A 53681-nucleotide genomic window follows, 5' to 3' on the forward strand; every position below is an offset into this window, starting at 1 on the left:
CATGTGTCTGTCCAGGTTCAGGGTAGCGCTCGCAGCTGCTTCCTTCCCAGTGCCCTGTTGTAGCGTGCGCCACAACGGGGGTCCTAAAGGGACCACGGGTGCCCCCTTTCTCCGGTGGGGTAACCTCCACGCCTAGGCGCTTAGCTACCGGGACCTTTGTCCCTATGATCTATTGCAAAAGCCGGGCCACGGTGCTACGCTGGACACCGAGGCGAAATGCAACGGCCCTTGTTGGTCGCGGCCTTGGTCCTTATGGTGGTGGGCGCTATCGGGCTGGCCCTCCTCCGGCCTTGGTGGTTTGCCCCTTTGGCCTCCAACTGGGGCTCCATAGATCAGATTATCCTCCTCTCCTTGCTGCTCACAGGCCTGGCCTATGCGGCGGTGAACCTGTTTCTGGCCTATTGCATCCACCGCTACCACAAGGGTCCGGCGGAATACATCCCCGAGGAGCCCACCCTGGAGCGCAGGCTCATCTGGATCACCACCTTGGGCATCGTGGTCCTCCTGGCCCCGGGTCTTTACTTCTACGCCCACCTCATCCGACCCCCTAAGGAGGCGCACACGGTGGAGGTCCTCTCCCAGCAGTGGCTCTGGAACTACCGCTATCCGGGCCCTGATGGGAAGCTGGGGCGGGCGGAGGTTAGAAACGCCTCCCCGGCCAACCCCTTCGGTTTGGACCTCGAGGACCCCGCGGCCCGGGACGACATCGTGGTCATCGGCGGTCCCCTGCGTCTGCCCTTGGGAGAGCCCGTACTGCTCCTTCTGCGGGCCAACGACGTCCTCCACAGCTTCTACGTGCCCGAGTTCCGGGTGAAGATGGACGCGGTTCCCGGGATGGTGACCCGCATCTGGTTCACCCCTACGGAAGCGGGCGAGTTTCAGGTAATTTGCGCCGAGTTCTGCGGCATCGGCCACGCCCGCATGCTAGGCCAGGTCCTGGTTCTTCCCCCAGAGGAGTTTCGGGCCTGGCTGCATACCCAGCCCGGCGTGGCCCAGACCCTAGGCCATTAGGGAGGGGAAGCCATGGAGTTTCCCAGTTACCACGACCACCGCGTAGGCCCCGAGCCCAGGAGCTTCTGGACCCGCTACATCTTCAGCCAGGACCACAAGGTCATCGCCATCCAGTACACGGTCACCGCCCTCTTGGTGGGGGTCATCGGCATGGCCCTCTCCTGGGCCATGCGCCTGGAGCTCGCCTTCCCGGGGACCCTGGATGCGGAGCGGTATTACCAGGCCATGACCCTTCACGGCATGATCATGATCATTTACCTGCTCACCGCCCTGCTCCTCGGGGGATTCGGCAACTTCCTCATCCCCCTGATGCTGGGGGCCAGGGACATGGCCTATCCCTTCGTCAACATGCTCTCCTACTGGGTCTACTTGCTTTCGGTTCTGATCCTCCTGGCCTCCTTCTTCGTTCCCGGAGGGCCCACAGGGGCAGGCTGGACCCTCTACCCGCCCCAGGCCATCCTCCGGGGTACCCCGGGGTACGACTGGGGGATCATCCTCATGCTGGTTTCCCTCCTCGTCTTCATCGTGGCCGCCACCATGGGCGGGCTCAACTACGTGACCACCGTGCTCCAGCTCCGCACTAAGGGCATGACCCTGATGCGCATGCCCTTGGCGATTTGGGGCATCTTCATCGCTTCCATCATGGCCCTTCTGGCCTTTCCCGCCCTCTTCGTGGGAGGAGTGATGCTCCTCCTGGACCGCACCCTGGGGACCAGTTTCTTCATGCCCGCCATCCTCCAGTTCGGCCAGCACCTGCCCCATGAAGGGGGTAGCCCTCTCCTATGGCAGCATCTCTTCTGGTACTTCGGGCACCCCGAGGTTTACATCGTCATCCTGCCCGCCATGGGGCTCATCTCTGAGCTGGTCTCGGTGCACGCCAGGAAGCCCATCTTCGGCTACGGCATGATGGTCCTCTCCATGGTGGCCATCGCGGCCCTTTCCTTCGTGGTCTGGGCCCACCACATGTACACCAGTGGTATGAACCCCTACTTCGGTTTCTTCTTCGCTACCACCACCCTGATCGTGGCCATCCCTTCGGCCATCAAGACCTACAACTGGCTCCTCACCCTTTGGCGGGGCAAGATCCAGCTCACCGTGCCCATGCTCTTCGCCATCGCCTTCATCAACACCTTTGTGGTGGGGGGGCTTACCGGGCTTTTTCTGGGCAACGTGATCGTGGATTTCCCCCTCCAGGACACCTACTTCGTGGTGGCCCACTTCCACATGGTCATGGGGGTGGCGGCCATCGTAGCCATCTTTGGAGGCATCTACCACTGGTACCCCAAGGCCACGGGGCGGATGCTCAACGAGACCCTGGGCCAGATCCACTTCTGGGTTACTTTCGTCGGCACCTACCTGATTTTCTTCCCCATGCACTTCATCGGCCTTCTGGGGGTGCCTCGGCGCTACAACACCTTTGAGGGCCTGGCCTTTACCCCGCCCTCGGTGCAGGCCTTGAACGAGTTCATCACCGCCGTAGCCCTCTTGGTGGGCCTGGCCCAGCTCCTCTTCGCCTTTAACCTGGTCTACTCCTACTTCCGTGGGACCAAGGCCCCGGACAACCCCTGGCGGGCGGCCACCTTGGAGTGGCAGGCGCCCACGCCCCCGCCTCACGGCAACTGGGGGCACGAGCCACCCCCTGTGGTCTACCGCTGGGCCTACGAGTACAGCCCCCCGGGGGCCCAGGAGGACTTCATCCCGCAGAACGCCCCGCCGGTGGTAGCTGGGGGCAGCGGGGGGGAAGGCCGTGCCTAGGGTAGAGGAGAGGCCTAGGCCTCCGGTCCGTCGGCCCGGGGGTGGGGAGGGGGGTGGAGGGGCAGGGGGAGGCCAGGAGGCTTTTCCCCTACCCCACCTGGGCCTTCTCGTCATCCTGGCCGCGGTGACCAGCCTGTTCGCCGCCCTGACCAGCGCCTACCTTGTGCGCATGGGCCTGCCCGGCTGGCAAGCCCTGCCCACGCCGCCCCTCCTCTGGCTGAACACCCTGCTCCTTCTCCTGGCCAGCCTAAGCCTGGAAAAGGCGGCGCGGCAGGAGTCCTGGTCCCGGGCCAAGCCCTGGGCCCTAGCCGGCGGGGTCTTGGGGGTGGGCTTTCTCCTCGGCCAGCTCCTCGCTTGGAGGCTCCTCCTCGACTTGGGGTACGCCCCTGCAGGGAACCCTGCCAGTGGCTTCTTCTACCTGATCACCGGTCTGCACGGCCTGCACCTGCTGGGTGGGGTCCTCGCCCTAGCCTGGCCCTTGGCCCGCCAGGGACGGGCCCTGAGGCCCTGCGCCTGGTACTGGCACTATCTGCTTGGGGTTTGGCTCTTCTTCTTGGGCCTCTTGCTCCGTAGCTAGGGAGGGACAGCATGGAGGAAAGGACCCTCAGGCTACCCCGTTTCCTGGCCTACCTGGCCCAGGACTGGACCAGCGACCTCGCCACCTTCAAGGTGGTCTGGGCCAAGGCCATGATGTGGATCTTCCTTCTCTCCGACACCTTTATTTTCGGCTGCTTCCTAGCCGCTTACGCCGCGGCCCGGCTTTCCGCCACCGAGCCTTGGCCCGATGCCGGCAAGGTCTTCGCCCTGCACCTCGGTGGCCAGGAGGTGCCCCTCCTCCTCATCGCCATCATGACCGTGATCCTCATCAGCTCCAGCGGCACCATGGCCATTGCTGTGTACCACGCCTACAACCGCAACAAACCCTACACCGCTCTCTTCCTTGGCCTCACCGCTCTTCTGGGCCTCACCTTCGTGGGGATGCAGGCCTATGAGTGGACCCACCTCATCAAGGATCTGGGCTTCCGCCCCTGGGGTAACCCCATGGGGGCGGCCCAGTTCGGTGCTTCCTTCTTCATGCTCACGGGTTTCCACGGCCTGCACGTGACCGCTGGGGTCATCTACCTGACGGCGGTGGCCGTCCGCGTCCTGAAGGGGGTGTACGACCGGGCAGGGAGCTACGTGGGGGTAGAGGTAGCGGGGCTTTACTGGCACTTCGTCGACCTGGTCTGGGTCTTCATCTTCGCCTTTTTCTACCTCTTTTAGGGGGTGGGTATGGAGCGCGGTTCGGGGATGGCCAGGGGCGAGCAGCACCAGTCCATCGGGGTCTACCTTGCGGTTTGGGGTCTTCTTTTCGTCCTGAGCGCCATATCTTATCTGCTGGACTACTTCCAGGTGGAGCCCATCGGTCTCCGGCGGTTTCTCATCACCGTTTTCGCCCTGTTGAAGGCCGGCCTGATCGTGGCCTATTTCATGCACCTGCGCTTTGAGCGGCTGGGCCTGGTGTACGCTATCCTCCTGCCCCCGCTCCTGCTTCTGGCCCTGGTGGCTATCCTGGTTCCTGAGGGAAGGTATGTGGCCGCGGTGCGCCAGCTTTTCTTTGGTGGGCCTTAGCAGGGCGCTGGCCCACCACACGGACACCCACCTCACCGACTTGGGCCCCGCCTGGTGGGGGGTTTTGGTCATGGCTCCCGTGCCCTTCCTCCTGGTGGGAGGGGTGGCCTGGTACCTCTGGCGGCGCTCTAGGGGGAACAGGGGAAAATAGGGCCATGCGGGCCATGCTGCTTAAGGCGGTGGGGGAGCCCCTGTTCCCGGCGGACCTGCCCCCGCCCACCCCTGGCCCCGGAGAGGTGCTCCTCCGGGTGGAGGCCTGCGGGGTGTGCCGCACGGACCAGCACATCGCCGACGGGGAGCTTCCCCCGCCCCGCCTCCCCCTGGTCCTGGGCCACCAGGCGGTGGGCCGGGTGGCGGGCCTGGGGGAGGGGGTGGTGGGGATAGCCTTGGGGACCAGGCTCGGGGTGGGGTGGCTCGGCGGGGCTTGCGGGGCCTGCAAGTTCTGCCTCCGGGGGCAGGAAAACCTCTGCCCCGGGGCTCGTTTCACCGGTTACCACCGGGACGGGGGGTACGCGGAGTACCTGGTGGTGCGGGCGGAGTACGCCTACCCCTTGCCCGAGGACCTCCCCCCGGAGGCCCTGGCCCCATGGCTTTGCGCGGGCCTCATCGGCTACCGGGCCTACCGGATGGTCCAAGACCGGCAGGTCCTGGGTTTTTACGGTTTCGGGGCCGCGGCCCACCTCCTCCTGCAGGTGGCGCGGCACGAGGGCAAGCGGGTCTATGCCTTTGTCCGCCCGGGGGACGAGGCGGCCAAGGCCTTGGCCCTGGAGCTGGGGGCCTTTTGGGCGGGGGACTCCACGGAAAGCCCGCCCGAGCCCCTGGAGGCGGCCTTGGTCTTCGCCCCCGTGGGGAGCCTGGTGCCCAAGGCCCTGGCGGACACGGAGCCCGGGGGGGTGGTGGTCCTGGCGGGGATCCACATGAGCCCCATCCCCGAGATGCCCTACCGCCTCCTCTGGGAGGAGAGGGTCTTGCGCTCCGTGGCCAACCTCACCCGGGAGGACGCCAAGGCCTTCCTGGAGATCGCCCCCAAGGTGCCCGTGCGGGCGGAGGTGGAGGTCTTTCCCCTCGAGGAGGCCAACCGGGCCCTGGAGGCCCTGCGCCGGGGGCGGCTTAGGGGAGCGGCCGTCCTCCTCCCCTGAGGCGCTCCAGAAAGCGGAGGGCAAAGCCCTCCTCCCGTACCCTGCGCCGGAGGGCCTCCAGGTCCAAAGGCCTCGGGGCCAGGGGCTCCAGGGCCACCTTGGGGAGGGGGGCCTCCTCCAGGAGGGCGAAGAAGGCGGGGTCGGCCCAGGGGGGCACGAAGGCCCCGCTGCGGCAGAGGAAAGCGCGGTGGAACAGGCCCGGCACCGCCCCCCCGGGATCAAAAACCCGCTCTACCGGAACCTGGGGCTCGGGCTCCAGGGCCGGGTCGCGCCAGGGGGGGTAGAAGACCCTGAGCCTTGCTCCCTGGCGGGCGTAGAAGACCATCCAGTCGTCGCAGGCGGGTTCCTCCCCCAAGGGGCGGTAGCCCGCGTCGTGGTGGGCGTCGAAGAGGACCACCTCCCTCACCCCCTCCCGGACCCTTGGGTGGAAGGCCAGGGCGTTGGAGTCGGCGTAGTAGAGCACCGCCCCTTCAACGAAGGCGAAGCGCCGCCAGAACCCCTCCCACCCCCGGGCCTGGGGCAGGGGAAGCCCCCGGAGGAGGAAGGCCAGGGCCCGTTCCTCCCAGGCCTCCAGGAGGTAGTAGGGGGTTTCGAACTGGGCCCAGGCGTAAAGGGGGGCCTGGGGATGGTGAGGGTCTTGGGGGAGGGGGAAGAAGGAGTCGAAGTCCACCACCAAGAGCCGCATACCCACCTCCAGAAGTAGCAAAGCCCCCGCTGCGAGGCGAGGGCTTTGTCCCCGGAGGCTTTACCAGAGGTAGAAGAGCACCACGATGAAGAGCCAGACCGCGTCCACCAGGTGCCAGTACATGCTGGCGGCCTCGAGGGTCCCGTGGTGGTGGAGGGTGGTCTTACCCCTAAGGGCTTGGAGGTAGGCCAAGACCAGGCCGAAGCCGCCGATGAGCACGTGCAGCCCGTGGAGGCCCACGATGGTGAAGAAGGCTGCGGTCCAGAGGTTTTCCTGCCAGCTGGAGTGATGGTAGAACTCCCAGAACTCGTAGGCCTGGAAGAGGAAGAAGAGGGCTCCCAGGATGATGGTGATGAGGAGGCCGAAGCGGAAGGGATGGAAGCGGCCCCGCCTGAGGTCGTGGTGGGCAAAGTGCACCGTGAAAGAGGAACTCACCAGGAAGAAGGTGTTGAGGATGGCCAGCCAGAGGGCGGGCCGCTCCTCGGGGGGCACGGCCGCTCCCGTGAGCCGGAGGTAGAGGTAGCCCGCGATGAGGATGGCGAAGAGGCCCACCTCGGAGACGATGAACCAGGCCATCCCCATCCAGGCGTTGGACTTGCCCGTGACCGTGTGGTGCTCTACGGGATGGCTGTATTCGTCCTCCAGGGCCCAGCGGATCAGGCCGTAGGCGAAGAGGACCAGGAAGAGCCACATCCATACGTTGGGCCAGGGGAGGATGGCCAGGCTCACGAAGAAGGCGAAGAGGGTAGCGGCGGAGTAGAAGGGCCAGAAGGAGCTGTTGGGCAGGTGGATGTGCCTGGGGTCCTCGGGCTTGAGCTCCACCCCCCGCTTGGACCAGTCGTAAAGGGGCCGCTCGGAGGGGAACTCCTTGGGCAGCTGCACGTCAAAGTTGTGGGCCCTGGGCGGGGAGCTGGTGAGCCACTCCAGGGTATAGCCCCCCCAGGGGTTGTCGGGGGCCTTGGGGCCGGAGCGCAGGCTCTTCCACATGGTGTAGATCCAGACCACTCCCCCCAGGCCCAGGATGAAGGCCCCGATGGTGGAGATGAGGTTCAGCTCGGGCCAGCCAGCGATGTCCGCGTTGTAGGTGTAGTAGCGCCGGGGCATGCCCAAAAAGCCCAGGGCGTATTGGGGCAGGAAGGTGACCAGGTAGCCCACCAGGAAGAGCCAGAAGTGGAGCTTGCCCAGGCGGTCGTCGAACATCCGGCCCGTCATCTTGGGCCACCAGTAGTAAAGCCCAGCGAAGGCCCCGAAGGCCGAACCCGCCATGAGGACGTTGTGGAAGTGGGCCACCACGAAGTAGGAGTCGTGGAACTGGTAGGTCAGGGGGGTCATGGCCAGCATGACCCCGGTGATGCCCCCCAGGAGGAAGTTGAAGATGAAACCCAGCACCCAGTAGAGGGGGGTCTTCATCTGCAGGTGGCCGCCCCACAGGGTGCCGATGAGGTTGAAGAGCTTCACCCCCGTGGGCACGGCGATGAGGGCGGTGAAGAAGGCGAAGGCGATCTGGAAGACGTTGGACTCGCCCACGGTGAACATGTGGTGGGCCCAGACCATGGTGCCCAGGACCACGATGCCCATCTGGGCCCAGACCATCTGCTTGTAGCCGAAAAGGGGCTTCCGGGCAAAGGTGGAGGCCACCTCCGCCAGGATGCCCAGGTAGGGCAGGAGCATCACGTAAACCGTGGGGTGGGAGTAGAACCAGAAGAACTGCTGGAAGAGGACGGGGTCACCCCCGATGGCGGGGTTGAACCAGGTGAGGCCGATCTTCCGGTCCAGGAGGACGAGGAGGGTGGCCGCGGTAAGCCCCGCCAGACTGAAGAGGTTGAGGACGCTGGCGGCGAAGACGCTCCACACGTACATGGGCATCTTCCAAAGGCTCATCCCTTGGGCCCGCAGGTTGTAAATGGTGGCGATGAAGTTGGCGTTACCCAACAGGCTGGAGAAGCCCAGGAGGAGGATGGCCGCCATGTAGAAGTTGACGCCGCTTTCCGACTGGGCGGAGAAGGGGTAGTAAAAGGTCCAGCCCACGCTGGGGGCCCCCCCGGGGAAGAAGAAGCTCATGAGGGCCAGGATGATAGCCCCCAGGAAGGCCCAGTAGCTGAAGGCGTTGATGCGGGGCAGGGCCACGTCCCGGGCCCCCAGCATGAGGGGCACCACGAAGTTGCCGAAGCCGGTGAGCCCGGCCTGGATGATGAAGAAGAAGAGCATTGTGGCCCCGTGCAGGGTGAGGATCTGGTTGTACTGCTCCCCCGTGAGCAGGCCGCTGTTGGGCACTGCCAGCTGGGCCCGGATGAGGAGGGAGAAGACCCCGGCCAGGGCAAAGGCGAAAAAGGCGGTGACGGTATAGAGGATGCCGATCTTCTTGTGGTCTACGGTGGTGAGGAGGTCCCAGAGGACCGCCCAGATGTTTGCTTTGGGCTTTGCGGCAACAGCCATCCCGATGCCTCCTTCAGAACCTCGGCAGGGTGCTGAAGTCGAACCCTTCCAGCCTCAGCCCGTCCAGGTAACGCACCAAAGCCTCCAAGTCCTCGTCGGAAAGCTGGGGAAAGCCCGGCATCTGCACCCCCGGCTTGAAGGAGGCCGGGTCGCGGATCCAGGCCTTCATGTTCTCCGGGGTGTTCTCCGCAATGGCCGCTCCCAGGGTGAGGCGGTTGCCCATGAAGCCCAGGTCGGGGCCTATGACCGCCGGGGGCATCTGCCCCTGGATGCCGTGGCAGGCGGCGCAGAACTGGCCGAAGACCTCCTGCCCGCGGGCGTCGGCCACCGGAGGGGTGTAGTCCCGGGCCTCGGCCACGAAGCGCTGGAACTCCTCCTCGGGCACCACCAGGACCCGGAAGAGCATGCGGGCGTGGCTGGCCCCGCAGAGCTCGGCGCAGAAGCCGTAGTAGTGGCCCACCTGCTCGGGTTTGAAGTGTAGAAGGGTCTTTTGTCCCGGAATGGCGTCCCGCTTCCCCGTGAGCCCCGGCACCCAGAACGAGTGGATCACGTCCTTAGAGGTGATCTCCAGGGTCACCGGCACCCCCACGGGCAGGATGAGCTCGTTGGAGTTCCTGAGACCTAGCGCGGGGTAGTGGAAGTCCCACCAGAACTGGTAGCCCACCACCTCCACCTTCATGGCCCCCGGTATGGGCTGGTTCACGAGGATCAGGCTCCTCGCGGTCAGGCCGAAGAGGATGAATACGATGACCAGGGGAATGACGGTCCAGACCACCTCGAGGCGGTCGTTGCCGTGGATCTGGGGGGGTTCCCCCGTCTGGCCGGGTTTGGCCCGGAACTTCCAGGTCACGTAGGCCAGGGCTCCTGCCACCACCCCGAAGACCAGGATGGAGAAGAAGAGCACCCACAGGAGTAGGAAGTTGGTCTCCCGGTTGGTGGCCGAAAAGGGGTGGGTGATGGCCACCCGGTGGGCCTCCTGGGCCAGGACGAAGCCTAGGGGTACCAGCGCCGCCAAGATTCGCCTCATCGTTCCTCCTATACCACCCGGTCCACCGCCATGGCCGCGAAGAGGAGGGCCAGGTACAGCATGGAGTACCTGTACAGGGAAACCGCCGTCCTCCGCTCGGGCTGGCGGTAGAGGGCCAGGCTCTTGAGGATGAGGAGGGCGTTCAGGGCCAGGCTGAAGGAGAGGTAAACGAGGCCCAGCTCGCCCAGAAGGAGGGGCATCAGGGAGATGAGGGCGGTGAGGAGGGCATAGAGGGCGATCTGCATCACCGTGACCCGCTCCCCCAGGACCACGGGCAGCATGGGCACCCCCGCCTGCCGGTACTCGTCCTGGATCAGGAGGGCCAGGGCCCAGAAGTGCACCGGGGTCCAGAAGAAGATGAGGGCGAAGAGGTACCAGGCGAAGAGGCTCAGGTCCCCAGTGACCGCCGCCCAGCCCACCAGGGGCGGGAAGGCCCCCGCTGCCCCCCCGATGACGATGTTCTGCCAGGTGCGCCGCTTTAGGTAGAGGGTGTAGACCAGCACGTACCAGATGAGGCCCGCGAGGGCCAGGGTGGCCGCGAGGAGGTTGGCCCCCCACCCGAGGAGGAGGAAGGCCAGAAGGGCCAGGGCCAAGGCGAAGAGGAGGGCGTCCCGGCTAGGGATCCTCTGGGTGGCCGTGGGCCGCCGGGCGGTGCGCCGCATGCGGGCGTCGATGTCCCGGTCCACCACCATGTTGATGGCGTTGGCCGCTCCCGCCATCATGTACCCCCCCATGGCCACCGCCAGGAAAAGGCCGGTCCCGGGCCAGCCCCCCGCGGCGATGACCATGGCTAGGAGGGTGGTGAGGAGGAGGAGGCTGATCACCCGGGGTTTGGTGAGGGCCAGGTAGTCCTTCCAGGTGGCCCCCCCCGTGCCCCGGTGGACCCCCTGGGGGAGGGGTTCGCCCCCCCAGGGGGCGGCCTGGGGAGTACCCCGGGCCAGGGCCGAGGCGGCCAGCAGGACGAAGGCGAACCAGATGAGGTAGGCCAGGAAGAGGTGCAGGAGCTGGAGGGCGAAGGGGGCCCGCAGCCAGACGTTGGCCAGACCCACCAGGAGCTGCAGGCCGTAAAGGGCCGTGAGGAGGTGGGCGAACCTTTGGGTGGACAGGGAGGGGCGCAGGCGGGCCACCAGGTGGCCGGCGAAGACCACGTAGAGACCCACGCTCACCGCAATCAGGGGGTGGAGGACCCTGAGGCGCACCAGGAAGTGCTCCCCCGGGGTCAGGGAGCGTTCCAGAGCCTCCCGGGTGCTGGCCACGGGGAAGAGGAGGTCCCCCAGGGCGGTGATGGCCCCGCTCATCCCCAGGAAGACCAGCGCCAGGAGACCTAGAAGAAGGCCGATGCTCACCGCCCCTTGTCCCTTAAGGGCCAGGGGCGCCCCGCCGGAGGCCCACCAGGCGGTAAGGAGCAAGGCCGCCAGCAGGAAGTAGGTGTTCGCCAGGTGGACCATGTGGACCACGGCCCGTTCGGTGCTGATGTTGTCCGCCACCCAGCCGAAGAGGACCAGGGCCGCCCCCACCAGGCTTTCCGTGACCATGAAGAACAGGGAAAGCCCGGCGCCGAAGCGCACGGGGTGGCCCTTGGGGAAGAGGCGCAGGGCCAGGATGAGGAGCGCTAGGGCTCCCAGAAAGGCCAGGCCTGAGGTGGCCCGGTGGGTGAACTCGATGAGGGTCTCCACCTCAGGGCTTCTGGGGATGACCTCCCCGTTGCAGGTAGGCCAGTGGGAGCCGCAACCGGCCCCCGAGCCCGTGATCCGCACGAAAGCCCCCCATAGGGCCACCAGGACGGTCCAGAGGAATACACCCCAGGCCAGGCGTCTGAAGCGGTCTTGGTTCATACCGGACTCGCCCCCCAGACGGTAGCGCCTACCATTCTGCCAGAAAGCTTCGCCGGGGGGTGAGGTACATTTGTCCCTCGCATCTCCTCACCCAGGAGCCTAATACCCCCTTGCCCTATTTGGCAAGGGGCCGAGGGGTCTCCTGGGGCAGGCGACCCGCCCTCTTTTCGGGAGGGGACTTGCCCCATCCTATGCCCCTTTGGGCCCCGCCTGCCGGATGGCCTCCGTCACCCCATCGGCATATTTTTGGAAGTTATCTTGAAAGAGCGCGGCTAGCTTCTGGGCCTGGCGATCGTAGGCCTCCGGGTCGGCCCAGGTCTCCCGGGGGTTCAGAAGCTCTTGGGGGACACCCGGCACCTCTAGGGGCACCTCAAAGCCGAAGACGGGGTCCTGGCGGTAGGGAACCCCCTCGAGGGCCCCGCTCAGGGCTGCTCCCAGGAGGGCCCGGGTGAGGGGCAGGGGGAAGCGCCGGCCCACCCCGTAGGGCCCCCCGGTCCAGCCGGTGTTCACCAGGTAGACCCGGGGGGCGTGCCTTTGGATCTTCTCCCCCAGCATCCGGGCGTAGACCCCAGGGTGCATGGGCAGGAAGGGGGCCCCGAAGCAGGCGGAAAAGGTGGCCTTGGGCTCGGTGACCCCCCGCTCCGTTCCCGCCACCCGGGCGGTGTAGCCGGAGAGGAAGTAGTACATGGCCTGCTCCGGGCTGAGGCGGGCGATGGGGGGCAGGACCCCGTAGGCGTCGGCGGAGAGGAAGAAGATGGCCCTGGGGTGGCCGGCCATCCCCGAGTCCACCACGTTCTCCAGGTGGGCGATGGGGTAGGAGGCCCGGGTGTTTTCCGTCTTGGTGTCGTCGTCCCATTCCACCCGGCGGCTTTCCGGATTCACCACCACGTTCTCCAGAATGGACTCAAACTGGTTGGAGGCCCGGAAGATGAGGGGCTCGTGTTCCTCCGAGAGGCGGATGACCTTGGCGTAACACCCCCCCTCGAAGTTGAAAACCCCCTCCTCGCTCCAGCCGTGCTCGTCGTCGCCGATCAGGGGGCGCTGAGGGTCGGTGGAAAGGGTGGTCTTGCCCGTGCCCGAGAGGCCGAAGAAGAGGGCCACGTCCCCCTCCTGGCCCACGTTGGCCGAGGCGTGCATGGGGAAGACCCCCCTTTTGGGCATGAGGTAGTTCATCACCGTGAAGATGCTCTTCTTGATCTCCCCGGCGTACTTGGTGCCCACGATGAGCACCAGCCTCCGGGCAAAGCTGATGCCCACGAAGACCTCGCTTTTGGTGCCGTCCCGCTCGGGGTCCGCCAGGAAGTGGGGAGCGTGGACCACGGTGAAGCCAGGGACGAAGCGCTCCACCTCGTCGTCCAGGGGGAAGCGGCGGGGCAGGAGGAACATGTTGCGGGCGAACAGGGCGTGCCAAGGGCTTTCCGTCACCACCCGCACCGCCAGGCGGTGCCGCCGGTCCGCCCCGGCGTAGAGGTCCTGCACGTAGAGGTCCCGCTCGGAGAGGTGCTGGGCCACCCGGGCGAGGAGGGCCTGGAAGGCCTCAGGGGCGAAGGGTTGGTTCACCTCCCCCCACCAGATCTCCTCCTCCACCTCGGGCTCCCGCACCACGAACTTATCCCGGGGGCTTCTTCCGGTGTAGGGGGTGGTGTCCACCACCAGGGGCCCCTTGTGAGCCAGGAAGCCCTCCCCCCGGCTCAAGGTGTGCTCCACCAAGACGGGGGATGCCGCGTCCCAGAACACCCTCTTTTTTGGCTCTATACCTATGTAACTCAGGCGGTCCATCCGGGCCTCCTCGTGTCCAGGGTATCACGGGCAGGATTTCCCAGCTTCCAACTACCCCTCCTCCCCGTACCCCGGCCGTCCCAGGAGGGCGAAGGTGAGGCGTTTGCCCAGCTCCACCCCGGGCTGGTCGAAGGCGTTCACCCCCCAAAGCTCCCCCAGGAAGGCGGTCTGCCACATGAGGTGCTGCAACAGCCAGCCCACCGCGTAGGGGGAAACCTCCGAAAGGTAAAGGGTATAGACCCGCTGCCCGGCCTCGGCCAGGGCCCGGTAGGTGGCCTCGGCCTCGGCCTTGAGGAGCGCGAAGAGGCCCTTGCCGAAGAGGTAGCCCGCCTCCGCCTCCAACCCCGCCACCTCCGGCAAGGGTAGGTCCTCCGCGGCCCTTTCCGGCACCACCAGAACGATGAGCTTGTCCAGGGGGCCTTCCCGGAAGAGCTGCACCTGGGCGTGCTGGTCGGCGGGGCCCAGGGCGGGGACGGCGGTGGTGCCCACGCGGTTGCCCTCCCGGTCCTGCTTCCCCAAGGACTCGTCGTGGAGCTGGACGAACCAGGAGGGGAGGTGTTTGAGCCGTTCCGAGTAGACCATGAAGACGGTCACGGGCAGGTGGCGGTGGAGGTGCTGGAGGAGGGCCGTTTGTAGGGGAAGGCTTTGCTCTAAGGGAGCCAGGGCCAGCTCGTTGGCCTTCCTCGCCCCCATGAGGAGGGCTTCCAGGTCCGCCCCGGCGAAGGCCAGGGGCAGGAGCCCCACGGGGGAGAGCACCGAGTAGCGCCCCCCCACGTTCTCGGGGATGGCGAAGGTCCTGAGCCCCTCCCGCTCCGCCAGGGCCCGGAGGGCTCCCCGCTGGGGGTCGGTGGTGAGGACCAGGTGCCGCCGCCACCCCTCCCCCAGGCTCTTCTGAAGCCAGTTGAGAAAGATCAGGAGGGCGGCCAGGGTCTCCGCGGTGGCCCCGGACTTGGAGATGGCGTTCACCAGGGTCTTCCGGGGGTCCAGGGTGCGGAGGAGCTTCCGGACGGGTTCGGGCTCCACGTGGTCCACATAGTGGAAGCGCACGCCGCTTTCGTTGAAGGCGGCCTCCAGGGCCTTGGGGCCTAAGGCGCTTCCCCCGATCCCCAGGAGGACATAGTCCTCCACCCAAGGGTGGGCCTCGCGGTAGCGGCGGATCTCCCGGAGGGTCTCCGTGTCCTCGGGGAGGCCCATCCAGCCCAGCATGGCCCCCGGGGCTTTGTTCTTGGCCAAGAGGCGCTCCCGGGCTTCCAGAAGGTCTTTTTCGTAGACCTTCAGGGCCTTGGGGAAGCCTTTGAGGAAGCGGGTGTCCAGGCGGAGCATGGATCTATGCTACCCAAGAAGGGGAGGCCTGGGGGTAGGCTAAGGGCATGGGCTATGTGCCCCCGCCCACCCCCCAGTACGGCCTGGAGGAGGGCCCCGTCCTCCTCAAGGACGGGCGCACCGCCCTCCTGCGCCGGGCCACCCCCAAGGACCTCCCCCTCTTCGTGGAGTTCCTGGGGAGGCTTTCCCCCGCCTCCTTGCGCATGCGCTTCTTCTCCCCCATCTCCCCGGAGAAGGCGGCGGAGCTCCTCCTCTCCGCCAAACCCGAGGAGGAGAAGGTCACCCTCATCGTCCTCGCCGGGGAGCCCCAGAGGATCGTGGCCACGGGGGAGTACGTGCGGGCCAAGGGGGAGGAGGCCGCCGAGGTGGCCTTCCTGGTGGAGGACGCCTTCCAGGGCAAGGGCCTGGGGACCCTCCTTCTGGAAAGGCTGGCCCTCATCGCCGCCAAGCGGGGGGTGCGCCGCTTCCAGGCCTTCGTTTTGGCGGAAAACCGCCAGATGCTCAACGTCTTCACGGAAAGCGGCTTCCAGGTGAAGGCCCACCGGGACGGGGGGGAGGTGGAGGTGGAGTTCGAGATCCTCCTGGAGGAGAGGGCAGCGGAGCGCTTCGAGTGGCGGGAGAAGGTCTCCACCCTGGCCAGCCTGCACCCCTTCTTCTTCCCCCGGGGGGTGGCGGTGGTGGGGGCGAGCCGCGACCCGGAGAGCATCGGCTACCGGGTGCTGGAAAACCTCATCTTCGGCCGCTTCCAGGGACCCGTCTACCCGGTGAACGAGGCCATCGGCAAGGAAGGGGGGACGGTGGGCCCCCTCCTGGCCTACCCCAACGTGGAGAGCATCCCCGGCCCCGTGGACCTGGCGGTGATCGCCGTGCCCAAGGAGCGGGTGCTGGACGCTTTGGAGGCCTGCGGGAGGCGGGGGCTAAGGGGAGCCATCCTGCTCACCACGGGCTTCACGGAAAGGGAGGCCCGGGAGCTCGCCGACAAGGCCCGGCGCCTGGGCATGCGCCTTCTGGGCCCGGGCTCCCTGGGCCTCTTCCACACCCACCCCGAGGCCCGCCTGGCCGCGGGCCTGGCCCCCCTGCCCAGGCCCGGTCCCCTGGCCCTCTCCAGCCAGTCGGGTACCCTGGGGCGGGCGGTGATGGCCTACGCCGAGGGCATGGGCCTGGGGGTTTCCGCCTTCGTCTCCCTGGGGGCTAAGACGGACATATCTTCCAACGACCTCCTGCAGTTCTGGGAGGAGGACGAGCGCACGAGGGTGATCCTCCTCTACCTGGAGGGGTTCGGCAACCCCCGGCGCTTCTCCCGCCTGGCCCGCCGCATCGGCAAGAAGAAGCCCATCCTGGCGGTGCACCCCTCCCGCGACCCCCTGGTGCGGGCCCTCTTCGCCCAGGCCGGGGTGGTGCGGGCCAACAGCCTGGAGGAGGCCTTCGACGCCGCCGCCCTCCTCGCCCTGGGCCGCCTGCCCGGGAACAACCGGGTGTGCCTCATCTCCAACGCCTCCGGGCCTTCCAACCTGGCCCTGGAGGTCCTCAAGGAGGGGGGCCTGGAGGTGGAGCACGTGGACCTGGGTTCCACGGCCAGGGCGGAGGACTTCGCCCGTGCCCTGGAGGAAGCCCGGAGGAGCGAGGCGGGAAGCCTCTTCCTCCTCTTTGTCCCCATGGGCTTCATGAGCGAGGAGGAGTTCTTGGCCCTGGTGGAGAGGGCGGAAGGGGACAAGCTCTTCCTGGCCTGCTCCATGGGGGCCACAGGCCCCCGAGCCCGCCTCCTGGGCCAGGCGGCCCTCTTCCGCTTCCCCGAGTCCGCGGCCATCGCCCTGGCCCGGGCCTGGGCCTACCGGGCCTGGAGGGAGGAACCCCTCCACTTCCCCGACTTTCAGGACCTGCGCCTGGAGCAGGCCAGGCGGCTTGTGGAGGGAAAGAAGGCCCTCACGGAGGAGGAAGCCCGTTCCCTCCTCCAGGCCTTCGGCCTCCCCCTCGGGGACGGGGAGGGGCTCGCCCTCCGGCTCAGCGCCGAGCCCCACCCCCTCTTCGGCCCCGTCCTCACCCTCCTCCTTCCCACCCCCTTGGGGAACCAAGTCCTCGGGAAGAGGCTTTCCCCCCTCACGGAGGGGGATGCCCGGGAGCTCTTCCGCCCCCTGGAGGGAAAGGCGGACCCCGCCCCCTACCGGGAGATCGCCCTGCGGCTTTCCCGCCTTCTGGAGGAGCTCCCCCAGGTGGAGGGCGTCTCCTTGGACCTCGCAGGCCCCCGCGTCGCCCGCTTCGCCCTGCGCCTCCATGCGGATCCAAAGCCCCGCTAACCCCAAGGTGAAGGCCCTGGCCGCCCTCAAGGAGCGGCGGGAGCGGGAGAGGACCGGGCTCTTCCTGGTGGAGGGAAGGCGGGAGGTGGCGCGGGCCCTGGGGGCGGGCCTCCACCTGGAAGCCCTCCTCCTGGGGCCCAGGGCCACCCCGGAGGACCGCCTGCTGGCGGGGGAGGCCCCCCTCCTGGAGCTCTCCCAGGAGGCCATGGAACGGGTTTCCGTGCGCGAGAACCCGCCCCCCGTCATGGGGGTTTTCCGCATCCCGCAAAGGCGCCTGGCCGAGGTGCGCCTCCCCCAGGCCCCCTTGGTCCTGGTCCTGCTGGGCCTGGAGAAGCCCGGCAACCTGGGGGCCATCCTGCGCGCTGCGGACGGGGCGGGGGCCGACCTGGTCCTGGTGGCGGAAGGGGTGGACCTCTACAGCCCCCAGGCGGTCCGCAACTCCACGGGGGCGGCCTTCGCCCTGCCCGTCTACCCCGTTCCCGAGGGGGAGGCGGCCCGCTTCCTGGAGGGGGCGGGCCTCCCCCTGGTGGCCGCCACCCCCAGGGGGGAGAGGCTCTACTGGGAGGGGGACTACCGAGGGGGGGTGGCCTTCCTCCTGGGGGCCGAGGACCAGGGCCTTCCCGAGGCCTGGCTCGGGCGGGCCCAGGCCCGGGTGCGCATCCCCATGCGGGGGGTGGCGGACAGCCTGAACGTGGCGGTGAGCGCCGCCCTCCTCCTCTACGAGGCCCGGCGCCAGCGGGGAGGGTGAGGTGGCCCCCCTCCTGGCCCTGGTCCTCCTCCTTCTGGCCTTCCCCCAGGGCTGGCCTCCCCTGGCCCTGGGCGGGGGGCTCCTCCTCCTGGGCGGGCGCCTCTACCCTGGGGGCTTCCTCTGGCTGGCCTTCCTGCCGGGGCTCCTCCACGCCGGGGAAGCCCCCTTTCCCCTGTGGCTTCCGGAGTGGGCCCTCACCTCGGGGCTCCTCCTCCTCTTGGGCCTCTTCCTGGCCCTGCGGGAGAGGCCCCTGGCGAGCCTCTTCCTCCTCCCCCCGGCCCTCCTCCTCGGCCCCCCGGGGCTTTTCCTTCTCGGCCTCCTCCACGGGGCGAACCTCCTGGAGGGGGCCCTGGGGCGGGCCCGGGCGCGGGGGGAGGCTTTCCGGCTTGGCCTGCCCGGCCTGCTCGTCCCCTTTTTCTCCGCCCTTGCCCTGTTCCTTCTCGCCCCCTATCCCCTCCCCTGGCCCTCCGTTCCCCCGGGGCCGGGGGAAGGGATTCCGGCCCCTCTCCCCGGATCCCCCTCCGGGGCCCCGGGTGGAGGGGGTCCTGCCCCCCACGCGGGGGGTGGGGGGGGCCTGGCCCCCTGGGCCCTCTGGCTCCTGTGGGCCCTGGAGGGGGCCCTGCCCCTGGCCCTCCTCCTCCTGCTCCTGGCCCTCCTGCCCCTCCTCGGCCGGGGGAGGGCCCTCCCCTTCCGGGGCTTCCACCTCCTCCCCGTCCTCCTGGCCCTCCTGGCCGCCTCCCTCCTCCTCCTCTACCTGGGCACCCTGGGGGGTGGGGGGGCCGGGGGGGCGGGGGTCCCTCACCCCGCCGTCCCTGGGCCGGAGGCCCTGGGGGAAGGGAACCGGACGGTCCCGGAGCCCCGGGCCCGGGGAGAGGTGGGGGTGGCCCTGGCGGGCTTTGGCGCCCTCCTCACCCTGGCCCTCCTTCTGGCCCTGGCCCTTTTCCTCTGGCGGCAACCCCGGGGGGACGGGGAGGAGGCCAGGGGGGGCCGGGGGGGCGGGCGGGGCAGGTCCCGGCGGGAGGCCCTCCCCGAGGACCGGGTGCGCCGGGCCTACCTGCGGGCCCTCCTGGCCCTGAGGGCCTGGGGGCTTCCCCGGCGGGCTTGGGAGGGGCCTCTGGCCTACCAGGCCCGGGTGGCCGCCCGCTTCCCCGAGGTGGAGGGGGCCCTTTCCAGCCTCACCCGGCTCTACCTGCCCGTGCGCTACGGGGGGAGGGCGGGGGAGGAGGCGGCGGAGGAGGCGGAAACTTTTTTGGAGGCTATCCTTAGGTTATGCTCTACGAACGCGTCCGCAAGGCCCTAGAGGGGTGGGTCCTCCTGCGGGAGGAGACCTTGAGGCTTGCCCTGGCCACCCTGCTCTCCGGGGGCCACCTCCTCCTGGAGGACGTGCCCGGCACGGGCAAGACCACCTTCGCCAAGGCCCTGGCCCGGGTCCTGGGCCTCTCCTTCCGCCGCATCCAGATGACCCCCGACCTCCTGCCCCAGGACCTCACCGGGGTCTACCTCTACCGGGAGGGGAGCCTGGTGTGGCAGAAGGGCCCCCTCTTCGCCCAGGTCCTGCTGGTGGACGAGCTGAACCGGGCCACCCCCAGGACCCAGTCCGCCCTCCTCGAGGCCATGGGGGAGGGGCAGGTGACCCTGGAGGGGAGGAGCCACCCCCTGCCCGAGCCCTTCTTCGTCCTGGCCACCCAGAACCCGGTGGAGGAGGAGGGCACCTACCCCCTCCCCGTGGCCCAAAAGGACCGCTTCGCCGCCCGGCTCGCCCTGGGCTACCCCGACGAGAAGGCCCTTCTCCAGGCCCTGAGGGAGCGGGACCCCCTTTTGGGCCTGGAGGCGGTCACCGGGCCGGAGGAGGTTTTGGCCCTGCGGGGGGAGGTGCGGCGGGTTCGGGTCGCCGAGGAGCTTCTGGACTACCTCCTCGCCCTCTCCGCCTGGCTCCGGGGCCGGGAGGAGGTGCGGCTTGGCCCCTCCCCCAGGGCCCTTTTGCAGGTGGAGCGCCTGGCCCAGGCCCTGGCCTTTCTGGAGGGCCGCCCCTTCGCCGTCCCCGAGGATCTCCAGCGGGCTTTCCGGGCGGCCATCCCCCACCGCCTCCTCCTCCGCCTGGAGGCGGAGCTTTCCGGGGCGAGCCCGCAAGGGCTCTTGGCGCAGGCCCTCCAGGCGGTCCCCGCCCCGGTGGAGTGGGCCTAATGGGAAGCCTCCTGGCCCTCCTGGGGCTTGCCCTCCTCCTGGCCCTGTACCGGGCCCCCTGGCTGGCCCGGGCCCGGGCGGAGCTGCGGGGGCTTCCCCCGGGCTTCCCCGGCCAGGGGGGCGAGGGGGGGGCGGAGGTGGAGCTCGTTTGCCCCTTGCCCGTCCTCTTCCGGCTGGAAAGCCTGCCCTCGGCCCCCCTGGGCCTCGAGCCCCGGAGCGTTTCCGGGGTGGCCTGGGGGAGGACCCGGCTTCGCCTCCCCCTGCCCTGCCGCTACCGCAGGCGGGGGGAGCACCCGGTGCGCCTGGGCCTCCGCCTCCAGGGCCCCTTGGGCCTAGGGGAGAGGCGGCTCCTCCTGGAGCCGGGGCGGGTCCTGGTCTACCCCGCCCTCAGGGCCCTGCCCCCCTTCCACCCCGCCCCCAGCTTCTTCCTGGAGGGCAGGCCCACCCCCTTCGGCCTCCCGGACCCCCTCGAGGCCAAAGGCCTCCGCCCCTACCGGCCCGGGGACTCCCTGCGCCTCCTGGCCAGGAAGGCCAGCCTCCGCCGGGGCCAGCCCCTGGTGCGGGAGGTGGAGAAAAGCTTGCTGGGGAGCCTTTTCCTCCACCTGGACACCCAGGCCCTCCACCCCAGCTACCCCGACCACGCGGCGAGCCTGGCCGCCTGGCTTCTCCTGCAGGCGGAAAGGCGGGGGGAGCGCTACGGCCTCTCCGCGGGGGAGGTCCTCCCCCTGGGCCGGGGCAGGGCCCACCTGGAGCGGGCCCTGGTCCTCCTGGCCCGCCTAAAGGCCACCCCCGCGCCCGCCCTCCCGCCCCCGGCCCCCCCGGGAAGCACCTACCTCCTGGTGAGCCAGGGGGCGGAGGCGGCCTTCCTCCAGGCGGCCCTCCGGGGGGCGGCCCGGGCCCGGCGGGGGGTTTTGCTCCTCCTGCCCGAGGGCTACTTCCTCTACCCCGGGGAGAGGGGCCGCAGGGCCTTCGGCAAGACCCCGGGGCTGGAGCGGGCCCTGGCCCTGCGGGGCCTCCTCCTGGCCCACGGCCTGGAGCTTCGGGTGGTGCGGGGGCACGAGCCCCTCGCCCTACAATCCTCCCCTCAACCCCCTTGACAGGAAGGGCGGAGGAGGGAATAATAACCCTCGGTTTGACACTCTTACCCTTTGAGCGTCAAAGGAGGGAGTGGCTATGGCAGCGGAGGTGAAGACGGTGATCAAGCCCCTAGGCGACCGGGTGGTGGTGAAGCGGATCGAGGAGGAGCCCAAGACCAAGGGGGGCATCGTGCTCCCCGACACCGCCAAGGAGAAGCCCCAGAAGGGCAAGGTGATCGCGGTGGGCACGGGCCGGATCCTGGAGAACGGGCAGAAGGTGCCCCTCGAGGTCAAGGAGGGGGACATCGTGGTCTTCGCCAAGTACGGCGGCACCGAGATCGAGATCGAGGGGGAGGAATACGTGATCCTCTCCGAGCGCGACCTTCTGGCGGTTCTGGGCTAAGGGAGGTGAGGTATGGCTAAGGTCCTGGTGTTTGACGAGGCGGCCCGCCGGGCGCTGGAGCGCGGTGTGAACGCGGTGGCCGACGCGGTGAAGGTAACCCTGGGCCCCCGGGGCCGGAACGTGGTCCTGGAGAAGAAGTTCGGCTCCCCCTCCATCACCAAAGACGGGGTGACGGTGGCCAAGGAGATCGAGCTGGAGAACCACCTGGAGAACATCGGGGCCCAGCTCCTCAAGGAGGTGGCCTCCAAGACCAACGACGTGGCCGGTGACGGCACCACCACCGCCACCGTGCTGGCCCAGGCCATCGTGCGGGAGGGCCTGAAAAACGTGGCCGCCGGGGCTAACCCCCTGGCCCTCAAGCGGGGCATCGAGAAGGCGGTGGAGGCGGCGGTGGAGAAGATCCGCTCCCTGGCCATCCCCGTGGAGGACCGCAAGGCCATCGAGGAGGTGGCCACCATCTCCGCCAACGACCCTGACGTGGGCAAGCTGATCGCCGACGCCATGGAGAAGGTGGGGAAGGAGGGGATCATCACCGTCGAGGAGTCCAAGAGCCTGGAGACCGAGCTGAAGTTCGTGGAGGGGTACCAGTTCGACAAGGGGTACATCTCCCCCTACTTCGTCACCAACCCCGAGGCCATGGAGGCGGTCCTCGAGGACGCCTTCATCCTCATCGTGGAGAAGAAGGTCTCCAACGTGCGGGAGCTCCTCCCGGTGCTGGAGCAGGTGGCCCAGACCGGCAAGCCCCTCCTCCTCATCGCCGAGGACGTGGAGGGGGAGGCCCTGGCCACCCTGGTGGTGAACAAGCTCCGGGGCACCCTGAACGTGGCCGCGGTGAAGGCCCCCGGCTTCGGCGACCGGCGCAAGGAGATGCTCAAGGACATCGCCGCGGTCACCGGGGGCACGGTGATCTCCGAGGAGCTCGGCTTCAAGCTGGAGAACGCCACCCTCTCCATGCTGGGCCGGGCCGAGCGGGTGAAGATCACCAAGGACGAGACCACCATCGTGGGCGGCAAGGGCAAGAAGGAGGACATCGAGGCCCGGATCAACGGCATCAAGAAGGAGCTGGAAACCACCGACAGCGAGTACGCCAAGGAAAAGCTCCAGGAGCGCCTGGCCAAGCTGGCGGGGGGCGTGGCCGTGATCCGGGTGGGGGCCGCCACGGAAACCGAGCTCAAGGAGAAGAAGCACCGCTTTGAGGACGCCCTGAACGCCACCCGGGCGGCGGTGGAGGAGGGGATCGTCCCCGGGGGTGGGGTGGCCCTCCTGCGGGCCATCGGCGCCCTGGACGACCTCCTGAAGAAGCTGGAGGGGGACGAGGCCACCGGGGCCCGGATCGTGCGCCGCGCCCTGGAGGAGCCTGCCCGCCAGATCGCGGAGAACGCCGGCTACGAGGGCTCCGTGGTGGTCCAGAAGATCCTCTCCGAGACCAAGAACCCCCGCCTGGGCTTCAACGCCGCCACCGGGGAGTACGTGGACATGGTGGAGGCGGGCATCGTGGACCCCGCCAAGGTGACCCGCTCCGCCCTGCAGAACGCCGCCTCCATCGGCTCCCTCATCCTCACCACCGAGGCGGTGGTGGCGGAGAAGCCCGAGAAGAAGGAGTCCACCCCTGCTCCTGCGGGCGGCGGGGACATGGACTTCTAAGCCGAGCTAGACAAGGGGCCTGGCGGATGCCAGGCCCTTTTCCTTGCCGCCTGGGGGCCCCGCTGACCTTCTCCGATTGGGGGCCTCGGGCCCCCTTTTGCCGGGGCCCCCACCCCGGCTTGGGCCGGGGTGGGATGGCCTCAGAAGGGCACCGCCTCCTCCTTGCCCCCGTTGCCCCCGTTCCTCTGGAGGAAGACCTCCCGGTCGGGCACGGGGTAGGCGCGGAGCCCCTCGGCCTCCAAGGCCTCGAGGACCCCCTCCGCCACCCGCACCTCCCGCATGGCGAAGAGGGCCTCCCCGAAGGGCCCCTGGACCCGCAGGTAGAGGGGGAGGGTTCCGGGGTGCTCGTCCAGGAGGCTTTTGAGGAGGGCGATCCCCCGCTCGTCCAAGAGGGCGTGGTCCACCTCCACCTCCAGGGCCTTGGGGGCCTCGGCCACCTCCTCGTGGGTCCAGGCCGCCTGGGCCATGACCCTAAGCCCCCCTTCCTCCCGCTCCACCTCCGCCAGGACCAGGAGGGGGGTGTCCTCCTTGAGCTTGGGGGAAACCCCCTCGTAGGCCCGGCCGAAGACCACCACCTCCAGGGCCCCGGTCTCGTCGGAAAGGGTGAAGCGGGCCATCATGCCCCCGCCCCGCGTGGGCTTGCGCACCGCCTCCTCCACCATCCCAGCGAGGAGCACCCGGGGGCGGGGGGGAAGGCCCCGGACGAAGTCGGGGAGCTCCTCCAGGGTGCAGCTGGCCACCTCCCGGAGCCCGGGGTAGCGCAGCACGGGGTGGCCGGAGACGTAGATGCCCAGGGCCTCCTTCTCGTAGCGGAGCCGGGTGATCTCGTCCAGGGGCGGGGCCTCCCCCAGGGGAGGCTCCCCCACCTCGGCGAAGAGGCCCATCATGCCGGACCGCTCCCGCTCGCGGCTTTCCGCGGCCCACCGGAGGAGGGAGTCCAGGGAGGCCAGGAGCCGGGCCCTATCCCCAAAGGCGTCGAAGGCCCCCGCCTTGACCAGGGACTCCAGGGTGCGCCGGTTCACCACCCGCTCGTCCAGGCGCCTGAGGAAGTCCCCCAGGCTCCTAAAGGGCCCCCCCCGCTCCCGCTCCTGCAGGATGGCCAAGGCGGCACCCTCCCCCACGTTCTTCACCGCGGAGAGGCCGAAGAGGATCTCCTCTCGGTGTTCGCCTGCAGGCGAAGCAGCCTGGTGTTCGCCTACGGGCGAAAGAGCCCCCACCACCTTGAAGTCGAAGCCCGAGCGGTTGACGTCGGGGGGCAGGACGGGGATGCCCATGGCCCGGGCGTCGCGGATGTACTCCGCCACCTTGTCGGAGTCGTGGCGCTCCACGGTGAGGAGGGCGGCCATGAACTCCACCGGGTAGTGGGCCTTCACGTAAGCGGTCTGGTAAGAAAGGAGGCTGTAGGCGGCGGCGTGGGAGTTGTGCACGATCACGTCCTCCGCCACGAAGGTGTGCGTGCCTTCCACGGTGAGGTCAAAGACCTCCTCCACCCCCAAGGGCTCTATGGCCTCTACCCGGTCCCAGTAGACCTCGGCCTGGGCCAAGCGCAAGAGGGCTAAGCTTCCCGTGAGGGCCGCCAGGCGCTCTGCTGTGGTCCGGGAAAGCCCCCTTCGCCCCCTACCAGGGCGCAGGAGGCCCTGGGCGAAGCCTCTGGCCTCCAAGAAAGCCCTCTCCTTTCCCTGGGAAGCCTCGGCCACCGCCTGGCGCACCAGGGGTAAGAAGGCCATGGGGAGCAGGTCCTTGGTGCTGGGACCCGCCTCCTCCCAGGAGGCCAGAAGGGCCTGGAGGTCCCGCTTCCGCTTGCCCAGGAGGTAGGGCCCCAGGGTCTCCGCAAACCGGCGGGCGGCCTCGAGGCCCCCGAGCAGGTACACGGCGTAGCCCTTCCGCCCCCCCGGGTAGGGGAAACGCTTCTCCACCAAACGGCTTTGCAGGCCCAGGCGCAGGAGGAGGTGCTGCACCCCCCGGGCCAAGGCCTCCGAGGCGGTGGCGTAGTGGATAAGCCGCCCCTTGGGGTCCACCCCGCCGTCCCCCACCCAAAGGCGCCCCAGGAGACGGGCCACCTCCTCGGGGGGCAAGGCGAAGGCCACCTCGGGCAGGCGCTTTTCCCGGGCGGAAAGGCCCAAGAGGCCGTGGCGGCGCAAAAACGCCACCGCCTCCGCAGCAGCCCCCCGGTCCTGCCGCCCCACGTAGAGGTGGGCTATGCCCCGGCGCCAGACCACCCGCACCCGGGTGTTGGCAAAGGCGGCCAGGGCCTCCCGCATGGCGGCCAGCTCCTCCTCGGAGGCGGTGTAGAGGTAGAAGCCCGAGGGGTGGCGGAGGTTGCCCTCGCTGAGGGCAAAGCCCAGGAGGTCCAGCTCGTGGGTCTCCAGGCCCGCCGAGGGGGTGTAGGGCAGGTGGCGGGGCAGGGCCACAAAGTCCCCAGGGGCCAAGGCCCCCAGCGCCCGCCAGCCCTCGGGGGTGTAGAGGGGGTGGTTGGCGGTGGCCTCCAGGACCCTTCCCGTGGCGGTGCGCAGGCGGTAGACCATGGCCCGGCCGCTTTCGAAGGCGGCCACTACCGGCCTCGGCACCAGGCGCAGGGTCTTTTCGTCCAGGGAGGCCACCCAGACCCCTCGGGCCTCCCCCCGGGCGATGGCCTCCACGGACACGGGCCTGCCCGTGCGGAAGTCCACCACCCTGGCCCTTCCCGGCAGGCACTTGTTGAAGCCGTAGTTGGCGAAGGCCTCCAGCATGTCAAAAAGCCGGTTGGCCTCCTCCTCGGGCACCCCCCGCTCCTTCGCCCCCCGCACGAAGCGCTCCCGGTGCCTCTGCATCTCCTCCACCTTCTTCTTGCCCATGGCCCGGCGGAGGAGGTCCGCCTCCCCCAGGGAGTACCCCGCCACCTGGGAGGCGATCTGCATGATCTGCTCCTGGTAGACGGGGATGCCGTAGGTCTCGTCCAGGATGGGCCTCAGGTACCGCTCCGCGTGGGGGAACTCCGCGTAGCTCACGGGCTCCTGGCCGTGGTGGCGGCGGATGTAGGTGGGGATGTGCTCCATGGGCCCGGGGCGGTAGAGGGAGACCAGGGCGATGATGTCCTCCAGGCGCCTCGGCTTAAGCCCCCGCACCGTGCTCGTCATCCCCCCGGACTCCAGCTGGAAGACCCCCTTGGTCTCCCCCCGGGCGAGGAGCTCAAAGGTCTTGGGGTCGTCCAGGGGCAGGCGGTCGTAGTCCAGCTCCACCCCCTTGGACTCCCTCACGATCTTCCTGGCCTCGTCCAGGAAGGAGAGGGTGCGCAGGCCCAGGAAATCCATCTTCAGAAGCCCCAGGGCCTCCACCGCCCCCATCTCGTACTGGGTCACGGGCCGTCCCTCCTGGTCCCGCATGAGGGGCACCAGGTCGGTGAGGGGTTCCTGGGCGATCACCACCCCGGCGGCGTGCACGGAGGCGTGGCGGTTCAGGCCCTCCAGGCGCATGGCCACCTCGAGGACCTCCCGCACCTTGGGGTCTTTCTCCATCTCCGCCTTCAGCTCCGGCACCGCCTGGATGGCCTCCGAAAGGGGCTTGGGCTTGCCGAACTGCACGGGGATGAGCTTGGCCAGCTCCTCCGCCTTTTTGTGGGGGATGCCGTACACCCGGGCCACGTCCTTCAGGGCCGCCTTGGAGGCCAGGCTCCCGAAGGTGCCGATCTGGGCCACCTTGTCCTCCCCGTAGCGCCTCCGCACGTACTCGATCACCCGGTCGCGCTCCCGGTCGGAGAAGTCGGTGTCGATGTCCGGCATGGAGACCCGCTCCGGGTTCAGGAAGCGCTCGAAGAGGAGGCCAAAGCGCAGGGGGTCGATGTTGGTGATGCCCACGGCGTAGGCCACCAGGCTCCCGGCGGCGCTTCCGCGCCCCGGCCCCACGGAGATCCCGTTCCCCTTGGCCCAGTTGATGTAGTCCTGGACGATGAGGAAGTAGCCGGGAAAGCCCATGCGCTCGATGACGGCGAGCTCGTAAAGGGCCCGGTGCAGGGTGGCCTCCGCCGTCCACTCCCGCACCCCCTCCAAGGGGGGAAGCTCCGAGGCGAGGGCCTCCCAAGCCTCCCCCTCCACCTGGGCCAGGGCCTGGGCCAGGGCGGCCCCGTCCCCGTGAGGGGGGAGCTTCCCCAGCCTGCGGAAGACCTCCCGGTAGAACCCCTCGGTGATGCGGTCGGGGTAGCGGGCAAGAAGCCCCAGGAAGGTGAGCTCCCTAAGGTACTGGGCCTCGGTGCGCCCCTCGGGGAGGGGGAAGCGGGGGATGCGGTAGGTCATCTTGTCCCCGATGGGGAGGTCCACCTGGCACATGCGGGCGATCTCCACCGTGTTGTCAAAGGGTTCGTCCCCCCACTCCGCCTCCGGGAGCATGGCCCGCATCTCCTCCGGGGTCTTCACGTAGAACTCGTCGCAGGGAAAGCGCCAGCGCTCGGGGTCGTCCAGGGTGCTCTTGGACTGGATGGCCAGGAGCACCTCGTGGGCCCGGGCGTCCTCCTTGCGCACGTAGTGGCCGTCGTTGGTGGCCACCATCCCCAGGCCGTACTTGCGGGCGAACGCCTTCAGGACCTCGTTCACCTTCTTCTGCTCGGGGAGGCCGTGGTGCTGGATCTCGATGAAGAAGCGGTCGCCGAAGATGGCGAGGTAGTCGTTGAGCCGGGCCTCCGCCAGGTCCAGGCGGTCCTGCAGGATGAACTGGGGGATCTCCGCCCCCAGGCAGCCGGAGAGGGCGATAAGCCCCTCCGAGTGCTCCCGCAGGATCTCCCGGTCGATGCGGGGCTTCTCGTAGAAACCCTCCAGGTAGGCCCGGCTGGCCAGGCGCACCAGGTTCTGGTAGCCCCGGAAGTCCTTGGCCAGGAGGGTGAGGTGGAAGTACCCCCCGTCCAGGCCCTTGCCCCGCTTGCGGTCGAAGCGGCTTTCCGCGGCCACGTAGGCCTCGTAGCCCAGGATGGGCTTCACCCCCATGGCCGTGGCCTTCTTGTAGAACTCCACGGCGCCGAAGAGGTTGCCGTGGTCGGTGATGGCCAGGGCGGGGTTCTCGGGGGAGACCTCCTTCACCCACTTGAGGAGATCCTGGAGCTTGGCCGCCCCGTCCAGAAGGGAGAACTGGGTGTGCTGGTGGAGGTGGGCGAACTTCAGCCTCGAGGCCATAGGCTTTACCAGCTTACGCTTGCGCCCGGCCTTCCGCGGGAATAAACTAATGCATGCAATGATGCATCAAAAGCGCAGGCTCAGCGCCACCGAGGCCCGGGTGCACTTTGGGGAGGTGCTCCGGCGGGTGGGCGAGGGGGAGGTGATCCTGGTGGAGGGGCGGGGCAAGCCCCTGGCGGTTATCCTCTCCCCCGAGGCCTACGAGCGCCTGAAGGGGGAGGGGGAGGACCCTTTCCGCCTCATCCTGAGCGTCAACCGGGGCATCCGGGAGCGCCTGGGAAGACCCCTCGCGCCGCCGGAAGAGGTGATCGGGGCCATGCGGGAGGAGGGTGACCGTGAGCTTCCTGGTCCTGGACGCTAGCGTCCTGGTGCGCCTCCTCCTGGCGGATTCGGAAAAGGCGCCCGTCGTCCGGCGGTACCGGGAGTGGAAGGCCCAGGGCCTGGAGCTGGCCCTCCCGAGCCTGGCCCTCTACGAGTCGGCCCATGCCCTCTACCGCTACGCCCGGTCCGGGGAGATGACCCTGGGGGAAGCCCAGACCCTTTGGCGCCAAGCCCTGCGCCTAGGGTTGCGGTACTTCCAGGAGCCCTGGGTCCACACCCGGGCCCTGGAGCTGGGCCTCGAGCTGGGGCTGGGGGCGGTCTACGACGCCCACTACCTGGCCCTGGCCGAGGGCCTTGCCGCTCCCCTTTGGACGGCGGACCGGAGGCTATACCAGAAGGCCCTGGAGGGCCAGGCCAAGGGCCTCCTGCCGGGGGTTTCCCTCCACCTCCTAGCCCCATGACCCTGGGCGAGCTCAGGGAAGAGGTCTGGAACGCCCTGGCCCGCTTTGACCTGGCCCTCCACCCTACGCCCCCCCACGGCCACCACCCCAACTTCCTGGGGGCCCGGCGGGCGGCGGGGCACCTCCTCCGCACCCCGGAGTTTCAAAGGGCCAGGCTCATCCTGGCGGGCATGGATGCGGTGCTGAAACCCCTGCGGGAGGAGGCCCTAAAGGCAGGGAAGGCCCTGATCCTCCCCCACCCTGACCGGCCAGGAGAGTTCCTCCTCCTCAAGGACCTGGACCCGAGGCGGCTCAAGCGGGTGCGGGAGGCCTACCGCCACGGGGTGCGGGTGGACCTGAAGGGCCAGCCCATCGACATGGTCCTCATCGGGGCCGTGGCCGTGGACGAGGAGGGGGGGTGGGTGGGGAAGGGGTACGGCTTTCCCCAGGCCTGGCTTTCCGTGCAAGCCCCCTTCGCCACCCTGGCCCACCCCCTCATGGTCTACCCCAGGCTTCCCGTGGCGCCGGAAAGGCGGGTGGACCTGATCGCCACCCCGCAAAGGCTCATCCGGCCCTGAGGCCTAGGATGAGCCCCCCCACGAAGCTGGCCCCGAAGGGGAGGTTGTGGGTGAGGGTGGCGAGAAGCCTCTCCCACAGGCCCTGGAGGCCGGGCTGCTGGAGGAAGGGCTCCACGTCCCGCTGGATGCGGGTCCAGTCCACCTGGACGTACCCCGCCTGGGCCAGCAGCTGCAGGGCCACGAAGAGGAGCCCTAGGAGGATGGCGAGGAGGCGCCCCACCTTTTTAAGGGCGTAGCCCACGGCGTAGCCTGCGACGCCGCCGAAGGTGATCTGGCCGAGGTAGGGGGCGAGGTTCGGGAGCTCCATCCCCCTTACCCTAGCGGGAAGGGCCTGCGGGGGCAACTACCGGAGGCCCAGGAGGTCCGCCTCCCCCTTCAGGGCCTCCAGGACGAAGGCCATGTGCCCCTCCAGGTCCACCCCCAGCTCCGCGGCCCCCTGGCGGATCTCCTCCCGGTTCACCCCCTTGGCGAAGGCCTTGTCCTTGAACTTCTTCTTGAGGCTGGGGAGTTCCAGGCCCAGGATGGAACGGTCCGGGCGCACGTAGACCGCGGCGGTGATGAGGCCTGTGAGCTCGTCCACCGCGAAGAGGGCCTTGGCCATGAGGGTCCTCCGGGGCACCCCGGTGTAGGCGGCGTGGCCCAGGATGGCCTCCAGGACCTCCTCGGGGTAGCCCAGGCCCCGGAGGGCCTCCACCCCCCGGTAGGGGTGCTCCCCGGGGTACTGCTCGTAGTCCATGTCGTGGAGCACCCCGGCCACCGCCCAAAGCTCCTCGTCCGCCCCGTAGCGGCGGGCGTAGGCCCGCATGGCCACCGCCACCGCCCGCATGTGCCGCCTCAGGGACTCGCTTTCCGTCCAGGCCTCCATGAGGGCCAGGGCCTCGGCGAAGCTCGGCATGCCCTAGAGTATAGCCATGCGCCTGGGCTATGGGGAGGACAGCCACCGCCTTGAGGAGGGAAGGCCCCTGTACCTCTGCGGCCTCCGGATCCCAAGCCCCGTGGGGGCGGTGGCCCACTCGGATGGGGACGCCGCCCTCCACGCCCTCACCGACGCCCTGCTGGCCGCCTTTGGCCTCGGGGACATCGGCCTCCACTTCCCCGACCACGACCCCCGCTGGCGGGGGGTGCGGAGCGAGGCCTTCCTGCGGGAGGCGTTGCGCTGGGTGGAGGCGCGGGGGGGGAAGCTGGTGCAGGTGAGCCTGGCCCTCACCCTGGACCGGCCCAAGCTCTCCCCCCACCGGGAGGCCTTGGTGGACAACCTCTCCCGGCTCCTGGCCCTGCCCCCGGACCGCATCGGCCTCACCTTCAAGACCTCGGAGGGCCTGGCCCCGGAGCACGTGCAGGCCCGAGGGGTGGTGCTTTTGGAGGGCTGATCCCCTCCGGCCCGGGATCTGGGGGGCGTAAACTGGAAGCCATGGGCCTTATCCGGGGACTTGCGGTTCTCCTGGCCCTGGGCGCGGCCCCTTGGGGGCTTGCCCAGACGGCCGAGGATTTCTTCGCCCGCTGCCAGCGGTTGTACGGCCAGGGGGCGTTGGAGAGCGCCCGGGCCACCTGCGAGCTGGCCCTGGTGAGCGACCCCGAGCATCGCCCCAGCCTCCGCCTCCTGGCCCGCATCCACCTGGAGCGGGGGGAGCTCGAGCCAGCGGAAAGGTACCTGGAGCGCCTGGGGGAGGACCCCGAGGGCGCCCTCCTCCGCGCCCGCCTTCTCCTTCGCAAGGGAAAGCCGCAGGAGGCGCTCCGGCTGCCCCTGCCCCTGGGCCCTGAGGCCAGGCTCCTCCAAGCCCTAGCCCTAGAGGAGCTGGGCCGCCTGGAGGAGGCCCTCCTTCTGGCGCAAAGCCTCCCCCCCACCCCGGAAGCCCGGCTCCTCCTGGCCCGCCTCCACCTGGCCCTGGGGGAGCCCTGGAGGGGGCTGGACCTCCTCGGACCCACCCTGGAGGAGCAGGTGGAGCGGGGACGCCTCCTTTTCCTGGTAGGGGAGCCCCAGGGGGCCGTGGCCCTCCTGGAAGGGGTCCTCCCCCAGACCTCCGGGGAGCTAAGGCGCCAGGCCCTCGCCACCCTGACCCTGGCCTACCTGGGCCAGGGAGACCTCCTCCGGGCCCGGGCGGCCCTGGCCCAGCTGGGCCAGGTGGAAAACCTCCCCGCCCGCTTTCTGGCCTGGGCCTGGCCCTGGCTTTTGGCCCTTCTGGTCTTTTTGGTCCTCGTCCTTCTGGGGGAGAGCCGCATCGAGCCCCTGCGCACCGTGGAGGTGGTGGAAGACCCCCTTCCCGGTCCGGGCCGCCTCTACCTGGTCCTCGTGGGGGCTTTCCTGTTCGCCCTGCTCTTCACCCTCTTCCTGGGAATGGCCCTCTTCGCCAACGCCCTGGCCTTCCTGACCCCTTACCAGCGGGACCTGGTTCTGCCCGGCCTCTTCCTGGTCTACGGCCTGGCCCTGCTCCTCAGCCTGGCCCTCTGGCAGAGGCGGCGCCTGGGCCTTCTCCTGGGCCCGTGGGCGGGCTGGGTGGAGGGGTTTTGGCTGGGCCCCCTTCTGGTCCTCCTCCTCCTCGCCTACGGCCTGGTGCGGGAGTTTCTGGGGTTTGCAGGCCTTCCCCCTCACCTCCTGGTCTTCCTGGGCCTGGCCCTGATGGAGCCCTTCTTCCGCGGCCTGGTGCCCTGGGTTTTCCGGGAGCGCTACCGGGACCTGGCCCCCTACCTCTCCGTCCTCCTCTTCGCCCTGGCGGTGCCCGGGTCCACCCCCCTCCTCCTCCTCCTGGGGGCGGGGCTCCTTTGGGCCCGGGAGCGGACCGGGGGCGTGCTGGGGCTGGCCCTGGGCTGGGTGGTGGCCGGGGTGATCCTGGCCCTCCTGCCCCCCGCATGGCTCCGCCTCTTCTGAGGATGCGCCCGGTTTTCTTCCTCTCCGACTTCGGCCTCGAGGACCCCTACGCAGGGGTGGTGAAGGCGGTCCTCGGGCAAAGGGCCCCGGGGGTGCCGGTGCGGGACCTGGCCCACCTCCTGCCCCCCCAGGACCTGCGCCGCGCTGCCTTTGCCCTCTTCCAGGCCCTTCCCTACCTCCCAGAGGGGGCCGTGGTCCTGGGGGTGGTGGACCCCGGGGTGGGGACGGCCAGGCGGGCCATCGCCGCCTTGGGCAGGCGCTTCTACGTGGGCCCCGACAACGGCCTCTTCACCCTGGCCTGGCTCCTGGACCCACCCAGGCGGGCCTTCCTCCTGGAGAGGGTGGCTCCCCCCGACCCCCAGGGCGTCCTTCCCCCACCCGGCTGGACCCCGGGGCACCACACCTTTCACGGCCGCGACCTCTTCGCCCCCGCGGCCGCCCGCCTGGCCCTGGGTCTTCCCCCGGAAGGGCTGGGCCCCGAGGTGCCCGTGGAGGGCCTCGCCCGCCTTCCCCTCCGCCTCGGCCCGGGGCCGGAGGGGGAGATCCTCACCTTCGACCGCTTCGGCAACGCCGTCACCACCCTGCTCCGGGCCCCCCTGGGGGGGTGGGTGGGGGTGGGGGAGAGGCGCATCCCCATCCGGCGCACCTTTGGGGAGGTGGGGGAGGGGGAGGCGGTGGCCTACCTGGGGAGCGCGGGGCTTCTGGAGGTGGGGGTGAACCGGGGAAACGCCAGGGAAGCCCTGGGCCTGGAGGAGGGGATGCCCGTCCGCCTCCTCTAAAGCTCCGCCAGCCAGCGCCGCACCTCTTCCAGGAGGCCGGTCGCGGTGAAGTCCAGGCTTACCGGGGTGACGGAGATGTACCCCCGGCGCACCGCCCAGAGGTCGGTGCCCTCCTCCTCCTCCCCCGCGGGGGCCCCGGCGATCCAGTAGTAGGGCCTCCCCTCGGGGTCCAGGCGCTCCACCACCTGGTCCTCGATGCGGTGGGTGGAAAGCCGGGTGGCCAGGACCCCCTTGGGGGTGCCGGGGGGGAAGTTCACGTTGAGGAGCACCCCCTTGGGCAGGCCCCTTGCCGCCACCCGGCGGGCGATGCGCACCGCCCACGCCGCCGCCTGGGCGAAGTTCAGCTCCTCCCCCGAGGTGTCCAGGCTGAAGGCGAGGGAGGGGATGCCCAAAGAGGTGCCCTCCAGGGCGGCGGCCACCGTCCCGGAGTGGGTGAGGTCCAGGCCCAGGTTTACTCCGATGTTGATCCCCGAGACCAGGAGGTCGGGCCGCCCCAGGAGGTGCACCCCCAGGACCACACAGTCCGCGGGGGTGCCGTCCACCCGGTAGGCGGGGATCTCCCCGAAGCCAGCGCTGGCGGTGTGCTTGAAGCGCAGGGGGCGGCGGACGGTGATCCCGTGGCCCACCGCCGACTGCTCCACGTCGGGGGCCACCACGTAGACCTCGCCCAAGGCCCGCATGGCCAGGCCCAGGGCCTTGATGCCGGGGGAGAAGATGCCGTCGTCGTTGGAAACCAGGATGCGCATGCCCTAAGCCTAAGGTAGCCCGGTATCCCGGGGGGTGGCAGCCCCTAAAGCCCTAGAAGCCCCGCACGTTCAGGAAGGGCTCGGGGTGGGGCTTGCCGGAGGTGTTCGTCCAGGAAGCGGTGCTCTCGGCGTTTTGCAGAAGGGTTTGCCGCACCTGGGCGGGGGTGGAGTGGGGGTGGAGGGAGAGCACCAGGGCGGCGGCCCCCGCCACGTGGGGGCTGGCCATGGAGGTGCCGCTTAGCGTGTTGTAGGCGCTGGTGGAGGTGTGCCAGGTGGAGAGGATGGAGACCCCAGGGGCGGCCAGGTCCACGTCAGGGCCGTAGTTGGACCAGGAAGGCCAGTCGTCCTGGCTGTTGGTGGCGCTCACGGTGAGGACCTCGTCGTAGGCGGCGGGAACGTAGTTGGCGGCGTCGGCCCCGTCGTTGCCTGCGGCCACCACCACAGTGATGTTGTGGTCGCAGACCGCCTTCTGGATAGCGTTGTGGAAGGCATCGGTGGAGCGGTTGGCGGGGCAGTACTGGCCGTCCTGGTCGTCCCGACCCCGGCCCCCCAGGCTCATGTTGATCACCTTGGGCTTCCCCCCGTTGTCGTGGGCGATGACCCAGTTGAGGCCCTGAACGATGCCGCTGATGGAGCCGGAGCCGCTGTTGGAGAGGACCTTTACCGCCCAGAGCTCGGCGGCGGGGGCCACGCCGAGCACGCCCACGTTGTTGTTTACCGCGGCCGCCGTCCCGGCCACGTGGGTGCCGTGGCCGTTGTCGTCGTCGTAGGGGGCCCGGCAGCGCCCGCGGCATTTCACCACCGCGTGGCCTCCCGCGAGGTTGGTGAGGTCCTCGTGCCCCACCTTAATACCCGTGTCCAGGATGTAGATGGACACCCCTGCCCCCTTGGCGGTGGTGGTGGGGGCCCCCACCCGCTCGACCCCCCAGGGGACGGTCTGGGCGAAGGCCCAGACCTCCCGATCGGGGGTGAGGCCGTACACCCTCGGGTCCTGGGCCAGGCGTTCCGCCTTGGCGGGGGAAAGGCCTCGGAGGATGACCATCCCCAGGGCCTCGAGGCGGTCCTCGGCGGGGATGGCAAGGCCGTGAGCCCGCTCCAGGGCAGCGAGCCCTTCTGCGAAGCGGGAGGGGCTCACCTCCTTGGCCTCCAGGACGGCGATGTAGGTCTGGCCTGCTTCCCGCAGGGCCTGGGGGCTCAGGCCGGTCTGCTGCTGGCAGGCGGCCAGGGCGAGAAGGCCGAGAGCGAGGACCAGTTTCTTCATACCTCCTCCTTGTGGTACGCCCGCCACTCTACGCCTGGGGCGGCTCCGGCGTCAAGGCAGGGTTCTCGGGGTCCCCCGGGAGTAGGCCGGGGGCGGGGGCTGTCCCCGCCGTGGACTGCCCCTGGACCCGGCGCCTGCTGGACCGGCTGGAGGCCCGGCCGGGCCCTCTTGGCCTTCTTTCCCTCCCCCCTTCCGCCCTCCGCCTCGCCCCCCAGGACCTGGCCCTGACCCTCGAGGCGGCTCGAGCCCTGGCCCGGGCTTGGGGTAGGGAAGGGGAGGCGGCCCGGTTCCTCGGGGAAAGCGGGGGAGCCTACGAGGCCTTCCTCCTGGCCCTGCGGCAGGCCTTGGGGCTGCCCCGGCCCCTCCGGCCCACCCCGAAGGGGGCTTTCCCCCTGGCCCCTTGGGCTTCAGGGCAGCTTCTGGAGCGCCTTTTGGAGAAGGGGCTCTGTCGGGCGGCCCTCCTCCTGGTCCAGGGGGAGGGCGCCGGGGCCCTGGCGCGGGCCCCTCCCTCCTCGGGGCGGGGGCCCGCCGCGGCCTGTAGCCTGGCCTGTAGCCTATAGTGGTAGGCGTGGACTTCCTGGAGGCCCTTGCCCGCCCCCCCTTGGTCCTGGGGGTGGACCCGAGGCCGGGCCTGCACGGCAAGGAGCCCATCCCGCACCTCAGGCGCTACAGCCTGGAGGTCCTCGAGGCCCTCGCCCCCCGCCTGGCCGCGGTGAAGTTCCAGCTGGCCTTCTTCGAGGCCCTGGGCCCCGAGGGGATGGCCCTCCTCCTGGAGCTGGCCAGCGGGGCCCGGGTGATGGGCTTGCCCGTCCTCTTCGACGGCAAGCGGGGGGACATCGGCTCCACCGCCGAGGCCTACGCCGAGGCCTACCTCCTCCGCTTTCCGGGAAGCGCCCTCACCCTGAACCCCTACCTGGGCCTGGACGCCCTGGAGCCCTTCTTCCGGGCGGCACAAAGGAGCGGGGGGGCGGTCTTCGTCCTGGCCAAGACCTCCAACCCCGGCGCGGGGTTTTTGCAGGATCTGGAGGTGGGGAGGAGGCCCCTTTACCTCCACCTGGCGGAGGTCTTGGCGGAGGAAGGGAGGCGGTACCTGGAGGGCCCCTGGAGCCGGGTGGGACTGGTGGTGGGGGCCACCTACCCGGAGGCGGTCCAGAGGGTGCGGGAGGCGGCCCCCCATGCCCCCCTTCTCCTCCCCGGGGTAGGGGCGCAAGGAGGGAAGCCCCTCAAGGGTCCGGGCCTCCTGAACGCCTCGGCCCGCGCCCTCTTCTACCCCAGGGGCCGGCCGGACCTGGAGGGGGCCCTGGAGGCGGCGGAAGCCCTCCTTGCGGCTTTGGTAGAGTAGGAGGGATGGACGTTCTGGAGCTTTACCGCAGGACGGGGGCCCTTTTGCAGGGGCATTTCCTCCTGCGCTCCGGGCTCCACACCCCCTTCTTTCTGCAGTCCGCGGCTCTCCTCCAGCACCCCCTCTACGCGGAGGCGGTGGGGGAGGCCCTGGGCCGGCTTTTTGAGGACGAGCGGGTAGACTTCGTCATCGGCCCGGCCCTGGGGGGGGTGGTGCTCTCCTTCGTGGTGGCCAAGGCCCTGGGGGCTCGGGCCCTTTTCGCCGAGAAGGATGGGCAAGGGGGCATGACCCTCCGCCGGGGCCTCACCGTGAACCCCGGGGACCGCTTTTTAGCGGTGGAGGACGTGGTGACCACCGGGGAAAGCGTCAGGAAGGCTATCCAGGCGGCGGAGGCGCGAGGCGGGGTGCTGGTGGGGGTAGGAGCCATCGTGGACCGTAGCGGGGGGAAGGCGGCCTTCGGCGTGCCCTTCCGGGTCCTTTTGGAGCTGGAGGTGCCCCAGTACCCCGAGGAGGCATGCCCCCTGTGCCGGGAGGAGTTGCCCCTGGAGGAGGTCTGAATGAGGCGCCTGCTGGCCCTTTGTGGCCTGGTTCTAACCCCCCTCGCCTGGGCCCAGGCCGCTTCGGAGGAAGCGGCTCGGGAGGCGGTGGGGCGTTGGCTTAGGGGGGAGCTCTCCCCGAGGCTGGAGGAGGTCCTCCGGGCCCCCCCGGAGGAGGCCCCGGGGCTTCTGGAGCGCTACGCCCGCTTTCCCCCGCCTCCCCCGGGCCTCACCGTGAACCAGGAAAGCCCAAAGGTGGAGGGGGACCGGGTTCGCTTCCCCGCGGCCAGAGGGGAGGAGGTGGGGGAGGTGGTGGTGGTCCTGGAAGGGGGGGAGGCGCAGAGGGTCTACTTCCGTCCCCAGGGGATGGCCCTGCCCCCTTACCTCCTCACCCCCCTGGCGGGGTGGGGGTTTTTGCTCCTGAGCCTCTTCTGGCTTTTCCTCCTCTTCCAGCCCTCCCCCTTTAGGGCCTGGCTTCTGGAGAGCTTGGCCCTGATTGGGGCCCACCGGGGGCTTTACCTCTTCACCAACCTCCTCCTCTACGGCCTCTTCGCCCTGGGAGCCCTCCTGGCCTACGGGATGCCCGAGCTCGCCCGCGCCCTCCAGGTCCTCTTCGGGGGGGCCCTGGAGGCCATCGGGCTGGGGGAGGCGGTGGGGCGGGGGGTCCTGGTCCTCGCTGGGGTCATCTTCCACTGGAACTTCAGCCAGGGCCTCTTCCTCACCGGCTTCCTCCCCGCCCTCCTCCTGGGGGTCCCGGTCCTCCTCCTGAACGCCGTGCGCTACTTTGTCTTCGGCTTCGCCCTCTCCCCGGCCCTTTTGGGCCCGGCCTTCCTCCTCCACCTGCCCACCCTCCTCCTGGAGCTCCAGGCCTACATCCTGGTGACCTTCGGCGGCCTGGTCCTCCTGGCCAAGACCGCGGGGGGGGAGGGGTACCGGAAGGGGCTCAGGGGGCTCCTCCTGGCCTTCTACCTGGGGGCGCTTTTCCTCCTCCTCGCCGCCTGGTACGAGGCCTTCGAGCTGAGGTACCTGCTGTGAAGGTGGCCGTCCTGGGGGCGGGGGCTTGGGGGACGGCGCTGGGGGTGCTTTTGGCCAGCAAGGGCATCCCCACGGCCCTCCTGGCCCGGCGGGCGGAGCACGCCGAGCGCTTACAGGCCATGCGGGAGAACCGGGACTACCTGCCCGGGGTGGCCCTGCCCGCCTACCTCCACCCCACCGCGGACCCCGAGGAGGCCCTCCTGGGGGCGGAGTTCGCGGTGGTGGCCCTGCCCTCCAAGGCCCTGGAGGAGGCCCTAAAGGCCCTGCCCCCGGCCCCCTGGTACCTCTCGGCCACCAAGGGGCTCCTCCACCGGGAAGGGGAGCTTTGGACGGCCAGCCAGGTGGTCGCCGCCCTTACGGGCCGCCCGGTGGCTGCCCTCTCTGGCCCCAACCACGCAGAGGAGGTGGCCCGCTTCCTGCCCACGGCCAGCGTGGCCGCGGGGCCAGAGGAGCTCGCCCGACGGGTCCAGGAGCTCTTCTCGGGCCCCACCTTCCGGGTCTACACCAGCCCCGACCTCCGGGGGGTGGAGCTGGGCGGAGCCCTTAAGAACGTCCTGGCCCTGGCGGCGGGGATGGTGGACGGGCTCCGCCTGGGGGATAACGCCAAGGCGGCCCTCCTCACCCGGGGTCTAAAGGAGATGGTGCGCTTTGGGACGGCCATGGGAGGGGAGGAGGCTACCTTCTACGGGCTTTCCGGCCTAGGGGACCTTTTGGCTACCGCTTTTAGCCTCCACTCCCGCAACCGGGGGGCGGGGGAGAGGCTGGTGCGGGGGGAGGCCTTGGCGCGCCTCGAGGACCGGGGGGTGGTGGAGGGGCTCTATGCGGTGAGGGCCCTCATGGCCTGGCGGGAGCGGGCGGGGCTTGAGCTTCCCATCGCCGAAGCGGTGTACCGGGTGGTCTACGAGGGGCTGGATCCCTTGAAAGCCCTTTCCGCCCTCATGGCCCGGGAGCCCAAGGCGGAGTGATGCCGCCGGGCTCTTTGGGCCCTCCGTTGCCGCGCAAGCGGCAGCGGGGCGCCTAAGTGCCTGTGCACCAAGGTTGCCCCATAGGCAAAGGCTGAGGTGGCTTTTCTGGGGCCCCCGTCGTGGCGCAAGCCACGACGGGGTGCTTAGAGCTTGCCCGCGGGCCGAGCCCTCGGGCATCATGGAGGCGTGCTGGCCCGGAAGCTGCCCCTTAGCCTCGAGGCCTACCTGGAGGAGGAGGCCCAATCCCCCGTGCGGCGGGAGTACCTGCGGGGCCGCCTCTACGCCATGGCCGGATCCAGCGCCCTGCACAACCGGGTGGCCCTCAACATCGCCGCCCGCCTCCTGGAAGCGGCCAGGGCTAAGGGTTGCCGGGTCTACATGAGCGACATGAAGCTCAGGATCCGGGACGAGGCGGTCTACTACCCGGATGTGATGGTGGTCTGTGCCCCAGGGCCGCCCCACCCCTATTACGAGGAAAGCCCTTGCCTGGTGGTGGAGGTCCTTTCCCCCGCCACCGCGGCCCAGGACCGCCGGGAGAAGCGGGCCCTCTACGAAACGTTAGACAGCCTGGAGGTCTATCTCCTAGTGGACCCCGAGGCCCGCCGTTTCACCGCCTACCGCAGGGCCCCCGAGGGCTTCCTGGAGGAGGAGGGGAAAGAGGTCTACCTCCCCTGCCTGGACCTGACCCTGGGGGCGGAGGAGGCCTTCCGCCTCTAGAGCACCTCGGCCAAAAAGCCCAGAAGGGCCGTGCGGAAGGCCCTGGGGTTTTCCAGGTTGGCCAGGTGCCCGGCCTCGGGGAGGAGGAGGAGGCGGGCGTCGGGCAGGGCCCTGGCCATTCGCTTGGCCTCCTCCGGGGGGGTGAGGGTATCCTCCTCGCCCACCAGGACCAGGGCCGGGCGGCGCATCCCGGGGAGGAGGGGGGTGGAGTCGGGGCGCTCCGCCAGGGCCAGGAGGCTACCGGCCACCGCCTCGGGGCTGGCCTCCAGGATGAGGGCCCGGGCCCTTTCCACCACCTCGGGGCGCTCCTCCCGGGTGGTCTTGCCCAGGTGGCTTGGGAGAAGGGCCTCGGGGAGGAAGCCCACCCCTTCCTGGAGGACCCGTTCCCTGAGGGCGTAGCGGTTCCTGCGGGCCTCCTCCGTGTCCGCCCCCGCGCGGGTATCCGCCAGCACCAGGCCCAGGAAGCGCTCGGGGGCCTTCCGCCAGAGCTCAAAGATGAGGTAGCCCCCCATGGAAAGCCCCACGAAGACCGCCTCCTCCATTCCCGCCTCGTCCATCTCCCCCAGGACCTTTTCCGCCGCCTCGGGGAGGGATAGGCCCAGGTAGGGGGGGGCCAGGAGGGAAAGCCTTCCCCGGAAGTAGGCCACCTCCCCCTCCCACATGCGGGGGCCATAGGGGAAGGCGTGCAGAAAGACCAGGCCGCGGGTCATGCTTCCTCCACGGGCTCGCCTTCCAGGCCCAGGGCCTTGAGCCGGGCGATGAGCCCCAGGTCCTGGACCACCACCACGTTCTCCTTGCCCCGGCTTTCCGCCCTTAAGAGCCCCGCCTCCGCCGCCTCCTTCCAGGCCTGCATCAGGTCCGGGTACTGCACCAGGAGGGGGGTGACCTTGTGGGCGGGGTAGCGCCTCACCTCAGGGCCTCCTCCAGGGCGTGCCAGGCCAGGGTGGCGCACTTCACCCGCGCCGGGAGCTTGGCCACCCCCTGGAGGGCCAGGAGGTCCCCCAGGGCGGGGTCCGGGGGGGCGCCCTCCACCACCATGGCCTGGAACCTCCGGGAAAGCTCCAAAGCCTCCGCCACCTTCTTCCCCTTCACCAGCTCGGTCATGAGGGAGGCGCTGGCGGTGCTGATGGCGCACCCCTGGCCCTGGAAGCGGATGTCGGCGATGGTGTCCCCTTCCAGCCGCACCATCACCTCCACCTGGTCCCCGCAGGAGGGGTTCATGCCTCCCGCCACCCGGGTGGCCTGGGGCAGGACCCCGAAGTTCTTGGGGCTTTGGTAGTGCTTGAGGATGATCTCCCGGTAAAGCTCATCGAGGACGCTCATGGATTCCCCCATTATAGCCAGGCCCGGTACCGGGTATGGATGCGGAGGAGGGCTTCCACGAAGCGGTCCACCTCCTCGAAGGTGTTGTAGAGGTAGAAGCTCGCCCGGGCCGTGGCGGCCAGGCCCAGCTTGCGGTGCAGGGGCTGGGCGCAGTGGTGCCCGGCCCGCACCGCAATCCCCTCCCCGTCCAGGAAGGTGGCCAGGTCGTGGGGATGGAGCCGCCCTAAGGTGAAGGGGATGACCCCGCCCCGGTCCGGCCCCATAGGCCCGTAGACTCTGAGGTCCGGCACCTCCGCAAGGCGCTTCAGGGCGTAGTCCAAAAGGGCCCGGTCGTGGGCATAGACCCGCTCCATGCCCACCTCCATGAGGTACTGGGCCGCCTCCCCCAGGGCGATGGCCTCGGCGATGGGCGGGGTGCCGGCCTCAAAGCGCCCGGGCGGGGGGGCGTAGGTGGAGCGGTCCACGTGGACCTCGCGGATCATCTCCCCGCCCCCCAGGAAGGGCATCATCCCCTCCAGCACCTCGTACCGTCCAAAGAGCACCCCGGCCCCCGTGGGCCCCAGCATCTTGTGCCCCGAGAGGGCAAAGAAGTCGACCCCCAGGGCCTTCACGTCCACCGGGAGGTGGGGGGCGCTTTGGGCCCCGTCCACCACCACCAGCGCCCCGGCCGCCTTGGCCTTTTTGGCAATCTCCGCCACGGGGTTGATGGTGCCGAGCACATTGGACATGTGCACCAGGGAGACCACCTTCACCCTTTCCGTGAGGAGGGCGTCCAGGGCGGAAAGGTCCAGCCGCCCCTCCTCCGTGAGGGGGATGGCCTTGATCCGGGCTCCCTTGAGCCCCGCCACCAGGTGCCAGGGCACCAGGCCCGCGTGGTGCTCCATCTCCGTGACCAGGATCTCGTCCCCTTCCTTCAGGTTCCTCAGGCCCCAGGCGTAGGCCACCAGGTTCAGGGCCTCGGTGGTGTTGCGCACGAAGACGATCTCCCGTTCCTCCGCCCCCAGGAAGCGGGCCAGGCGGCGCCTGGCCTCCTCGTAGGCCTCGGTGGCGGCCACGGAGAGGCGGTAGGCCCCGCGGTGGACGTTGGCGTTGAGCTCCCGGTAGTAGCGGTCCAGGGCTTCCAGGACCCGCCTGGGCTTCTGGCTGGTGGCGGCGGAGTCCAGGTAGACCAGTTCGGGATGGCCGGCGATGAGGGGGAAGTCCTCCCGGATGCGGCTTAGGTCCATGCCCTCAGTGTATCCCTGGGGGTTAGAGCCGGGCCAGGGCCCGCGCCAGGCGTTCCCTCGCCTCCTGGGGCAGGGTTCCTAGCTTAGCCCGCACCCCCTCCGGTAGGAGGGCAAAGGTCCCCTCGGGGTCCTGGACCAGGACCGCTATCTCCTCTCCCTCCTGCCGCAGGACCACGTTGCAGGGCAGGAAGAGGCCGAGGTCGGGCTCGGCCTCGAGGGCTTTGGCGGCGAGGCTCGGGTTACAGGCTCCCAGGATCAGGTAAGGGGGCCTTTCCAGGCCCAGGCGGGCCTTAAGGGTGGCGGCCACGTCGATCTCCGTGAGGATGCCGAAGCCTTCCTCCTTCAAGGCGGCTTCCAGCCGGGCCCGGGCCTCGGTCAGGCTGGCCTTCAGGGTTTTCCTCAAGTCCGTCATGGTACCCTCCCTACCTAAAGTGTAGCGGAGCCCAAGAGAAAAGGCTTTTCGTGAAAGTCATATTGAGCGGTCTATGGGGGTATGGGAAGGCCTGGGCCCCTGCCCGGGGCAGCTGCCCCGGGCAGGGGCCCCCTAGCCTTACTCCCCGAGGAAGAAGCCGTGCCAGGTGTGGACCCAGACCTCCCCCGTGTAGGCGTTCACGGAGAGCATGCCCTCCACCTCCTTGCGCCCGAAGTCAAAGGTGTAGTACCCGGGGAAAGCCCCGGCTTCCAGCACCTGGGCACCCGGGAGGTAGCCTTTCAGGAAGGTCTCGGCCAGCTTCCTGGCTTCCGTCAAGGGGAAGCGGACAGGAGGCTGCACGGGCCCGCCCATCATGCTGTAGCGGGTGTTCCACATCATGTTGGGGCCAGGTTCCGGGGAAACCACCCCCGTGTAGCGATCGGCGATGAGCTCAAAAAGCCCTTGCCCCTTCTCGTCCACCACCTGGGCGTAGTAGTTTTGGCTGAAGGCCATGAAGTCCTTAAGGCGTGCCCCCGGGTAGATGCGCTTGGCGTAGGCTTCCATCCGCGCTTTGGCCTCTTTCTGGGGGATGGGCCGGGCCTCCGGAGGGTAGACCCCCATCATGCCCATCATCCCCTGGCCGCCCATCATGCCGTAGCCCATCATCCCCGGACCGTACTGCGAGCCATAGCCCATCATCCCCGGACCAAAACCCCCCATCATGCCCTGGGTGAGGGCAAGGCCTAAAAGCATAAGGGCCAGAACTCCTAAAGTTAAACCGTAGCGTTTCATGCTCCACCTCCCTTTTCCAGTTCCTTGCGTAACCTTTTGTAGGTTTCCTTGTCCAGCTCGCCCCTGGCGTACCGGAGGCGCAGGGCTTCCAGGGCCGCATCCTTTCTCGGCTCCCCGCTTCCCCGTTCCCAGGCCCGAAGGCCCAGGTACAGGAGAAGCCCCAAGAGAGCCAGAACCAGGAGCATGTTGAGAAGCCCGAAGAACCACCCGAAACCCATGCTGCCCCAACCCATCATGCCCACGATCCACCTCCACCTGTACCCTAGGCCGGTATTGTTAAGCTGGCATAAAGGGGTTTTACCGGCGCTTAACGTTTGGCCCTTAAGCTGGTGGGCATGCGAAGAGGGCTCCTGGCGCTTGGTCTTGCTGTCCTAGGCCTGGTGGGGTTGGCCCTGGGAAGCGGGCTACTGGAGGAGGTTTCCCGAAGCCTTTACCGAACGGCCAACACCCTGTACGCTCTCCTGGCTCCCTGGGTGGATGGCCTGAGGCGGGAGGTGGGGGTTCCTTGGCTTTCCGCTTTCCTCCTGGGGATCTTGGCGGCCTTTGCTCCCTGCCAGATCACCACTGGGGCCAGTGCCCTGGCCTATCTGGCTCCTTCCGCCCTCGAGGGAAGGGTCTGGCCCAGGTTTCTGGCCTTTCTTCTGGGGAAGGCCTTCACCTACCTGGTGCTCGCCGGGGTGGTTCTCTTCGTTTTGGGCGGGACCCTGGACAACCCCGGGGCTATCTTCCGCCCGGTGCGGCTGGCCCTGGGGCCCTTTATGGTCCTGGTAGGCCTGGGTCTTTTGGGGGTGGTGCGCTGGCCCCTGGCCTGGGCAGCACCGGAGGACTGGGCGGCCCGGGTGAGGGCGTGGGATGGGCTTCTGGGGCCCCTGGCTCTGGGCGGGGTTTACGGCTTGGCCTTCTGCCCTACCCTCTTCTGGCTTTTCTTCGGGCTTCTACTCCCTTTGGCCCTGGCTTCTTCCTTTGGGTTTCTCTTTCCCCTTCTCTTCGCCCTGGGGACGGGCTTTCCCCTGGGTTTCTGCTCCTCCTTTTCACCCGCATGGGCCGGGGCCGGGCCCTCAAGGGGATGCGCCAAGTGGGAAGCCATCTTCTAAGGGGTGCAGGGGCAGTCTTCGTGGCCCTGGGGATTTTGGACACGGTGCTTTACTGGAACCTCTAGCATGGGAGGCAAGGGGATGAAGAAGGGTTTAAGGGCTCGATTGTTCGCCACCCTCCTTCCCCCCCTTTCCCGTCGGCACGTGGGCTTGAGCGAAACCTGGCGGAAGAAACTCCTGGGAAGCCTGGCGGGGAAGGTTTTGGAGATCGGCCCGGGGACGGGGGTTAACCTGGCCTATCTGCCGGGTGGCGTCCACTGGATTGGCCTCGAGCCCAATCCCTACTTCCACCCTCACCTCCGGCGGGCCCTGAGCCTCAGGGGGCTTTCCGGCGAGGTTCTTTTAGGCCAGGTAGAGGCCATCCCCCTGCCGGAAGAGAGCGTGGAGGCCGTGGTGGCCACCTTGGTCCTTTGCTCGGTGGTGGATCCCAGGGCGGCTTTGGCGGAGATCCTCAGGGTGTTGAAGCCCGGGGGGCGCTTCGTCTTCCTGGAGCACGTGGCCGCCCCCCGGGGCTCCCCCCTGCGCCGGGCCCAGGACCTCCTCTGCCCCTTATGGGGGGTTTTGGGGGACGGCTGCCACCCCAACCGGGAAACCCTGGCCCTCATCCAGGAAGCTGGGTTTGCCCGGGTGGAGGCGGAGGCCTTCGCCCTGCCGCTTCCCCTGGTGGCCCCTCATGTGGCCGGGGCGGCCTGGAAGGCTAAGGCGCCCTAAGGCGGAAGGTGGTGAGGCAGGTGGGGCTATTCCGGAAGGTGGTGATGGGGCCCGTGGCCAGCAGATCCCCCCGGCGGACCTCGAGGGTGTAGCGGCGGTTTCGGGGAAGCCAGAGCTCAAAGAACCCGTCCTTCCCAGTCTTAACCTGGGTTTTGATCACCTCCTTCTCCCCCTCCAGCACCCGAACCTCCAAGACCTCCCCCTGCAGTTCTCCGGTGCAGCTGGAAAAGTAGTGGACCTGGCAGGGGTGGGTCCGGTTCACGTAGGGGGCCACCGCCAGGAGGAAGCGGTCCTTGAGGGCCACCTGGGCCTTGCGGCCATCCGGGAACTCGAAGAAGAAGGCCTCGGGGGTTACGTAGCTCACCACCCTTTGCCCTTCCTCCCGCCACCGCTTGGCCAGGGCCAGGGTCTCCTCAGGCCCCAGGCCTTTGAGGGCCTCGGGGCTAGGAGCCTGGGCCAGGCCTAAAGCCACGCCAAGGGCAAGCGCCAGAAGCTTCTTCATGGCTCCCACCCTAAGCCTTTCCCGTTAAGCCTGTGTAAAGGGGCAGGGTGAAGCGGAAAACGCTTCCCCGGCCCAGCTGGCTTTCCACCCAGATCCTTCCCCCCATGGCTTCCACCAGGCTCTTGGCGATGGTGAGGCCCACTCCGGTTCCCCCGTCCTGACGGCTGCGGGAAGGGTCTATGCGGTAGAAGCGCTCAAAGATGCGGGGAAGGTGTTCCTCGGGGATGCCGGGCCCGGTGTCCTCCACGCTGAAGACCACTGCCTGGCCTGTCCTTTCCGCCCCAAGCCTCACCCTTCCCCCCTCTGGGGTGTGGCGAAGGGCGTTGGAAAGCAGGTTGGCGAGCACCTGGAGGGTCCGTTCCGCATCGGCCCAGACCCGGGGGAGAAAGGAGGGGGCCGCCACTTCCAGGGCCACTCCCTTGGCCTGGAAGGCGGGGCGGAAGCGTTCCGCCGCCTGTTCCAGGAGGCCTTTGGGATCCAGGGGCTCGGGGTGAAGCTCCACAGCCCCCGATTCCACCTGGGAAACCAGGGAGAGATCCCGGATCAGCCGGCTCATGGCCCGCACTTCCTGCTGGATCCTTTCCGCTGCTTTTTCGGGCTCCATGACCCCGTCCGCCAGGGCCTCGGCGTAGGCTTGCAGGGCCGACAGCGGAGTCCTGAGTTCGTGGGCCACGGTGCCGATGAGCCCCACCCGGCTTTGTTCCACCCGTTCCAGGGCTTCGGCCAGGCGGTTGAAGTGGAGGGCCAGCTCCCCCAGCTCGTCCTTCTCCAGGACGGGAAGGCGCACCCGGTACTCCCCCTGGGCCATGCGGCGGCTTCCCTCGGCCAGAAGCCTGGCGGTGCGGGAGAAGCGCAGGCTGGCGAAGGAGGCGGAGAGGGCGGCCCCGGCCACGGAGAGGGGAAGGGCGGCGAGGAGGGCGGTGGTGAGGGTGGAGCGGAGGCCTTCCTCGAGGTCCCGCCTTAAGGCCTCGCCCATCATGAGTCCGCCCATCATGGATAGGGCGTGGTACATGCGTTCCACATGCCCCCGGTAGAAGGAGGGGGCCAGGGTCTCCGCCAGTAGGAAGAAGAGGAACAGGGCCAGGAGGGCCACCAGAAGGTGGCTGAGGAAGAGCTTAGCGAAGATCTGCGAAGCTATCTTGGGGCGCATCGCCTTCCCGGAAGCGGTACCCCACCCCCCGTACCGTTTCGATGAACCGGGGGTTTTCCGGATCGTCCATGAGCTTCTTTCTTAGGGCGACGATGTGCACGTCCACCACCCGGTCTATGCCCGGGAAGTCCGGTCCCCACACCTTTTCCAAGAGCCTTTCCCGGGTGAAAACCATGCCCGGGTGCTGGGCCAGGGTGAGGAGGAGGTCAAACTCCAGCTGGGAAAGGGGAAGGGGTTTGCCCTCCAGGTAGGCCTGCCGCTCCTTGGGAAGAAGGCGCAAGGGGCCATAGCTGAGCTCCTCCTTGAGGCCGGCCCGCCTTAGGAGGGCCTTGACCCGGGCCACCACCTCCTTGGGGCTGAAGGGCTTGACCACGTAGTCGTCGGCCCCCAGCTCCAGCCCCTTAACCCTTTCCTCCTCTCCCCCCCGGGCGGTCAACATGAGGACGGGGAGCTCAGGCCTATCGCGGCGGATGTACTCCAAGACCTGGAAGCCGTCCAGCTTAGGCAGCATGAGGTCCAGGATGACCAGGTCGGCCCGGGGGAAAAGCTCCAGGGCTTTTTCCCCGTTCTCCGCTTCCAGAACTTCGAACCCGGCCCCCCGGAGGTAGGCTCCCAGGACCTCGAGGGGGGCCGGGTCGTCGTCCACCAGGAGAACCCTCATGAGAGGTCCCGCTTCATGCGCTCAAAGGTCTCCTTGTCGATCTCTCCCCGGGCGTAGCGTTCCCTTAGAATCTCCAGGGCCCGGTCCTCCCGCCTGGGGGTGAGGGCCCGGACCACCAGGTAGACGCCGAGGATCAGGAGGCCCAGCAGGAGCAAGGGGTGGATCCACGCCCAAAGGCTCCACCCTAGGCCCCCGGGGGGGCCATAGCCGTACCATCCGTGCATCCAGGGCATCATGCCGCACCTCCTTCGCGGGGGAGGGTTTCCCCGCCTGTTGCCGGGGAGGGGGCGCCCCGTCCGGGGCCGGGGCGGAAGCCCCTAAGCCTGAGGGAGTTGCTCACCACGAAGAGGCTGGAGAGGCTCATGGCGGCGGCCGCCAGCATGGGGTTGAGGAGCAGGCCGGTGAAGGGGTAAAGGGCCCCGGCGGCCACGGGGATGAGGAGGACGTTGTAGAAGAAGGCCCAGAAGAAGTTGAGGTAGATGGTGCGCAAGGCGCGGCGGGAGAGGAGGATGGCGTTCACCAGGCCGAAGAGGTTTGGGGAAAGGAGGATCACGTCCCCGGCCTCGATGGCGATGTCCGTGCCCGTGCCCACCGCCACCCCCGCGTCCGCCTGGGCCAAGGCGGCGGCGTCGTTGATACCGTCCCCCACGAAGACCACCTGGCGTCCTTCCGCCTGGAGGCGCCGTATGGCCTCCACCTTGCCCTCGGGGCGTACCCCGGCCAGCACCTCCTCTATGCCCAAGGCCTCGGCCACCCGCCTGGCCGGGACGGGGTGGTCCCCGGTGAGGAGGACGGGCTTGAGGCCTAGGGCCTTTAGGGCGGCCACCACCCCTGGCGCCTCGGGCCTCGGGGGGTCAAAGACCCCGAAGGCGGCCAAAAGCCTCTCCCCATCCGCCAGGTAAAGGGGAGTGTAGCCCTTTTGGGAAAGCTCTTGGGCCTCCCGGGGAAGGGGCACCCCGAGCCGCTCCATGAGGGCCTGGCTTCCCAGGTAAAGCCTCCTGCCCTCCACCACCCCCTCCACCCCCTCTCCGGGCCGGGCCCGCACCCCTGCGGCCTCCGGGAGGGGAAGCCCACGGGCGGCCTCCAGGAGGGCCTTGGCGATGGGGTGTTCGCTTCCCCTTTCCAAAGCGGCGGCAAGCCTCAGCGCCTCCTCCTCGCCCGGGCCGAAGGGGAGGACCTCGGTGAGGGCGGGGTGTCCCAGGGTGAGGGTCCCCGTCTTGTCCAGGACCAGGGTGTCCGCCCGGGCCAGGGCCTCGAGGGCCCGCCCCTTGCGGAAGAGGAGGCCCATTCCCGCTGCCCTACCCGTGGCCACGGCGATGGCCGCCGGGGTGGCGAGGCCGATGGCGCAAGGGCAGGAGATGAGGAGGACGGAGAGGGCGGCCACGAAGGCGTAGGCCAGGCGCGGCTCGGGGCCCAGCAGCATCCAGAGGCCAAAGGCCAGGAGGGCGATCCCCAGCACCACGGGCACGAAGACCCGGGCGATCCGGTCCCCCACCTCCTGCACCCGGGGCTTGTGCCCCTGGGCCTCCTCCACCAGGCGGGCCATCTGGGCCAGGACCGTGGCCTCCCCCACCCGGGTGACCCGTACCAGAAGGGCCCCTTCCCCGTTCACCGTCCCGCCCACCACCCCATCCCCCGGCCCCTTGGCCTTGGGGAGGGGCTCCCCGGTGAGCATGGACTCGTCCACGTGGCTTTGGCCCTCCACCACCACCCCGTCCGCGGGGATGCGCTCCCCCGGCAATACCCGCACCCGGTCCCCGGGGATGAGGGCCTCCGCGGGGATCTCCCTCTCCCCCTCTTCCCCCACCACCCGGGCGGTCTTGGGCCTTAAGGCCAGGAGCTTGCGGATGGCTTCCGAGGCCTTGCCCTTGGCCCCTTCCTCCAGGTGCTTGCCCAGGAGGACCAGGGCCAGGATCACCGCCCCTGCCTCCAGGTAGAGGTGGCGGGCCCCCTCGGGGAAGAGGGCGGGGAAGAGGAGGACCAGGAAGGAGTAGAGGTAGGCGCTCCCCACTCCCAGGGACACCAAGGTGCTCATGCCGAAGGCCAGGTGCCGCACCTCGGCCAGGCCCTGGCGGAAGAAGCGCCGGCCCGCATAGAGCACGGGCAGGGCGGCCAGGACCTCCAGGGCCTTGGGGGGATGGGGCAGGCCGAAGAGCATGGGTCCTTTGGCCAGAAGCAGGGTGAGGAGGGCGAAGGGCAGGGCCAGCAGGAGGTCCTTGCGGTAGGTGGGGGCGGGCCTCGCCGCCTCTTCCGCGGGCCCCAGGGGCTCGTACCCCGCTTCCCGGATGGCCTGGTGCAGGCGGGGCAGGCTCACGGTGTCCGGGAGGTATTCCACAGAAGCCCTCTCTGTGGCCAGGTTGACGCTCACCGAGAGGACGCCAGGGAGCCTGGATATGGCCTTTTCCACCCGGGCCGTGCAGGCGGCGCAGGTCATGCCCCGTATGGGGATCTCCGCCCGGGCCACCACGGGTTCGTAGCCCGCCTCCTCCACCTTTTTCAGGATCCCCCTCAGGTCCACCCCTTCCCCCAGGCGGAGGAAGGCTTCCTCCGTGGTGAGATCCACCCAGGCCTCCTCCACCCCTGGGGACCGTTTCAGGCTCCTCTCCACCCGGGCCACGCAGCTGGCGCAGGTCATGCCCCTGACCTTTACCTTCACCTCAAGAGCCATAGCCTGAAGGCGTGCATCTCCTCCGCCTGGGCCAGGACGATGTCCCGGGCCAGGTCCAGGACCCGCCGGTCCTTGGCGGCGGTGAGGGCGGCGAGGGCCATCTCCACCGCCCCCTGGTGATGCTGGAGCATCAGTTCCACGAAGGCCCGGTCGGGGTCCGGGGCGGCCTTGAGCTTCCCCAGCATGGCCGCCATCTCCCGCCGCATGGCGCCGTAAGCCGCCTGGTCCAGCCCCCCCAGGCTCGGGAGCCAGCTCCGCATGAGGGCGATTTCCCGCTCCTGGTCCTTGAGGATGGCCTCGGCCCAGGCCCGCACCTCCTCGTCCTTGCCCCTTTGCAGGACGTAGCGGGCCATCTCCAAAGCGCCCTCGTGGTGGGCGATCATGCCCGAGAGGAAGGCCCTTTCTCCGGCATCCCTTGGGGCGGGGTGGGCGTGCTGGGCCAGGGCCAGGGTCCAGGCCAGGAAGAGAAGGGGCAGGTACCGCATGGCTTCACCTCCACCGGGCAGGCTACGAGGCCCCTGTTAAGCTGGCGTAAAGGGGGCCCCCCATGGCCTAGCGGTACTTGAGGGCTTCCATCAGCTCCTCCACGATCTCCTCCACGTCCCCCCGCTCGTGGGCGGTGGCCACGTGGTCCCGGAGGTGGGCCCTTAGGACCATCTCCCCCACCCGGTCCAGGGCGCCCTCCACCGCCTTCAGCTGCTTCAGCACGTCCACGCAGTAGACCTGGGGGTCTTCCAGCATGCGCAGGATCCCCTCCAGGTGGCCTTTGGCGGAGAGGAGGCGCCTTTTGGCCTCCTCCCGCACCTTGGGGTCCAGGTGGAGGTGGGCGTGGGGCATGGGTCTAGCCCGCCAGGGCGGCTCGGTAGCCCTCTTCCTCCACCGCCCGCAGGAGGGCCTCGAGGTCCGCCTGGCCTTCCACCAGGGCCTCGGCCCGCTCCAGGCTCACCTCGGCCTTCTCCACGCCGGGCACCCTCTGGAGGGCCTTCTTCACCGCCATCACGCAGTGGTTGCAGGTCATGCCTTCCACTCTCAGCTTTACCATTCTGACCTCCCCCCACCCCAGGGGGGGTGGGTACTCCCACCCTAGCGCTTCTTCCGCCTGCCGTCAAGGACAAAGGCCCCAAGTCTTCCTTGGGGCCTTGCGGACGGGGTGGGCGTCTAGAGGTCCAGGAGGACGGTATCCCCCTCCAGCCTGGCGGGGAAGACCCGGATGGGCCTGGGGGCGGGAAGGGTCTGGCGGCCCGTCTTGAGGTCAAAGCGGGCCCCGTGCCGGGGGCAGACGATCCTGCCCTCCTCCAGCTCTCCCTCGTGTAAGGGACCGTCGTCGTGGGTGCAGACGTCCTCCAGGGCGAAGACCTCCCCCCCTGTGAAGAGGAGGAGGATGGGCTTTTTGTGCTCGGGGCGCCGCACCACCAGGCGGCCATTCTGGAACTCGCTGAGCTGGGCTACCGGGGTCCACATGGCCTAGATGCGCACCTTCTCCTCGATCACCGCCTCGATGTGGGCCCGGAGGGCCTTCAGGGGGATGCGGGTGAGGACGTCCGCCAGGTGGGCCTTCACCAGAAGCTCCTGGGCCAGGTGGCGGGAGAGGCCCCGGGACTGCAGGTAGAAAAGCTGCATCTCGTCCACGGGGGCGGTGGTGCTCCCGTGGGTGCAGCGCACGTCGTTGGCCCCAATCTCCAGCTGGGGGATGGAGTCCACCCGGGCGGTGGGGGAGAGGAGGAGGTTGCGGTTGGCCTGGTAGGCGTCCGTCCGCTGGGCCCCCCGCTCCAGCCGGATGAGGCCGGAGAAGACCGCCCGGGCCTCGTCCTTCACCGCCCCCTTGTAGAGGAGGTCCGAACGGGTGTGGTGCTCCACGTGGTGCTGCAGGGTGTAATGGTCGAAGTGCTGCCCTCCGTGGCCGAAGTAGAGGCCCAGCATCTCGCTTTCCGCCCCCGGGCCCAGGAGCTCCGAGGCCACCTCGCTCCGGGCGTAGCGCCCGCCCAGGTTCACCACCAGGTCGTTGAGGCCCGCGTCCCGCTCCAGAAGGGCCCGCTGCCGGTGGAAGTGCCACACCCCCTCGCCGAAGGTCTGCACGTGGGCGTGGCGGAGCCGGGCCCCCGGGCGGAGGACCATCTCCGTGGCGGAGAGGTGGAGGGTGGGGGGGAGGTCCAAGGAGAGGTACTCCTCGATGTAGGCGGCCTTGGCGTTGTCCTCCAGGAAGAGGAGGCTCCGCCCGGCGGAGGCCCGGCCGCCCTCCAGCAGGACCTTGAAGACCCCCAGGGGCTTTTCCACCTCCAGCCCCGCGGGCACGTAGAGGAAGGCCCCGTGGGTGAAGAGGGCGGAGTTTTCCGCGGCGAACTTGTCCTCCACGTAGACCCCCCGGAAGAGGGTGGCCTCCACCTTACCGGGGTGGGTCTTCAAAGCTTCGGCCAGGCTGGTGAAGACCAGGCCCTTGGCGGAAAGCTCCTCCGGCACCTCGGCGTAGACCAAATCCGGCCCCAAAAAGACCAGAAAGCCGGAAACATCGGTCTTCTCCAGGCGGCGCCGCACCCCCTCGGGAAGCGCGTCCCGGGTGAGCCTGAGCCCCTTGGGGGCCTCCACCTCCTGGTCCAGGGGGGCCTCGGAGAGATCCGTGTAGCGCCAGGCCTCGTCCTTCTTGCTGGGGTAGGGGAGGCGGGCGAAGGCCTCGAGGGCCTTAAGCCGCCGCGCCAAAAGCCAAGCGGGCTCGCCTAGGGCCTGGGAGAGGGCCTCCACCTGCGCCTTGTCCAGTACTTGCATCCTGCCTCCTTGCGTGGGAAGGGGGGGAGGCCTTGGGGCCCCACCCCCAGAGGGACGCCCCTTAGCCTACGGAGCCCTCCATCTCCAGCTCGATGAGCCGGTTGAGCTCCACCGCGTACTCCAGGGGGAGCTCCTTGGCGATGGGCTCGATGAACCCCCGCACAATGAGGGCCGCGGCCTCGTCCTCCTTGAGCCCCCGACTCTGCAGGTAGAAGATCTGCTCGTCGTTGATCTTGGAGACCGTGGCCTCGTGGCCCACGTGGGCGGTGTCCTCCTCGATCTCGATGTAGGGGTAGGTGTCGGTGCGGCTTTCCGGGTCGATGAGGAGGGCGTCGCACTCCACGTTGGCCTTGGCCCCCCTGGCCCCGTCCAGCACCTTGACCAGGCCCCGGTAGCTGGCCCGGCCCTCCCCCTTGGAGATGCTCTTGGAGACGATGGTCCCCGAGGTGTGGGGAGCGCCGAGGATGATCTTGGCCCCGGTGTCCTGGTGCTGCCCGGTCTTGGCGAAGGCGATGGAGAGGATTTCCGTGCGGGCCCCGGGCTCCAGGAGGTAGCTGGAGGGGTACTTCATGGTGACCTTGGAGCCCAGGTTGCCGTCCAGCCACTCGTGGAAGGCATCCCCGTAGACCAGGGCCCGTTGGGTCACCAGGTTGTACATGTTGGTGGACCAGTTCTGGATGGTGGTGTAGCGGCTCCGGGCCCCCCGCT

57 protein-coding genes (1 of these 57 running past the window's edge) are annotated in these 53681 nt (G+C 69.2%); 28 read left to right on the top strand and 29 right to left on the bottom strand.

Annotated elements, in window-relative coordinates; genetic code table 11:
• Nucleotides 1-351 precede the first annotated feature (351 nt).
• The 7 genes from ETP66_RS06535 to ETP66_RS06560 are packed head-to-tail and all read left to right on the top strand — an operon-like array spanning nucleotide 352 to nucleotide 5516.
• A complete protein-coding gene (locus tag ETP66_RS06535) occupies nucleotides 352-1011 on the top strand; it encodes a cytochrome c oxidase subunit II (protein ID WP_236630107.1) in 660 nt (219 codons plus the stop codon).
• Nucleotides 1012-1023: 12 nt separating this feature from the next.
• Nucleotides 1024-2766, top strand: coding sequence for a cytochrome c oxidase subunit I (gene ctaD, locus ETP66_RS06540; protein WP_130841748.1), 1743 nt, complete (start codon nucleotides 1024-1026; stop codon nucleotides 2764-2766).
• Nucleotides 2759-3343 carry a cytochrome c oxidase subunit 3 family protein gene (locus ETP66_RS06545; protein ID WP_130841750.1) on the top strand — a complete coding sequence of 195 codons (585 nt, stop codon included), beginning with the start codon at nucleotides 2759-2761 and terminating at the stop codon, nucleotides 3341-3343. The genes ctaD (ETP66_RS06540) and ETP66_RS06545 overlap by 8 nt, the downstream gene beginning before the upstream one ends.
• A gap of 11 nt (nucleotides 3344-3354) precedes the next feature.
• On the top strand, nucleotides 3355-4029 hold the full coding sequence (locus tag ETP66_RS06550) for a cytochrome c oxidase subunit 3 (protein WP_130841752.1): 675 nt from the start codon (nucleotides 3355-3357) through the stop codon (nucleotides 4027-4029).
• 9 nt (nucleotides 4030-4038) lie between these two features.
• Nucleotides 4039-4377, top strand: a complete 339-nt coding sequence (locus tag ETP66_RS06555; RefSeq protein ID WP_130841754.1) for a cytochrome C oxidase subunit IV family protein — start codon at nucleotides 4039-4041, stop codon at nucleotides 4375-4377.
• On the top strand, nucleotides 4367-4528 hold the full coding sequence (locus tag ETP66_RS11930) for a hypothetical protein (protein ID WP_161569070.1): 162 nt from the start codon (nucleotides 4367-4369) through the stop codon (nucleotides 4526-4528). The genes ETP66_RS06555 and ETP66_RS11930 overlap by 11 nt, the downstream gene beginning before the upstream one ends.
• A gap of 4 nt (nucleotides 4529-4532) precedes the next feature.
• A complete protein-coding gene (locus ETP66_RS06560; protein WP_130841756.1) occupies nucleotides 4533-5516 on the top strand; it encodes a zinc-dependent alcohol dehydrogenase family protein in 984 nt (327 codons plus the stop codon).
• Here the strand turns inward: ETP66_RS06560 and ETP66_RS06565 are convergent.
• From ETP66_RS06565 to pgi, 6 genes are all read right to left on the bottom strand, one after another.
• Nucleotides 5488-6201, bottom strand: a complete 714-nt coding sequence (locus ETP66_RS06565; protein WP_130841758.1) for a hypothetical protein — start codon at nucleotides 6199-6201, stop codon at nucleotides 5488-5490. The genes ETP66_RS06560 and ETP66_RS06565 overlap by 29 nt on opposite strands.
• 60 nt (nucleotides 6202-6261) lie before the next feature.
• Nucleotides 6262-8637, bottom strand: coding sequence for a cytochrome c oxidase subunit I (ctaD, locus tag ETP66_RS06570; protein ID WP_130841760.1), 2376 nt, complete (start codon nucleotides 8635-8637; stop codon nucleotides 6262-6264).
• 13 nt (nucleotides 8638-8650) lie between these two features.
• Entirely contained in the window at nucleotides 8651-9664 is a 1014-nt protein-coding gene (coxB, locus tag ETP66_RS06575; RefSeq protein WP_130841761.1) for a cytochrome c oxidase subunit II, read from the bottom strand.
• 8 nt (nucleotides 9665-9672) lie between these two features.
• Nucleotides 9673-11499: a heme o synthase gene (locus ETP66_RS06580; RefSeq protein ID WP_130841763.1), complete on the bottom strand. Its 1827-nt coding sequence runs from the start codon at nucleotides 11497-11499 to the stop codon at nucleotides 9673-9675.
• Between the two features lie 189 nt (nucleotides 11500-11688).
• Nucleotides 11689-13278 (bottom strand): phosphoenolpyruvate carboxykinase (ATP), encoded by a 1590-nt coding sequence (gene pckA, locus ETP66_RS06585; RefSeq protein WP_130841765.1) that lies wholly within the window; start codon nucleotides 13276-13278, stop codon nucleotides 11689-11691.
• Nucleotides 13279-13329: 51 nt separating this feature from the next.
• Complete coding sequence (pgi, locus tag ETP66_RS06590; RefSeq protein ID WP_130841767.1) at nucleotides 13330-14601, bottom strand: glucose-6-phosphate isomerase; 1272 nt, start codon at nucleotides 14599-14601, stop codon at nucleotides 13330-13332.
• A gap of 47 nt (nucleotides 14602-14648) precedes the next feature.
• Here pgi and ETP66_RS06595 point away from each other — a divergent pair, with 47 nt between their 5' ends.
• The 7 genes from ETP66_RS06595 (at nucleotide 14649) to groL (ending at nucleotide 22950) form a co-directional block, all read left to right on the top strand.
• Nucleotides 14649-16895, top strand: coding sequence for a GNAT family N-acetyltransferase (locus ETP66_RS06595; protein WP_130841769.1), 2247 nt, complete (start codon nucleotides 14649-14651; stop codon nucleotides 16893-16895).
• Nucleotides 16873-17643 carry a TrmH family RNA methyltransferase gene (locus tag ETP66_RS06600; protein ID WP_130841771.1) on the top strand — a complete coding sequence of 257 codons (771 nt, stop codon included), beginning with the start codon at nucleotides 16873-16875 and terminating at the stop codon, nucleotides 17641-17643. Before ETP66_RS06595 ends, ETP66_RS06600 begins: the two co-directional genes overlap by 23 nt.
• A gap of 1 nt (nucleotide 17644) precedes the next feature.
• Nucleotides 17645-18943 carry a DUF4129 domain-containing protein gene (locus ETP66_RS12390; protein ID WP_269089303.1) on the top strand — a complete coding sequence of 433 codons (1299 nt, stop codon included), beginning with the start codon at nucleotides 17645-17647 and terminating at the stop codon, nucleotides 18941-18943.
• Complete coding sequence (locus ETP66_RS06610; RefSeq protein ID WP_130841773.1) at nucleotides 18913-19827, top strand: AAA family ATPase; 915 nt, start codon at nucleotides 18913-18915, stop codon at nucleotides 19825-19827. The genes ETP66_RS12390 and ETP66_RS06610 overlap by 31 nt, the downstream gene beginning before the upstream one ends.
• Complete coding sequence (locus ETP66_RS06615) at nucleotides 19827-20924, top strand: DUF58 domain-containing protein (RefSeq protein ID WP_201738488.1); 1098 nt, start codon at nucleotides 19827-19829, stop codon at nucleotides 20922-20924. The genes ETP66_RS06610 and ETP66_RS06615 overlap by 1 nt, the downstream gene beginning before the upstream one ends.
• A 76-nt stretch (nucleotides 20925-21000) precedes the next feature.
• On the top strand, nucleotides 21001-21306 hold the full coding sequence (gene groES / locus ETP66_RS06620) for a co-chaperone GroES (RefSeq protein WP_130841775.1): 306 nt from the start codon (nucleotides 21001-21003) through the stop codon (nucleotides 21304-21306).
• 12 nt (nucleotides 21307-21318) lie between these two features.
• A complete protein-coding gene (groL, locus tag ETP66_RS06625; protein WP_130841777.1) occupies nucleotides 21319-22950 on the top strand; it encodes a chaperonin GroEL in 1632 nt (543 codons plus the stop codon).
• 140 nt (nucleotides 22951-23090) lie between these two features.
• On the opposite strand, the gene dnaE is transcribed toward groL, so the two are convergent.
• Nucleotides 23091-28088: a DNA polymerase III subunit alpha gene (dnaE, locus tag ETP66_RS06630; RefSeq protein ID WP_130841778.1), complete on the bottom strand. Its 4998-nt coding sequence runs from the start codon at nucleotides 28086-28088 to the stop codon at nucleotides 23091-23093.
• A 61-nt stretch (nucleotides 28089-28149) separates the two neighbouring features.
• On the opposite strand from dnaE, the gene ETP66_RS06635 reads away from it, so the two are divergent.
• The 3 genes from ETP66_RS06635 to ETP66_RS06645 are packed head-to-tail and all read left to right on the top strand — an operon-like array spanning nucleotide 28150 to nucleotide 29427.
• A complete protein-coding gene (locus tag ETP66_RS06635; protein ID WP_236630108.1) occupies nucleotides 28150-28449 on the top strand; it encodes a type II toxin-antitoxin system Phd/YefM family antitoxin in 300 nt (99 codons plus the stop codon).
• On the top strand, nucleotides 28424-28870 hold the full coding sequence (locus tag ETP66_RS06640) for a type II toxin-antitoxin system VapC family toxin (protein WP_130841782.1): 447 nt from the start codon (nucleotides 28424-28426) through the stop codon (nucleotides 28868-28870). Before ETP66_RS06635 ends, ETP66_RS06640 begins: the two co-directional genes overlap by 26 nt.
• Nucleotides 28867-29427 carry a 5-formyltetrahydrofolate cyclo-ligase gene (locus tag ETP66_RS06645; RefSeq protein WP_130841787.1) on the top strand — a complete coding sequence of 187 codons (561 nt, stop codon included), beginning with the start codon at nucleotides 28867-28869 and terminating at the stop codon, nucleotides 29425-29427. The genes ETP66_RS06640 and ETP66_RS06645 overlap by 4 nt, the downstream gene beginning before the upstream one ends.
• On the opposite strand, the gene ETP66_RS06650 is transcribed toward ETP66_RS06645, so the two are convergent.
• The gene (locus tag ETP66_RS06650; RefSeq protein WP_130841789.1) at nucleotides 29414-29734 is read right to left on the bottom strand and encodes an FUN14 domain-containing protein; all 321 of its coding nucleotides are present in this window, start codon (nucleotides 29732-29734) and stop codon (nucleotides 29414-29416) included. The genes ETP66_RS06645 and ETP66_RS06650 overlap by 14 nt on opposite strands.
• 36 nt (nucleotides 29735-29770) lie before the next feature.
• The gene (locus tag ETP66_RS06655) at nucleotides 29771-30322 is read right to left on the bottom strand and encodes an HD domain-containing protein (protein WP_130841790.1); all 552 of its coding nucleotides are present in this window, start codon (nucleotides 30320-30322) and stop codon (nucleotides 29771-29773) included.
• 16 nt (nucleotides 30323-30338) lie between these two features.
• Between ETP66_RS06655 and ispF the strand changes: the two genes are divergently transcribed.
• Genes ispF through ETP66_RS06670 form a run of 3 tightly spaced genes read left to right on the top strand, consistent with a single transcriptional unit; the run spans nucleotide 30339 to nucleotide 33072 of the window.
• On the top strand, nucleotides 30339-30797 hold the full coding sequence (ispF, locus tag ETP66_RS06660) for a 2-C-methyl-D-erythritol 2,4-cyclodiphosphate synthase (protein ID WP_130841792.1): 459 nt from the start codon (nucleotides 30339-30341) through the stop codon (nucleotides 30795-30797).
• A 41-nt stretch (nucleotides 30798-30838) separates the two neighbouring features.
• Entirely contained in the window at nucleotides 30839-32293 is a 1455-nt protein-coding gene (locus ETP66_RS06665) for a tetratricopeptide repeat protein (RefSeq protein WP_130841794.1), read from the top strand.
• Between the two features lie 2 nt (nucleotides 32294-32295).
• Nucleotides 32296-33072 (top strand): SAM hydrolase/SAM-dependent halogenase family protein, encoded by a 777-nt coding sequence (locus ETP66_RS06670; protein ID WP_130841796.1) that lies wholly within the window; start codon nucleotides 32296-32298, stop codon nucleotides 33070-33072.
• Here ETP66_RS06670 and surE read toward each other — a convergent pair.
• On the bottom strand, nucleotides 33069-33818 hold the full coding sequence (gene surE, locus ETP66_RS06675) for a 5'/3'-nucleotidase SurE (RefSeq protein ID WP_130841798.1): 750 nt from the start codon (nucleotides 33816-33818) through the stop codon (nucleotides 33069-33071). The genes ETP66_RS06670 and surE overlap by 4 nt on opposite strands.
• 52 nt (nucleotides 33819-33870) lie before the next feature.
• Complete coding sequence (locus ETP66_RS06680; protein ID WP_130841800.1) at nucleotides 33871-35079, bottom strand: S8 family peptidase; 1209 nt, start codon at nucleotides 35077-35079, stop codon at nucleotides 33871-33873.
• Nucleotides 35080-35189: 110 nt separating this feature from the next.
• Here ETP66_RS06680 and ETP66_RS06685 point away from each other — a divergent pair, with 110 nt between their 5' ends.
• The 6 genes from ETP66_RS06685 to ETP66_RS06710 all read left to right on the top strand — a co-directional run bounded on the left by ETP66_RS06685 (nucleotide 35190) and on the right by ETP66_RS06710 (nucleotide 39674).
• Nucleotides 35190-35639: a hypothetical protein gene (locus ETP66_RS06685; RefSeq protein ID WP_130841802.1), complete on the top strand. Its 450-nt coding sequence runs from the start codon at nucleotides 35190-35192 to the stop codon at nucleotides 35637-35639.
• An 8-nt stretch (nucleotides 35640-35647) separates the two neighbouring features.
• A complete protein-coding gene (pyrF, locus tag ETP66_RS06690) occupies nucleotides 35648-36421 on the top strand; it encodes an orotidine-5'-phosphate decarboxylase (protein WP_130841804.1) in 774 nt (257 codons plus the stop codon).
• A 5-nt stretch (nucleotides 36422-36426) separates the two neighbouring features.
• The gene (gene pyrE / locus ETP66_RS06695; RefSeq protein WP_130841806.1) at nucleotides 36427-36978 is read left to right on the top strand and encodes an orotate phosphoribosyltransferase; all 552 of its coding nucleotides are present in this window, start codon (nucleotides 36427-36429) and stop codon (nucleotides 36976-36978) included.
• Nucleotides 36979-37992, top strand: a complete 1014-nt coding sequence (locus ETP66_RS06700) for a hypothetical protein (RefSeq protein ID WP_130841808.1) — start codon at nucleotides 36979-36981, stop codon at nucleotides 37990-37992. It begins immediately after the preceding gene.
• Complete coding sequence (locus tag ETP66_RS06705; RefSeq protein WP_130841810.1) at nucleotides 37989-38957, top strand: NAD(P)H-dependent glycerol-3-phosphate dehydrogenase; 969 nt, start codon at nucleotides 37989-37991, stop codon at nucleotides 38955-38957. Before ETP66_RS06700 ends, ETP66_RS06705 begins: the two co-directional genes overlap by 4 nt.
• A gap of 186 nt (nucleotides 38958-39143) precedes the next feature.
• Nucleotides 39144-39674 (top strand): Uma2 family endonuclease, encoded by a 531-nt coding sequence (locus tag ETP66_RS06710; RefSeq protein ID WP_130841811.1) that lies wholly within the window; start codon nucleotides 39144-39146, stop codon nucleotides 39672-39674.
• Here the strand turns inward: ETP66_RS06710 and ETP66_RS06715 are convergent.
• The 7 genes from ETP66_RS06715 to ETP66_RS06745 form a co-directional block, all read right to left on the bottom strand.
• Nucleotides 39671-40384 (bottom strand): alpha/beta fold hydrolase, encoded by a 714-nt coding sequence (locus ETP66_RS06715; protein WP_130841813.1) that lies wholly within the window; start codon nucleotides 40382-40384, stop codon nucleotides 39671-39673. The genes ETP66_RS06710 and ETP66_RS06715 overlap by 4 nt on opposite strands.
• Nucleotides 40381-40584 (bottom strand): hypothetical protein, encoded by a 204-nt coding sequence (locus ETP66_RS06720; RefSeq protein ID WP_130841815.1) that lies wholly within the window; start codon nucleotides 40582-40584, stop codon nucleotides 40381-40383. The genes ETP66_RS06715 and ETP66_RS06720 overlap by 4 nt, the downstream gene beginning before the upstream one ends.
• Entirely contained in the window at nucleotides 40581-40997 is a 417-nt protein-coding gene (gene sufU, locus ETP66_RS06725) for a Fe-S cluster assembly sulfur transfer protein SufU (protein WP_130841817.1), read from the bottom strand. The genes ETP66_RS06720 and sufU overlap by 4 nt, the downstream gene beginning before the upstream one ends.
• Nucleotides 40998-41008: 11 nt before the next feature.
• Nucleotides 41009-42223 carry a cysteine desulfurase gene (locus ETP66_RS06730; protein WP_130841819.1) on the bottom strand — a complete coding sequence of 405 codons (1215 nt, stop codon included), beginning with the start codon at nucleotides 42221-42223 and terminating at the stop codon, nucleotides 41009-41011.
• A gap of 22 nt (nucleotides 42224-42245) precedes the next feature.
• A complete protein-coding gene (locus ETP66_RS06735) occupies nucleotides 42246-42635 on the bottom strand; it encodes a DUF302 domain-containing protein (protein WP_130841821.1) in 390 nt (129 codons plus the stop codon).
• 138 nt (nucleotides 42636-42773) lie between these two features.
• On the bottom strand, nucleotides 42774-43427 hold the full coding sequence (locus tag ETP66_RS06740; protein WP_130841823.1) for a peptidase M4: 654 nt from the start codon (nucleotides 43425-43427) through the stop codon (nucleotides 42774-42776).
• Nucleotides 43424-43663 (bottom strand): SHOCT domain-containing protein, encoded by a 240-nt coding sequence (locus ETP66_RS06745; protein ID WP_130841825.1) that lies wholly within the window; start codon nucleotides 43661-43663, stop codon nucleotides 43424-43426. Before ETP66_RS06745 ends, ETP66_RS06740 begins: the two co-directional genes overlap by 4 nt.
• A gap of 99 nt (nucleotides 43664-43762) precedes the next feature.
• Here ETP66_RS06745 and ETP66_RS06750 point away from each other — a divergent pair, with 99 nt between their 5' ends.
• Both ETP66_RS06750 and ETP66_RS06755 read left to right on the top strand, forming a co-directional pair.
• Nucleotides 43763-44521 (top strand): urease accessory protein UreH domain-containing protein, encoded by a 759-nt coding sequence (locus ETP66_RS06750; RefSeq protein WP_236630109.1) that lies wholly within the window; start codon nucleotides 43763-43765, stop codon nucleotides 44519-44521.
• Between the two features lie 81 nt (nucleotides 44522-44602).
• Entirely contained in the window at nucleotides 44603-45232 is a 630-nt protein-coding gene (locus ETP66_RS06755) for a class I SAM-dependent methyltransferase (protein ID WP_130841827.1), read from the top strand.
• Here the strand turns inward: ETP66_RS06755 and ETP66_RS06760 are convergent.
• The 11 genes from ETP66_RS06760 to sufB all read right to left on the bottom strand — a co-directional run.
• Nucleotides 45219-45734, bottom strand: coding sequence for a CueP family metal-binding protein (locus ETP66_RS06760; protein WP_130841828.1), 516 nt, complete (start codon nucleotides 45732-45734; stop codon nucleotides 45219-45221). The genes ETP66_RS06755 and ETP66_RS06760 overlap by 14 nt on opposite strands.
• Before the next feature lie 10 nt (nucleotides 45735-45744).
• Nucleotides 45745-46884, bottom strand: coding sequence for a sensor histidine kinase (locus ETP66_RS06765; RefSeq protein WP_130841830.1), 1140 nt, complete (start codon nucleotides 46882-46884; stop codon nucleotides 45745-45747).
• Entirely contained in the window at nucleotides 46850-47545 is a 696-nt protein-coding gene (locus ETP66_RS06770) for a response regulator transcription factor (protein WP_130841832.1), read from the bottom strand. Before ETP66_RS06770 ends, ETP66_RS06765 begins: the two co-directional genes overlap by 35 nt.
• Nucleotides 47542-47781, bottom strand: coding sequence for an SHOCT domain-containing protein (locus ETP66_RS06775; RefSeq protein ID WP_130841834.1), 240 nt, complete (start codon nucleotides 47779-47781; stop codon nucleotides 47542-47544). Before ETP66_RS06775 ends, ETP66_RS06770 begins: the two co-directional genes overlap by 4 nt.
• Nucleotides 47778-50213, bottom strand: coding sequence for a heavy metal translocating P-type ATPase (locus ETP66_RS06780; protein WP_130841836.1), 2436 nt, complete (start codon nucleotides 50211-50213; stop codon nucleotides 47778-47780). The genes ETP66_RS06775 and ETP66_RS06780 overlap by 4 nt, the downstream gene beginning before the upstream one ends.
• Entirely contained in the window at nucleotides 50198-50698 is a 501-nt protein-coding gene (locus tag ETP66_RS06785; RefSeq protein WP_130841838.1) for a DUF305 domain-containing protein, read from the bottom strand. Before ETP66_RS06785 ends, ETP66_RS06780 begins: the two co-directional genes overlap by 16 nt.
• Before the next feature lie 67 nt (nucleotides 50699-50765).
• Entirely contained in the window at nucleotides 50766-51050 is a 285-nt protein-coding gene (gene csoR / locus ETP66_RS06790; RefSeq protein WP_130841839.1) for a metal-sensitive transcriptional regulator CsoR, read from the bottom strand.
• Between the two features lie 4 nt (nucleotides 51051-51054).
• A complete protein-coding gene (locus ETP66_RS06795) occupies nucleotides 51055-51255 on the bottom strand; it encodes a CopZ family metallochaperone (RefSeq protein WP_130841841.1) in 201 nt (66 codons plus the stop codon).
• A 116-nt stretch (nucleotides 51256-51371) separates the two neighbouring features.
• Nucleotides 51372-51674 carry a Rieske (2Fe-2S) protein gene (locus ETP66_RS06800; protein ID WP_130841843.1) on the bottom strand — a complete coding sequence of 101 codons (303 nt, stop codon included), beginning with the start codon at nucleotides 51672-51674 and terminating at the stop codon, nucleotides 51372-51374.
• Between the two features lie 3 nt (nucleotides 51675-51677).
• Nucleotides 51678-52973 (bottom strand): Fe-S cluster assembly protein SufD, encoded by a 1296-nt coding sequence (sufD, locus tag ETP66_RS06805; protein ID WP_130841845.1) that lies wholly within the window; start codon nucleotides 52971-52973, stop codon nucleotides 51678-51680.
• 61 nt (nucleotides 52974-53034) lie between these two features.
• Nucleotides 53035-53681, bottom strand: the end of a protein-coding gene (gene sufB / locus ETP66_RS06810; protein WP_130841847.1) for a Fe-S cluster assembly protein SufB. 760 nt of this gene lie beyond the right edge of the window; 647 of the gene's 1407 nt are visible here — the last part of the coding sequence; the start codon falls outside the window, past its right edge; its stop codon occupies nucleotides 53035-53037.

The organism is Thermus thermamylovorans (assembly GCF_004307015.1).
In the GTDB taxonomy this organism is placed as follows: Bacteria; Deinococcota; Deinococci; order Deinococcales; family Thermaceae; genus Thermus; species Thermus thermamylovorans.

Bases quoted from the DNA above. Each gene is read 5' to 3' on its own strand.
- ctaD (WP_130841748.1), top strand. From the start codon at position 1,024: ATGGAGTTTCCCAGTTACCACGACCACCGCGTAGGCCCCGAGCCCAGG.
- ETP66_RS06550 (WP_130841752.1), top strand. From the start codon at position 3,355: ATGGAGGAAAGGACCCTCAGGCTACCCCGTTTCCTGGCCTACCTGGCC.
- ETP66_RS06555 (WP_130841754.1), top strand. From the start codon at position 4,039: ATGGAGCGCGGTTCGGGGATGGCCAGGGGCGAGCAGCACCAGTCCATC.
- ETP66_RS06560 (WP_130841756.1), top strand. From the start codon at position 4,533: ATGCGGGCCATGCTGCTTAAGGCGGTGGGGGAGCCCCTGTTCCCGGCG.
- ETP66_RS06565 (WP_130841758.1), bottom strand. From the start codon at position 6,201: ATGCGGCTCTTGGTGGTGGACTTCGACTCCTTCTTCCCCCTCCCCCAA.
- ctaD (WP_130841760.1), bottom strand. From the start codon at position 8,637: ATGGCTGTTGCCGCAAAGCCCAAAGCAAACATCTGGGCGGTCCTCTGG.
- coxB (WP_130841761.1), bottom strand. From the start codon at position 9,664: ATGAGGCGAATCTTGGCGGCGCTGGTACCCCTAGGCTTCGTCCTGGCC.
- ETP66_RS06580 (WP_130841763.1), bottom strand. From the start codon at position 11,499: ATGAACCAAGACCGCTTCAGACGCCTGGCCTGGGGTGTATTCCTCTGG.
- pckA (WP_130841765.1), bottom strand. From the start codon at position 13,278: ATGGACCGCCTGAGTTACATAGGTATAGAGCCAAAAAAGAGGGTGTTC.
- pgi (WP_130841767.1), bottom strand. From the start codon at position 14,601: ATGCTCCGCCTGGACACCCGCTTCCTCAAAGGCTTCCCCAAGGCCCTG.
- ETP66_RS06595 (WP_130841769.1), top strand. From the start codon at position 14,649: ATGGGCTATGTGCCCCCGCCCACCCCCCAGTACGGCCTGGAGGAGGGC.
- ETP66_RS06600 (WP_130841771.1), top strand. From the start codon at position 16,873: ATGCGGATCCAAAGCCCCGCTAACCCCAAGGTGAAGGCCCTGGCCGCC.
- ETP66_RS06610 (WP_130841773.1), top strand. From the start codon at position 18,913: ATGCTCTACGAACGCGTCCGCAAGGCCCTAGAGGGGTGGGTCCTCCTG.
- ETP66_RS06615 (WP_201738488.1), top strand. From the start codon at position 19,827: ATGGGAAGCCTCCTGGCCCTCCTGGGGCTTGCCCTCCTCCTGGCCCTG.
- groES (WP_130841775.1), top strand. From the start codon at position 21,001: ATGGCAGCGGAGGTGAAGACGGTGATCAAGCCCCTAGGCGACCGGGTG.
- groL (WP_130841777.1), top strand. From the start codon at position 21,319: ATGGCTAAGGTCCTGGTGTTTGACGAGGCGGCCCGCCGGGCGCTGGAG.
- dnaE (WP_130841778.1), bottom strand. From the start codon at position 28,088: ATGGCCTCGAGGCTGAAGTTCGCCCACCTCCACCAGCACACCCAGTTC.
- ETP66_RS06635 (WP_236630108.1), top strand. From the start codon at position 28,150: ATGCATCAAAAGCGCAGGCTCAGCGCCACCGAGGCCCGGGTGCACTTT.
- ETP66_RS06645 (WP_130841787.1), top strand. From the start codon at position 28,867: ATGACCCTGGGCGAGCTCAGGGAAGAGGTCTGGAACGCCCTGGCCCGC.
- ETP66_RS06650 (WP_130841789.1), bottom strand. From the start codon at position 29,734: ATGGAGCTCCCGAACCTCGCCCCCTACCTCGGCCAGATCACCTTCGGC.
- ETP66_RS06655 (WP_130841790.1), bottom strand. From the start codon at position 30,322: ATGCCGAGCTTCGCCGAGGCCCTGGCCCTCATGGAGGCCTGGACGGAA.
- ispF (WP_130841792.1), top strand. From the start codon at position 30,339: ATGCGCCTGGGCTATGGGGAGGACAGCCACCGCCTTGAGGAGGGAAGG.
- ETP66_RS06665 (WP_130841794.1), top strand. From the start codon at position 30,839: ATGGGCCTTATCCGGGGACTTGCGGTTCTCCTGGCCCTGGGCGCGGCC.
- ETP66_RS06670 (WP_130841796.1), top strand. From the start codon at position 32,296: ATGCGCCCGGTTTTCTTCCTCTCCGACTTCGGCCTCGAGGACCCCTAC.
- surE (WP_130841798.1), bottom strand. From the start codon at position 33,818: ATGCGCATCCTGGTTTCCAACGACGACGGCATCTTCTCCCCCGGCATC.
- ETP66_RS06680 (WP_130841800.1), bottom strand. From the start codon at position 35,079: ATGAAGAAACTGGTCCTCGCTCTCGGCCTTCTCGCCCTGGCCGCCTGC.
- pyrE (WP_130841806.1), top strand. From the start codon at position 36,427: ATGGACGTTCTGGAGCTTTACCGCAGGACGGGGGCCCTTTTGCAGGGG.
- ETP66_RS06700 (WP_130841808.1), top strand. From the start codon at position 36,979: ATGAGGCGCCTGCTGGCCCTTTGTGGCCTGGTTCTAACCCCCCTCGCC.
- ETP66_RS06715 (WP_130841813.1), bottom strand. From the start codon at position 40,384: ATGACCCGCGGCCTGGTCTTTCTGCACGCCTTCCCCTATGGCCCCCGC.
- sufU (WP_130841817.1), bottom strand. From the start codon at position 40,997: ATGAGCGTCCTCGATGAGCTTTACCGGGAGATCATCCTCAAGCACTAC.
- ETP66_RS06730 (WP_130841819.1), bottom strand. From the start codon at position 42,223: ATGGACCTAAGCCGCATCCGGGAGGACTTCCCCCTCATCGCCGGCCAT.
- ETP66_RS06735 (WP_130841821.1), bottom strand. From the start codon at position 42,635: ATGACGGACTTGAGGAAAACCCTGAAGGCCAGCCTGACCGAGGCCCGG.
- ETP66_RS06740 (WP_130841823.1), bottom strand. From the start codon at position 43,427: ATGAAACGCTACGGTTTAACTTTAGGAGTTCTGGCCCTTATGCTTTTA.
- ETP66_RS06745 (WP_130841825.1), bottom strand. From the start codon at position 43,663: ATGATGGGTTGGGGCAGCATGGGTTTCGGGTGGTTCTTCGGGCTTCTC.
- ETP66_RS06750 (WP_236630109.1), top strand. From the start codon at position 43,763: ATGCGAAGAGGGCTCCTGGCGCTTGGTCTTGCTGTCCTAGGCCTGGTG.
- ETP66_RS06755 (WP_130841827.1), top strand. From the start codon at position 44,603: ATGAAGAAGGGTTTAAGGGCTCGATTGTTCGCCACCCTCCTTCCCCCC.
- ETP66_RS06760 (WP_130841828.1), bottom strand. From the start codon at position 45,734: ATGAAGAAGCTTCTGGCGCTTGCCCTTGGCGTGGCTTTAGGCCTGGCC.
- ETP66_RS06765 (WP_130841830.1), bottom strand. From the start codon at position 46,884: ATGCGCCCCAAGATAGCTTCGCAGATCTTCGCTAAGCTCTTCCTCAGC.
- ETP66_RS06770 (WP_130841832.1), bottom strand. From the start codon at position 47,545: ATGAGGGTTCTCCTGGTGGACGACGACCCGGCCCCCCTCGAGGTCCTG.
- ETP66_RS06775 (WP_130841834.1), bottom strand. From the start codon at position 47,781: ATGATGCCCTGGATGCACGGATGGTACGGCTATGGCCCCCCCGGGGGC.
- ETP66_RS06780 (WP_130841836.1), bottom strand. From the start codon at position 50,213: ATGGCTCTTGAGGTGAAGGTAAAGGTCAGGGGCATGACCTGCGCCAGC.
- ETP66_RS06785 (WP_130841838.1), bottom strand. From the start codon at position 50,698: ATGCGGTACCTGCCCCTTCTCTTCCTGGCCTGGACCCTGGCCCTGGCC.
- csoR (WP_130841839.1), bottom strand. From the start codon at position 51,050: ATGCCCCACGCCCACCTCCACCTGGACCCCAAGGTGCGGGAGGAGGCC.
- ETP66_RS06795 (WP_130841841.1), bottom strand. From the start codon at position 51,255: ATGGTAAAGCTGAGAGTGGAAGGCATGACCTGCAACCACTGCGTGATG.
- ETP66_RS06800 (WP_130841843.1), bottom strand. From the start codon at position 51,674: ATGTGGACCCCGGTAGCCCAGCTCAGCGAGTTCCAGAATGGCCGCCTG.
- sufD (WP_130841845.1), bottom strand. From the start codon at position 52,973: ATGCAAGTACTGGACAAGGCGCAGGTGGAGGCCCTCTCCCAGGCCCTA.